Source organism: Micromonospora sp. NPDC049836, assembly GCF_044465125.1.
In the GTDB taxonomy this organism is placed as follows: Bacteria; Actinomycetota; Actinomycetes; order Mycobacteriales; family Micromonosporaceae; genus Micromonospora.
Map to the genome: position 1 here is coordinate 1 of NZ_JBITLH010000012.1, position 56437 is coordinate 56437.

General features: G+C 71.7%; 54 protein-coding genes and 2 pseudogenes (1 of these 56 cut by a window edge). 40 read left to right on the forward strand and 16 right to left on the reverse strand.

Annotated features, from left to right (window positions below; genetic code table 11):
* The first annotated feature begins 368 nt into the window (after nt 1–368).
* Together ACIBPB_RS26615 and ACIBPB_RS26620 are read left to right on the forward strand one after the other, a co-directional pair.
* On the forward strand, nt 369–662 hold the full coding sequence (locus ACIBPB_RS26615; RefSeq protein WP_396842177.1) for a hypothetical protein: 294 nt from the start codon (nt 369–371) through the stop codon (nt 660–662).
* A gap of 546 nt (nt 663–1208) precedes the next feature.
* Nucleotides 1209–1640 carry a hypothetical protein gene (locus ACIBPB_RS26620; protein WP_396842178.1) on the forward strand — a complete coding sequence of 144 codons (432 nt, stop codon included), beginning with the start codon at nt 1209–1211 and terminating at the stop codon, nt 1638–1640.
* A gap of 43 nt (nt 1641–1683) precedes the next feature.
* On the opposite strand, the gene ACIBPB_RS26625 is transcribed toward ACIBPB_RS26620, so the two are convergent.
* Entirely contained in the window at nt 1684–2460 is a 777-nt protein-coding gene (locus ACIBPB_RS26625) for a hypothetical protein (protein WP_396842180.1), read from the reverse strand.
* Nucleotides 2461–2595: 135 nt separating this feature from the next.
* On the reverse strand, nt 2596–3426 hold the full coding sequence (locus tag ACIBPB_RS26630) for a hypothetical protein (RefSeq protein WP_396842181.1): 831 nt from the start codon (nt 3424–3426) through the stop codon (nt 2596–2598).
* On the opposite strand from ACIBPB_RS26630, the gene ACIBPB_RS26635 reads away from it, so the two are divergent.
* From ACIBPB_RS26635 to ACIBPB_RS26670, 8 genes are all read left to right on the forward strand, one after another.
* Nucleotides 3400–3723, forward strand: a complete 324-nt coding sequence (locus ACIBPB_RS26635; protein ID WP_396842182.1) for a hypothetical protein — start codon at nt 3400–3402, stop codon at nt 3721–3723. The genes ACIBPB_RS26630 and ACIBPB_RS26635 overlap by 27 nt on opposite strands.
* 139 nt (nt 3724–3862) lie before the next feature.
* Nucleotides 3863–5305 carry a B12-binding domain-containing radical SAM protein gene (locus tag ACIBPB_RS26640; RefSeq protein ID WP_396842183.1) on the forward strand — a complete coding sequence of 481 codons (1443 nt, stop codon included), beginning with the start codon at nt 3863–3865 and terminating at the stop codon, nt 5303–5305.
* A complete protein-coding gene (locus ACIBPB_RS26645; RefSeq protein WP_396842184.1) occupies nt 5265–5930 on the forward strand; it encodes an ATP-binding protein in 666 nt (221 codons plus the stop codon). Before ACIBPB_RS26640 ends, ACIBPB_RS26645 begins: the two co-directional genes overlap by 41 nt.
* A 50-nt stretch (nt 5931–5980) precedes the next feature.
* The gene (locus ACIBPB_RS26650) at nt 5981–6499 is read left to right on the forward strand and encodes a CYTH domain-containing protein (RefSeq protein ID WP_396842185.1); all 519 of its coding nucleotides are present in this window, start codon (nt 5981–5983) and stop codon (nt 6497–6499) included.
* A gap of 12 nt (nt 6500–6511) precedes the next feature.
* Nucleotides 6512–7999 carry a TIR domain-containing protein gene (locus tag ACIBPB_RS26655; RefSeq protein WP_396842186.1) on the forward strand — a complete coding sequence of 496 codons (1488 nt, stop codon included), beginning with the start codon at nt 6512–6514 and terminating at the stop codon, nt 7997–7999.
* Nucleotides 7989–8897, forward strand: coding sequence for a radical SAM protein (locus ACIBPB_RS26660; protein ID WP_396842187.1), 909 nt, complete (start codon nt 7989–7991; stop codon nt 8895–8897). Before ACIBPB_RS26655 ends, ACIBPB_RS26660 begins: the two co-directional genes overlap by 11 nt.
* A 9-nt stretch (nt 8898–8906) precedes the next feature.
* Complete coding sequence (locus tag ACIBPB_RS26665; protein ID WP_396842188.1) at nt 8907–9671, forward strand: HD domain-containing protein; 765 nt, start codon at nt 8907–8909, stop codon at nt 9669–9671.
* Between the two features lie 434 nt (nt 9672–10105).
* Entirely contained in the window at nt 10106–10561 is a 456-nt protein-coding gene (locus ACIBPB_RS26670; RefSeq protein WP_396842189.1) for an HIT family protein, read from the forward strand.
* A gap of 27 nt (nt 10562–10588) precedes the next feature.
* On the opposite strand, the gene ACIBPB_RS26675 is transcribed toward ACIBPB_RS26670, so the two are convergent.
* The gene (locus ACIBPB_RS26675) at nt 10589–10813 is read right to left on the reverse strand and encodes a hypothetical protein (protein ID WP_396842190.1); all 225 of its coding nucleotides are present in this window, start codon (nt 10811–10813) and stop codon (nt 10589–10591) included.
* Nucleotides 10814–11359: 546 nt separating this feature from the next.
* Between ACIBPB_RS26675 and ACIBPB_RS26680 the strand changes: the two are divergent.
* Nucleotides 11360–11503: pseudogene (locus ACIBPB_RS26680) on the forward strand (IS256 family transposase); the annotation flags it as partial.
* Between the two features lie 409 nt (nt 11504–11912).
* Here ACIBPB_RS26680 and ACIBPB_RS26685 read toward each other — a convergent pair.
* The 4 genes and pseudogenes from ACIBPB_RS26685 to ACIBPB_RS26700 all read right to left on the reverse strand — a co-directional run.
* Nucleotides 11913–12887 (reverse strand): annotated as a pseudogene (locus ACIBPB_RS26685) (acyltransferase); the annotation flags it as partial.
* Nucleotides 12884–13780 (reverse strand): alpha/beta hydrolase, encoded by an 897-nt coding sequence (locus ACIBPB_RS26690; RefSeq protein WP_396842191.1) that lies wholly within the window; start codon nt 13778–13780, stop codon nt 12884–12886. The gene ACIBPB_RS26690 and the pseudogene ACIBPB_RS26685, both read right to left, overlap by 4 nt.
* A gap of 98 nt (nt 13781–13878) precedes the next feature.
* Entirely contained in the window at nt 13879–14541 is a 663-nt protein-coding gene (locus ACIBPB_RS26695) for a response regulator (RefSeq protein WP_396842192.1), read from the reverse strand.
* On the reverse strand, nt 14538–15755 hold the full coding sequence (locus tag ACIBPB_RS26700; RefSeq protein ID WP_396842193.1) for a sensor histidine kinase: 1218 nt from the start codon (nt 15753–15755) through the stop codon (nt 14538–14540). Before ACIBPB_RS26700 ends, ACIBPB_RS26695 begins: the two co-directional genes overlap by 4 nt.
* A gap of 153 nt (nt 15756–15908) precedes the next feature.
* Between ACIBPB_RS26700 and fabG the strand changes: the two genes are divergently transcribed.
* The 4 genes from fabG to ACIBPB_RS26720 all read left to right on the forward strand — a co-directional run bounded on the left by fabG (nt 15909) and on the right by ACIBPB_RS26720 (nt 19364).
* Nucleotides 15909–16613, forward strand: a complete 705-nt coding sequence (gene fabG, locus ACIBPB_RS26705; RefSeq protein WP_046570982.1) for a 3-oxoacyl-ACP reductase FabG — start codon at nt 15909–15911, stop codon at nt 16611–16613.
* Nucleotides 16614–16634: 21 nt separating this feature from the next.
* Nucleotides 16635–17402 (forward strand): enoyl-ACP reductase FabI, encoded by a 768-nt coding sequence (gene fabI, locus ACIBPB_RS26710; RefSeq protein ID WP_357319276.1) that lies wholly within the window; start codon nt 16635–16637, stop codon nt 17400–17402.
* 114 nt (nt 17403–17516) lie between these two features.
* Nucleotides 17517–18548, forward strand: a complete 1032-nt coding sequence (locus ACIBPB_RS26715; RefSeq protein ID WP_396842194.1) for a ferrochelatase — start codon at nt 17517–17519, stop codon at nt 18546–18548.
* Between the two features lie 36 nt (nt 18549–18584).
* Nucleotides 18585–19364 carry an HAD-IIA family hydrolase gene (locus tag ACIBPB_RS26720; RefSeq protein WP_357319282.1) on the forward strand — a complete coding sequence of 260 codons (780 nt, stop codon included), beginning with the start codon at nt 18585–18587 and terminating at the stop codon, nt 19362–19364.
* A gap of 12 nt (nt 19365–19376) precedes the next feature.
* Here the strand turns inward: ACIBPB_RS26720 and ACIBPB_RS26725 are convergent, their stop codons facing one another.
* Nucleotides 19377–20171, reverse strand: coding sequence for a hypothetical protein (locus ACIBPB_RS26725; RefSeq protein WP_396842195.1), 795 nt, complete (start codon nt 20169–20171; stop codon nt 19377–19379).
* Nucleotides 20172–20332: 161 nt separating this feature from the next.
* On the opposite strand from ACIBPB_RS26725, the gene ACIBPB_RS26730 reads away from it, so the two are divergent.
* Nucleotides 20333–21145: a DUF3097 domain-containing protein gene (locus ACIBPB_RS26730; protein WP_396842196.1), complete on the forward strand. Its 813-nt coding sequence runs from the start codon at nt 20333–20335 to the stop codon at nt 21143–21145.
* Nucleotides 21146–21284: 139 nt separating this feature from the next.
* Here the strand turns inward: ACIBPB_RS26730 and ACIBPB_RS26735 are convergent, their stop codons facing one another.
* Nucleotides 21285–22598 (reverse strand): serine hydrolase domain-containing protein, encoded by a 1314-nt coding sequence (locus tag ACIBPB_RS26735; protein WP_396842197.1) that lies wholly within the window; start codon nt 22596–22598, stop codon nt 21285–21287.
* 91 nt (nt 22599–22689) lie between these two features.
* Here ACIBPB_RS26735 and ACIBPB_RS26740 point away from each other — a divergent pair, with 91 nt between their 5' ends.
* The 8 genes from ACIBPB_RS26740 to ACIBPB_RS26775 all read left to right on the forward strand — a co-directional run bounded on the left by ACIBPB_RS26740 (nt 22690) and on the right by ACIBPB_RS26775 (nt 33442).
* A complete protein-coding gene (locus tag ACIBPB_RS26740) occupies nt 22690–23163 on the forward strand; it encodes an NfeD family protein (RefSeq protein ID WP_396842198.1) in 474 nt (157 codons plus the stop codon).
* A 4-nt stretch (nt 23164–23167) separates the two neighbouring features.
* On the forward strand, nt 23168–24274 hold the full coding sequence (locus ACIBPB_RS26745) for an SPFH domain-containing protein (protein WP_396842199.1): 1107 nt from the start codon (nt 23168–23170) through the stop codon (nt 24272–24274).
* A gap of 138 nt (nt 24275–24412) precedes the next feature.
* Nucleotides 24413–25207 carry a hypothetical protein gene (locus ACIBPB_RS26750; RefSeq protein WP_396842200.1) on the forward strand — a complete coding sequence of 265 codons (795 nt, stop codon included), beginning with the start codon at nt 24413–24415 and terminating at the stop codon, nt 25205–25207.
* Between the two features lie 107 nt (nt 25208–25314).
* Nucleotides 25315–27522 (forward strand): transglycosylase domain-containing protein, encoded by a 2208-nt coding sequence (locus ACIBPB_RS26755; protein WP_396842201.1) that lies wholly within the window; start codon nt 25315–25317, stop codon nt 27520–27522.
* Between the two features lie 203 nt (nt 27523–27725).
* On the forward strand, nt 27726–28325 hold the full coding sequence (locus ACIBPB_RS26760; RefSeq protein WP_396842202.1) for a dihydrofolate reductase family protein: 600 nt from the start codon (nt 27726–27728) through the stop codon (nt 28323–28325).
* Between the two features lie 31 nt (nt 28326–28356).
* Nucleotides 28357–29238: a TrmH family RNA methyltransferase gene (locus tag ACIBPB_RS26765; protein ID WP_396842340.1), complete on the forward strand. Its 882-nt coding sequence runs from the start codon at nt 28357–28359 to the stop codon at nt 29236–29238.
* A gap of 53 nt (nt 29239–29291) precedes the next feature.
* The gene (argG, locus tag ACIBPB_RS26770) at nt 29292–30743 is read left to right on the forward strand and encodes an argininosuccinate synthase (protein WP_396842203.1); all 1452 of its coding nucleotides are present in this window, start codon (nt 29292–29294) and stop codon (nt 30741–30743) included.
* A gap of 275 nt (nt 30744–31018) precedes the next feature.
* Nucleotides 31019–33442 carry a PucR family transcriptional regulator ligand-binding domain-containing protein gene (locus tag ACIBPB_RS26775; RefSeq protein ID WP_396842204.1) on the forward strand — a complete coding sequence of 808 codons (2424 nt, stop codon included), beginning with the start codon at nt 31019–31021 and terminating at the stop codon, nt 33440–33442.
* 68 nt (nt 33443–33510) lie between these two features.
* Here the strand turns inward: ACIBPB_RS26775 and ACIBPB_RS26780 are convergent, their stop codons facing one another.
* Nucleotides 33511–34860 carry a hypothetical protein gene (locus tag ACIBPB_RS26780; RefSeq protein ID WP_357319325.1) on the reverse strand — a complete coding sequence of 450 codons (1350 nt, stop codon included), beginning with the start codon at nt 34858–34860 and terminating at the stop codon, nt 33511–33513.
* 89 nt (nt 34861–34949) lie between these two features.
* Between ACIBPB_RS26780 and murD the strand changes: the two genes are divergently transcribed.
* Entirely contained in the window at nt 34950–36296 is a 1347-nt protein-coding gene (murD, locus tag ACIBPB_RS26785; protein ID WP_396842205.1) for a UDP-N-acetylmuramoyl-L-alanine--D-glutamate ligase, read from the forward strand.
* 65 nt (nt 36297–36361) lie between these two features.
* Here the strand turns inward: murD and ACIBPB_RS26790 are convergent, their stop codons facing one another.
* From ACIBPB_RS26790 to ACIBPB_RS26800, 3 genes are all read right to left on the reverse strand, one after another.
* On the reverse strand, nt 36362–36919 hold the full coding sequence (locus tag ACIBPB_RS26790) for a DUF6114 domain-containing protein (RefSeq protein ID WP_396842206.1): 558 nt from the start codon (nt 36917–36919) through the stop codon (nt 36362–36364).
* Nucleotide 36920: 1 nt separating this feature from the next.
* A complete protein-coding gene (locus ACIBPB_RS26795; protein WP_357319334.1) occupies nt 36921–37550 on the reverse strand; it encodes a DUF6230 family protein in 630 nt (209 codons plus the stop codon).
* Between the two features lie 214 nt (nt 37551–37764).
* Nucleotides 37765–38529, reverse strand: a complete 765-nt coding sequence (locus tag ACIBPB_RS26800) for a TetR/AcrR family transcriptional regulator (RefSeq protein WP_396842207.1) — start codon at nt 38527–38529, stop codon at nt 37765–37767.
* 412 nt (nt 38530–38941) lie between these two features.
* Between ACIBPB_RS26800 and ACIBPB_RS26805 the strand changes: the two genes are divergently transcribed.
* Nucleotides 38942–39604, forward strand: a complete 663-nt coding sequence (locus tag ACIBPB_RS26805; protein ID WP_396842208.1) for a Tat pathway signal sequence domain protein — start codon at nt 38942–38944, stop codon at nt 39602–39604.
* Nucleotides 39605–39772: 168 nt separating this feature from the next.
* Here the strand turns inward: ACIBPB_RS26805 and ACIBPB_RS26810 are convergent, their stop codons facing one another.
* Nucleotides 39773–40744 (reverse strand): hypothetical protein, encoded by a 972-nt coding sequence (locus tag ACIBPB_RS26810; RefSeq protein ID WP_396842209.1) that lies wholly within the window; start codon nt 40742–40744, stop codon nt 39773–39775.
* Between the two features lie 88 nt (nt 40745–40832).
* Between ACIBPB_RS26810 and ACIBPB_RS26815 the strand changes: the two genes are divergently transcribed.
* The 4 genes from ACIBPB_RS26815 (at nt 40833) to ACIBPB_RS26830 (ending at nt 45818) form a co-directional block, all read left to right on the forward strand.
* Nucleotides 40833–41705: a hypothetical protein gene (locus tag ACIBPB_RS26815; protein WP_396842210.1), complete on the forward strand. Its 873-nt coding sequence runs from the start codon at nt 40833–40835 to the stop codon at nt 41703–41705.
* Between the two features lie 12 nt (nt 41706–41717).
* Entirely contained in the window at nt 41718–42698 is a 981-nt protein-coding gene (locus tag ACIBPB_RS26820) for a hypothetical protein (RefSeq protein ID WP_396842211.1), read from the forward strand.
* 263 nt (nt 42699–42961) lie between these two features.
* Nucleotides 42962–44269, forward strand: a complete 1308-nt coding sequence (locus ACIBPB_RS26825) for an aspartate aminotransferase family protein (RefSeq protein WP_396842212.1) — start codon at nt 42962–42964, stop codon at nt 44267–44269.
* 58 nt (nt 44270–44327) lie between these two features.
* Complete coding sequence (locus ACIBPB_RS26830; RefSeq protein WP_396842213.1) at nt 44328–45818, forward strand: CoA-acylating methylmalonate-semialdehyde dehydrogenase; 1491 nt, start codon at nt 44328–44330, stop codon at nt 45816–45818.
* Here the strand turns inward: ACIBPB_RS26830 and ACIBPB_RS26835 are convergent.
* Complete coding sequence (locus ACIBPB_RS26835; RefSeq protein ID WP_396842214.1) at nt 45790–47283, reverse strand: acyltransferase family protein; 1494 nt, start codon at nt 47281–47283, stop codon at nt 45790–45792. The genes ACIBPB_RS26830 and ACIBPB_RS26835 overlap by 29 nt on opposite strands.
* Before the next feature lie 205 nt (nt 47284–47488).
* Between ACIBPB_RS26835 and ngcE (ACIBPB_RS26840) the strand changes: the two genes are divergently transcribed.
* From ngcE (ACIBPB_RS26840) to ACIBPB_RS26870, 7 genes are all read left to right on the forward strand, one after another.
* Nucleotides 47489–48907 (forward strand): N-acetylglucosamine/diacetylchitobiose ABC transporter substrate-binding protein, encoded by a 1419-nt coding sequence (ngcE, locus tag ACIBPB_RS26840; protein WP_396842215.1) that lies wholly within the window; start codon nt 47489–47491, stop codon nt 48905–48907.
* Nucleotides 48908–48975: 68 nt separating this feature from the next.
* Nucleotides 48976–49884, forward strand: a complete 909-nt coding sequence (locus ACIBPB_RS26845) for a carbohydrate ABC transporter permease (protein ID WP_396842216.1) — start codon at nt 48976–48978, stop codon at nt 49882–49884.
* 5 nt (nt 49885–49889) lie between these two features.
* Entirely contained in the window at nt 49890–50789 is a 900-nt protein-coding gene (locus ACIBPB_RS26850; protein WP_396842341.1) for a carbohydrate ABC transporter permease, read from the forward strand.
* Between the two features lie 86 nt (nt 50790–50875).
* A complete protein-coding gene (locus tag ACIBPB_RS26855) occupies nt 50876–51532 on the forward strand; it encodes a hypothetical protein (RefSeq protein WP_396842217.1) in 657 nt (218 codons plus the stop codon).
* A gap of 90 nt (nt 51533–51622) precedes the next feature.
* Nucleotides 51623–51997 carry a glyoxalase superfamily protein gene (locus tag ACIBPB_RS26860; protein ID WP_396842218.1) on the forward strand — a complete coding sequence of 125 codons (375 nt, stop codon included), beginning with the start codon at nt 51623–51625 and terminating at the stop codon, nt 51995–51997.
* Between the two features lies 1 nt (nt 51998).
* The gene (locus ACIBPB_RS26865) at nt 51999–52313 is read left to right on the forward strand and encodes a metalloregulator ArsR/SmtB family transcription factor (protein WP_357319376.1); all 315 of its coding nucleotides are present in this window, start codon (nt 51999–52001) and stop codon (nt 52311–52313) included.
* Nucleotides 52306–52737 (forward strand): SRPBCC domain-containing protein, encoded by a 432-nt coding sequence (locus ACIBPB_RS26870; protein ID WP_396842219.1) that lies wholly within the window; start codon nt 52306–52308, stop codon nt 52735–52737. Before ACIBPB_RS26865 ends, ACIBPB_RS26870 begins: the two co-directional genes overlap by 8 nt.
* Nucleotides 52738–52802: 65 nt before the next feature.
* Here ACIBPB_RS26870 and ACIBPB_RS26875 read toward each other — a convergent pair whose 3' ends face one another.
* On the reverse strand, nt 52803–53789 hold the full coding sequence (locus ACIBPB_RS26875) for an N-acetylglucosamine kinase (RefSeq protein ID WP_396842220.1): 987 nt from the start codon (nt 53787–53789) through the stop codon (nt 52803–52805).
* 197 nt (nt 53790–53986) lie between these two features.
* Between ACIBPB_RS26875 and ACIBPB_RS26880 the strand changes: the two genes are divergently transcribed.
* The 3 genes in view from ACIBPB_RS26880 to ngcE (ACIBPB_RS26890) are tightly spaced (at most 25 nt apart) and all read left to right on the forward strand, a layout consistent with a single transcriptional unit that may run on beyond the window.
* Nucleotides 53987–54952 carry a MurR/RpiR family transcriptional regulator gene (locus ACIBPB_RS26880; protein WP_396842221.1) on the forward strand — a complete coding sequence of 322 codons (966 nt, stop codon included), beginning with the start codon at nt 53987–53989 and terminating at the stop codon, nt 54950–54952.
* Nucleotides 54949–55698: a sugar isomerase domain-containing protein gene (locus ACIBPB_RS26885; protein ID WP_396842222.1), complete on the forward strand. Its 750-nt coding sequence runs from the start codon at nt 54949–54951 to the stop codon at nt 55696–55698. The genes ACIBPB_RS26880 and ACIBPB_RS26885 overlap by 4 nt, the downstream gene beginning before the upstream one ends.
* Nucleotides 55699–55723: 25 nt before the next feature.
* Nucleotides 55724–56437: the 5' portion of an N-acetylglucosamine/diacetylchitobiose ABC transporter substrate-binding protein gene (gene ngcE, locus ACIBPB_RS26890; RefSeq protein ID WP_396842223.1), read on the forward strand. The gene runs 699 nt beyond the window's last position; 714 of the gene's 1413 nt are visible here — the first part of the coding sequence; it begins with the start codon at nt 55724–55726; its stop codon lies beyond the right edge, outside the window.

A 56437-nucleotide genomic window follows, 5' to 3' on the forward strand; every position in this document is an offset into this window, starting at 1 on the left:
CGATGGTCATGGTGGCGACGCCGCCACCAGTTCAGAGCCAAAACAAGCCACTACCAGCGAAGACAACGACTCCGCGAAGTGCGGCTGGAGTACTAGAAGGGTCTGAGTTGGTACCCGATGAGCTCTTCGCCTTGGCTAGCCGACTCTGGGACCTGCGTAACCGCGTCGTCCACGGGACCGAAGTACCGAGCACCAAGGACGCCCATGAGTATGTGCTCTCCGCATGGCGTTTGGCAGCCGCGCTGAGCCGGCTGGTTCCCCACTACGGCACCCCGCCAGTACAACTCCCGGCGCAAGTCCCGACAGGTGAAGGCTGAGTCTCAGACCAGGTGGGGCGCGGGTTAGACGTAGGCCGAAATCCTCATACGTTGCTGTTGCGCCGCTGGGGCGCGCCAACGGAGGCGGACACCATATCCAACCCGACCACCGTCGACGCCGAGCCGAAGCGGACCACCAAGAAGAGCACCGCGGCCAAGTCCGAATTCGCTCCCAAGGTCACCGACAAGGGCCGCCTGGACCACGTCGTTGTCGATCCGCACCGTCTCGAGCTTCTCGCCCGCCTCCGTCATCCGCACGATCAGCGAGCAACGCCGATGCAGATCAATACTCGCGATCTGCCGGCCGTCGTACTCTGCCTGTATGAGGGGCCCCCTTCGTTGTGAGACGTGAGCACCCCGAGCATCCCGCCCGGGACCCACGAGGAGCGAGGCCCCGCTCCTTCATGCCATCAAGCGGCGACTTGAACCCCAGCAGGGCACTCCGCCCCGGTCGCGGACTGCCGTGGATGGCGAGCCTGTGCGGCTCAAAGACCCCGGTTTTCCGCCGGAAGGTGTGGACGACGAGGACCGGTTGCCCCGGTACCTCCACGAGGCCCAGGACGACGGTCGCCTGTAAGGCCCGTGACGCGGTTCGGTTGGTAACCGCGGCCCGCCGGGCCGCGTTCGTGCGTCTGGGGCGACCTGAGAGCCCCTCGCTCTGGCAGCGTGTCGCGCAGGTCGGGTACGCTGGCGGCCGCAGCGCTACAAACCGCACTCCGTGCGATGGCAAGACCGGACCTGCCCGCGAAGGCCGTCCGATGGCGAGTCGTAAGGGATCGGCTCGGTTCACCAGTCAACGAACTGGTCGAGCTGAACTATGCCCTGCGCGGACGTCTCTCGACCAGATGAGTGAGAGGCGAGATCGTGGGGCTCGTAGAACCGGGACTCTGGGTGGCGCTCCCTGGCGCTATTGCTGTTGTTTCATCTCTGGCGTTCCGTCTGGTCCGCGAGAAGATCCGCGCCGACCGGGACCGGGCGTTGGTGGAGATGGCCCTCCGCGACAGCGAACCTGGCGATCGTCGGGACATCCTTGAAGGGCTAGCGGAACTGCGCCTGCTGAATGCCCAAGCGCTTCGTGGCGAGGAGCCGGGTAGCGATCTCGCGCCCGCGACGCCGGGGAGACAGCGCACGACGCCGGGCGCGAGGGGCACTCAACAGATCACGCATAGCCTCTCGTGCATCGTCACGACGAGCCTTATCCCGGTGCAGGACGGCTACCACAGCACACAGGAAGACCGGATCAGCGCACTTCCTAACCAAAAGCCCTACAGTGGGCAGACCCAGAACCGCCGCGATGGCGATCGGGTCAGCTGGTATCCATGACCACACCGGACTACTCCCTGACAAGAGGCGGGAGCGCCTTGGATCAGATGGTCAGGGGCTCCCAGCGGACAAGATCGACTGAAGTCCGCGAACGTCCTGTTGCTCGGCTGCGATGACTTTCAATGGAGCGGACCACCTCGGTAGACACGTGCTCAACGCGGGTAATCCTCTGCATCGACAAGCCGAGGATTCGTCGGATGACGATCTTGACATGCCGCGCCAGCATGCCGCCGATGTCAAGGCGAGACCAGCGTCGCGCCAATTCCGCATGAGCCTCTGTCGCAACATGATCGACAATGAGGACCCAGGTCTTGCCGGCACCGACACTGCTCGATATGAGACTGCGCCTCGCGATGTTGCCACGAAGCCGCTCCACGGTCGCGGACTCGGTCAGGTCCCGCTCAGCGCGTGACAGTTTCTTAGGAAGCGATCGGAAGAGGTCCTGGTGCAGCCCGTCGGTCCCGGCGAGCCACCTCCGTTGATCCAAGTCAACAAGTGCGGGGAGGACGTCTACCTCAGCAACATCGGTAGAGAGGTCGATCTTGAAAGACTTACGGGTGGAGGTGGCGGGGTGCCGGTACGTCCGCCCCACAGCTTGGAGCAGCAGGTCAACGGGCCGTATCGGTGAGACATAGCCATCTACCGCAGCGCCCGTGATCTTGTCGTAGTACTTGGTCAGCTTGCTAGAGACCCGATCGGCCACCTCGGGCTGAGCCAGGAGCGTTGTGACGTCAACGTCCGCGCGACTGAGTCGCTGCGCGCGGGTATACCGCCCAAGCGAGTCAGTGGCGTACGGCTTGTAGACAGGGTAGCGGGTCAACCGACAGTCGATCCGGTGTACAAACCGACATCACATCGTCAGGCTGCCCGCCTCGGAGCCGGACTGCTTCTCCGCAGGTCAGCCCACGTACGGCGGTGTCGTTTTCGGCGAACCTCGACGCTGCGGCGCCGGGCGTCAGTCCGCCGTGGCCTGGGAGGTCGTGCCATTGTCCACGTAGCTGGTCTGCTGCTCCACGAGTTCGTCCACGAGCGCCGAGAAGGTGTCCGTCACCCACTGCGGCCTGTGTAGCTCCTCGTTCCGCCCATGCATGAAGTGCTGGAGAGCAACCTCGGGCTGCTGGGATCTCCAGGCGGCCAGCAGGCTACCGGCGTCCCGGCCGTTGTCGGCTGCGTGCTCGACCAGACCGAGGTCGTGGAGGAAGATGACTCCCAACGCCGTCGCCCGTCTGGTCTGCAGCGTCCCGTTCGCGGCCAACACCTCCTGAACCCGGCGGTGGACCGCCGGGTTCCACGGCAGCCCGTCGTCCGGGGTGACGATCAAAGGGACGAAGCGGGTGCCGGGAACCAGGTTCCGGCCGGTGAGCTGTGGGAGGGACTCGGTGAGATGCCGGATGGTGGATGCCATCTGCTGGGCCTTGTTTCCGGCCAGGACGGCCGCCAGTTCCTTGTCCAGCTCGGAAACGTCCGCGCTACCACCCACCACGCGGTGGGAGAGCCGTCGGTTGTTCGCGTCCAGGCAGATCCACACGTCGCCGCAGTCCACGACCCAGTCGCACACCTTTGGCGTGCTCTTCTTCGTCTTCCAGGCGTGCCACATGTCGCTCTCGGAGTACACCCGCTTGAAGTGGCCCTTTGCAGGGAAGATGCGCCGCAGAAGCTCCCCGAAGCTGTACTCAAATTGGGAATTGAGACAGGACCTAAACGCCTCCTCGCGTCCGCCCGTGATCCTCTGGTTGGTGCCGCCGTCGATCTTTCGAAGGTGGTCAGCAAGATCGAACTCGGGCACCTGACCGAAGGCTCGCTCCAGCACGAAGCCGACCCGGATGATTTGCGCCGACCCATCGGGCAGCCGGACGATGGGCCGGCGACGAAGATCGTTGAACTCCCATGGCTGCTGCGTGGCAGGCGGCTGTCGCGCCACCCGCTGTTGCAGATCGGCCAGGGGCACCTGCCAAGATCGGTTACCGACCTCGTCCCTCGCCAACTTCCGGCGACGACGTCAGACAAGGCGGACCGGTTCCCCGCCCTCCTGTCAAGGATTATTTCGGACCACTTCTTGACCGTGACAACGATCGACACGTAAACCGCGGTGTGGCATTCTGCCATTACGGACCGGGGACTGCCGCAAGGAGCGCATCAGGCCGGTCCAAGGACTTTAACAGCACGGTAGACGCGGCCGGCTTCTCGAAGACTTGGCCATGGCAGTAGGGTGGCACCGATCTATGATGTCCGGCGAGCGGGTGGTGCTATTCTCCGACATTCGCGGCCGAGAGGGATACGCAAAGATCTTTTTTCCGATCTCCACGATGGCTATCGGCACCATCTTGCGTGCTCACGGCTTGAACGTCAGGATCGTTGACGCTCAGGTCGACGAGGACTGGCCCGACACGCTCCGGAGGGCGCTGCCACAGTGCCTCTTTCTTGGCATCTCCGCACTAACCGGACCATCGCTGAGCGCGGCGTTGGATGCCGTGGCGCTGGCACGCGAAATCGCGCCGGGACTACCGGTCGTCTGGGGCGGTTACCACGCCACCCACAACTTCCGCGCAATCTTCGCCGAAGGGTTGGCAGACTACGTCATCAGAGGTGCAGGTGAGGAGGCGGCTGTCCGGTTGGCTGAAGCATTACAGCCGACCGCGCAGGGCGGCCGCGAGGAGTTGCTCGATCAGATTCCGGGCCTCGTCCGCCACCAAAGTGGTGAATTGCGGATCAATCCACAGCGCAAGCTCGGCAGCATGGGCAGCATTCCACCGCTTGATTATGCACTCGTCGATGCGGAGGCATACCTTGCCGAAAACGGACGGGTTCTGCATACGATAACGAGCTATGGCTGTCCGCATGGCTGCTCCTTCTGCGTGGAGCCGACCCAGAGCCTACGGAGGTGGCGGGGGAGAGATCCCGGTCGCGTAGTCGACCAGTTCGAGCAACTCATCCGCATGTACCAGCCACGGGTGCTGAGCTTGCACGACCCCAACTTCTCCTCCAGTCCACAGCGGGTCGCCGACATCGTTTCGGAGATACTGCGACGCGGTCTACGATGCTCAATACTTTGCGATATGCGGGCGCGGGACGTGCTGCGGCTCGCCGATTTGATGGATCTGCAGCGCTTGCGGGAAGCGGGTTTCGACAGCATCTTTTTAGGGCTGGAGTCCGGATCCGACCGCATGCTCGCGTTGCTGCGGAAGGGTTCGACCGCACAGGATGCGATCGACGCGTGCGTGCTCCTCGACCGCGCCGGCATCACGACGTTGGCAAGCTTCATGCACGACATTCCCGGTGAGACGGCCGAGGACAGCGCACAGACATTCGAACTGCTCGGCACCATAGGCGCCCTCCGGCATAACCGGCAGCGCCACCACTTTTTTACCCCTTACCCAGCGACGCCCCTGTTCGATCAGCTCGCCGCAACGGACCAGACCATAGCAACGAGAAGTCAGCGGCAATGGGCCGAGACCGGCACATACTGGGGTAGCACCGTCTGGCCTGGGCGCCCGCAGTTCCGGCGGCAGATTGTCGAGCGGCTTCGCCAACTGAGCGAAAAGTTTCCGTGGGCAATCGAGGACAGCGGCCTTCCGCAACTGGAAACGCCGGCCACTGCGTACAGGGCGCGGCAGAGGTTGGTGCATGCCCGAGGCGCCCTCCGAGGCCCGCAGGAAAGGGGTTGACGGCATGCGTGTGGCATTCACCGGATCGAGTTCGACGGGAAAGTCGACCCTCGCCAGCGCTCTCATGAAAGTCGAATCGTTTCGGCGTCTGGCGCCCCGCTATCTGCCAAGCGAGGGCAGGGAAATTCTCAGCGAACTCGGGTTCACCGGATTGGACACGATGACTCAGGACCAGACCGCGTTCTATGAGCTTGCCTACTTCGCCCGCAAGGTTAGTCGCGAGCTGAGCGCGGATGCCTTTCTTACCGATCGCTCGTTCGTTGACGTCGCCGCCTACTGGATCGAACGTGACGCAAAAGGTCGTGGTGCGTATCTTGAGTCGTTGCTCGTGGACCCCTGTCAACGACTAGCTCGCGGCTACGACCTGCATTTCCTGCTGCCCATGGGGTTGATCCCCTTCGAGGAGGACGGACGTAGGTCGTCAGACGGCCAGTTTCATGCCAGGATCGATGCCTGCATTCGCCGCCTTCTCGACCAATGGTGCATAGCCTATGTCGAGGTAACCGAGACGGAGCTCTCCGGGCGCGTGGAACTCGTCCTCAAGGCCCTCGGGCAGCGGCGTGCCGACGTGCCAATCGGGGACCGGCTAACCAATGCCAACAGCACGTTCAGGGAGGGTTCGTAGTGGAGTTGGAGTTTCGGTTTCGTCTAAATGACGACGAGGTTGCTCAGTGCATGGAGAAGTTCGACTGGTCTCCGCCAATGAGAGTCTGCGACCTGACGCTCGGCCCATCGGGTGCCACGTCGATGCAGACGCATGGCTGGGTGATCCGGCTGCGGCAGACGCCGGGGCGGACACGGCTAGAGTACAAGGCGCCAACGAACTCAGACTGGTCGGCTTGGATGGAGATCGGCACGGACGTCGCGGACTTCAGCGCCACTGCCGAGATACTTCGGCTGGCTGGGCTGCAGGTAGGGCTCCTGCTCGACCGAGTCCGACGCACCGCGACGGACGGGTCCGTGACACTTTCGCTGGACGATGTCAAGGGCTTGGGCCAGTTCGTCGAGATCGAAGTGGAGGCGGACGGTCCCGACGACCGCGTCGCCCATGGAGAATTGGAACGGATTCGAGGAGAGCTTGGCTTGCTGGGGCGCGAAGCGGCTCGGCCGTACGGTGAGCTGCTGCTCAACCGACTGGAATCCGAGCCGGACTTCCGGCTAAAGCATGAGCAGATGATCAAAGCGGTGCAGTAACGGGCTACGTCGATGAGTGATCCGAGGATGCCGACAAACCGCAGTCCGGAGCGGTATCTCCAGCAGCTGCTGGGACCTGAACCGCTCGAACTCGTCGAGTCCCTGTTGACACGCTCACGGCTGCCCGACGGGCGCTTCGAGGCGCACGAGTTCGGTCGAAACCAGCACTCGTCCGCCTCAGGTGGTGGTCTGCTGATCGGGCTGGCTGGCATCCCGACGGTCCCGGACCGGCTGCTGCATCCGGTGGTCCGGGCAGTCGAAGAGTTGGTCGGTGAGGATGGAATGATTCGCGGGCACGATGCGCACCTAGACGCACCACCGACGACGTGGGGACAGGCCCAGATCCTGCTTGGGCTGCTGATCCGGCCACACCTCACAGATCCGCTTGGGGCGAAGGTCAGGGCGCTGGCTGACCGGCTTATCGAGGTGCAGGATCCGTCAACGGGCGCTTGGCCGCTGCGGCCGGGCGACGAACCGAGAGCCCTGTTTGCCTTCTACCCGGCACTCTCCCTCACCCGGCTCTCGACGCTCAACCCGGTCGGGAACGCGTCCATCCGGTCCGCCTTGCTGCGATCGCGCGAATACCTGACAGAGACCATCGAGGAGGACCGGGACTCTCCGGAGGAACAGCTGCTCGCATTACGCGCGCTGGAGGTGCTGTCCCGGCTGCGCCTAGCGGAGTACGACGACCCGGCTAGGCTGGCCGAGTTGCGGATGACCGTACTGGACCGTCTATGGCCAGCGGGAGCCGTGATGCGGGTGCAGAACCGGCCAGTTGTCGTGTACCCCCAACCGACGTGGCACGCGATGATCTGGAAGCCTCTGCTCTACCTCGCTGTCCGGGGCGCCTCGCCACTCGCGCCGTTGCCGGTGCGGCTGGGATACGAACTCGTCACGACCTTCGACCCCGCGGTCAAGGCTTGGCACGGGCCTACCCGCCCGGCGGGGCCCGGAGTCTCCTGGGCATCCGCGCTTGCCCTGCTCGCAACCTACCGTCTCTCCCAGGACTTGATCAAGGCCAGCATCGACCTCTCCGACTGGCTACAGCGGTGCCGGGACCTTGAGACCCAGACCTATGACTTCGACGTGGCGATTTCATTCTCGGGCGTAGACCGGGAGATCGCAGTAGAGATCAGCGAAAGGATCAAGTCCGCCGGCTATCGAGTCTTCTACGACCGCGACTACCAACACGTGCTACTCGGCGAGGACCTAGCCCAATACCTTCAGGATACCTACTTCCGACGGAGTCGATTCGTCGTGGCAGTGATATCCAAGGCGTTTGTCGCCTCTAAGTGGGCCGGGAACTGGGAATGGAAGGCCGTCCTCGCGCGGATGCAGGCCCAAAAGGGGGCGTACCTGTTGCCGTATATTGTCGAAAACGTCGAACTGTTCGGGCTCAATCCCACCTTGGGATATGTCGACGGTGCTCAGTTCAACCCGGAACAGTTCGCTGACCTCGTGGTACGCAAACTACGGACAGGCCGCCGACATGACGAGTGACTCCATCGGGGGCCGGTACGAGCAGCTGGTGCCCGAGGGGGAGCAACTGTTTGAGCGGCCGGCCCTGCGTTTTCTGTTGACCGACACATGCAACCTGCGATGCGTCTTCTGCCACAACGAGTTCCAGGGTGACGTTGGTAGCCGGCCCAGGGAAGCTTGGAACTGGGATCTAGTGCAAGCCCTGCTGGCGGGCGCCGCGATCCAGGACCGTCCGCGCGTGAAAATCTCGGGAGGAGAGCCGACGCTGCGCTGGTCGACGCTCCTCCAACTTCTCCACATCAGCCGTGGGGCCGACGCCCGGGATGTGACGCTGTTCAGCAACCTCACACTCCTGTCCCGGTCCAGGGTTAGCACGCTCCGGGATGCCGGTGTCGACCGCGTCGCCGCCAACCTGCCGTCATTCCGGAGTGAGATATTCGCCAGCCGTACCGGGCAGGACAGGTGGGCCCTCAGCCTCGTACTCGAAAACGCGGCCCTGTTGCGGTCGGCGGGAATCGCCGTCCAATTCAACCTGGTAGTGCCTCGCCTCAACGACGAGTCCGCTGCTAAGGCCTTTCTCGCCGCGGAACTCGCCGCAGCGGACGCCTCCTCAGCCACGTGGGATACCATCTCCCTGGTTGCCGACGACTGGTCATCAGATCCGACTGAGGTGCAGGGCTGGATCCGGCGATGGCTCGGGTCGGACTGGGGCCTCGTCGAGCGGACCGAACGGCCCTACCGGTCACACGAGTTCGACTGGGATGGCCGGCGGGTGCTCGCCAGCCGATGCACCCGCTGGAGCAAGGAAGAGGAGCGGGCCCAGGCCGATGTCTATGTTGTCGCTCCCGGGCGGATCCTGGGGTCCCTTGTTCGAGGCAGGGCATATCGGACCGCACCCGATCCGGCGAGCCGAGGGTAGGATGCCTCAGTGATCGGCCAATTGCCTGACGCGGTCATGGCCCACGGACCCGGTTCCGAGGCCGCCCGTCTGACGTCTGAGTTCGTGCGTTCGCGCCTCGGTAATGAACCGACGGGGCACGATTGGTGGCATGCACTTCGGGTGCGTAGGCTTGCATGTCACATCGCCCAAGCGGAGGGCGCGCACATGCAAGTGGTCGAACTCGCGGCCCTGCTGCACGATATCGCCGATGCCAAGTTCACCGGGAATGACGATGACGGCCCGCGCCTCGCCGCCGAATGGCTCCGGTCCATTGACGTCGAAGAGACGGTGGTGGCCGCCGTCCGAGACATAGTCGCGAGCATTTCCTTCAAGGGCGCGCTGCTCCCTGAGGAACCACTCTCGCCCGAGGGTGCCTGCGTCCGGGACGCGGACCGCCTCGACGCCATGGGCGCCGTGGGAATCGCTCGGACGTTCGCCTACGGCGGATACGTCCGCCGGCCGATTCACGATCCAGAGCAGCCGCCGATCCTGCACGATTCCGTGGAGTCGTACCGCCGTACGTTGGGCACCACGACCAATCATTTCCACGAAAAGCTGCTCTTGCTGCGGGACAGGCTGATGACGCCGACCGGGCGTGCGCTCGGGCGGCGTCGGCATCAAGTGATGGTGGATTTCCTGCGGGAATTTGACGTGGAGTGGGAGGGCCGCGACGTAGAGCTGTCCTCAATCGACGGGATCGCTTGGCCGGTTGGGACCAACATGGATAGCTACTACGGCAGCCATCCCGGTTGACGGAACAAAAGGGACGCCAACGGCTGGAGCTGAGCGTCCACGGCGCTCAGGACGCCTCTGCTCGGATCGATCCCGATGACAAGCTGAGCAGGTGCGGCGGTAGAGCTGGAGGGCATGGACATGCGTGCTTCTTATGGTAGGGGTGCCTCACCACCGAGAAGCGCAGACCAACCCAGGCTAAACAGACCTCTCTCGAGCCCCTCTCGCCGACGGCCGTGGCTGGTATGCAGGCCCTGCAGCAGCCCGTAGGCGCCAAGTGTAACTCCAACAATCCCAACTACAGCCTCGAAGATCATGGCCGCGGGCCAGGCTCTCTACCATAAGTTGAACGCTCTCTGGCACCGACCGCTTTATACAAAGGGAATGCCGTTCGTTACACAGACGCCGCGGTACCGACGCACCAAGCAGAATGGCCTCGTGATGGTGATGTTGAGGTGAGTGAACGTGCACCCTGTCCCTTCTGTGCTGCGGCTGAGGGAGCATCGCGGACGCCGGTGGTGTACGAGACTGAGAAAGTTCTGGCGCTGTTTCCGCTGCATCCGGCTACGCGGGGGCACACGTTGGTGGTGCCGCGCGATCATATGCCAGACATCTCGGCTCTCGATCCGGCCGCCGTGCCGCCGCTGATCGAGACGTTGCTGTTCGTTGCAAAGACAATCCGCCAGGCGCTCAATCCCGAAGGCCTTAACGTAATTACTTCGGCCGGCGCTGCGGCGACCCAGACAGTGCGGCACCTGCACATCCATCTAGTTCCCCGGTGGCACGACGACGGCTTCGGGAAGATCTGGCCGGAGCCAGGCCCCTCCTTCGCCGAGCGGGAGATTCGAGAGATGGCCGAGACGATTCGCATCCGTCTCTGCTGGCGGACCAACTCCATTATCTCAGTGTGATGGCAATGATGATGATGGAGACGTCGATCACCAAAGCGCACCGTAGAACAACAACAACAACAACAACGTACCCGAGAACGCCGCCGACGCCCAAGTGGTCTGGACGCGGTAGGTGGCGACGTTCATCGACAGCAGGTCGGTGCCGGAGGTGGACCGCCGCACATCGTCGTACAGACGACGAAACAGCCTCTCCTGCCACAGGTAGTAGCCGTCCAGAAACCAGAATGCAAGCAGCGGGACCAGCCCAACCACGGCGAGCGCCCAGGTCTGGTGGGGCAGTAAGTAAGGCGAAGAAGGCGGCGGCGATGGTCAACACCCAGCTCTTGATCAGGAAGGAATTGGTACCAAGCCGGGTGATTGCCGCCTGGATGAACTCCAGGTGCTTGATCCGGTCGGCACCGAGTCCGCCTTGATCGGTCACTTTAGTGCTCCTCGCCTGTGAGTGGGAGTGTGAATATACCTGCGCCCAACGGCTAACAAAGGCCGCAGCCAAGCCAGTTCATAGCCAGCCGGTTGGCGAGAGCCGCCATATCTTCGCTGGTCGTAGGCGGACGTCACCTGCGGAAAGGCCATCCCCTTCCGCACGCGGATACGCGGATCGCGCCTACGGCATGCATCGAAGTCCGGCGCAGCCATTCGATTGATAGTAGCGAGGGTGGATGGTGGCTCGCGTCCGCTGGAGTGGTGTACGACTTGCCCGCGATGGGCGTGTTGCGTAGATGAGGTAAGGCCATCGCGTAGATCCTTTAAACGTCCAAGTCAGATAAGGAGAAGAGAAAGCGATGGCCGCATCTAACTGTGAACGCTGTTGAGCTGCGGCGCGAGCAGATCGAGGCTGCGTCGCCGGACGTGTTGGAGACGATGGTCAAGACGTTCGCGCAGGCGGTGATGTCCGCCGAGGCGGATGCGATCTGCGGCGCCGGGTACGGGCAGCCCAGCGACGATATCTGAAGATCCAGCATCGACAGCGGCGGCCACCCCCCTGCTGAAACATGTAAATGTCGCCTGAAACCTGCTCTGAAAACATTCTTGGTGGCCTGAAGTCTTCGGTGAGAACCGACAGCCGGGCCGCTGTCGCGCCCGCCGCGCGGCCGCCGGAAGCGGTGAGCTGCGCCACACCGTCGACCGGAGCACCGGCACCTACGCGACCGACCCGACCGGCGGCGGCGACGCGGCCGGACGGACCGCCGGTGGCGACGCGGCCGGTCGGGGCACCGGCGGCGACGCGGCCTCCCGGAGCACCGGGGTCCGCGTCGCGGGCCGGCGACCGGCCGGGCCGGCCTCGCATCGCCAGCAGGACCGCCGCGAAGACCGGCAGCCAGCAGAGCCGGGCCAGTACCCAGAGCAGGTCCCGCGGCGCGGTGTGCAGGCCGGGCAGGGCGAGGCCGGCATGCGCGAGCAGCGCGGTCACCCCGACCAGCACGGGCTGGTGACCCAGGTAGACGCCCATGGCGGACCGGTTGACCGCCGCCACCACCCGGGCCGGGCCCGGCCTCGCCAGCAGCCGCCGCACCGCCGGACGGAGCAGCAGGGCCAGCCCCACCTGGGTCACGGCCAGGGCCACCGCCACGAGGGACGGCGGGCTGAGGTTCGACATCGCCGCGCCGGGGACGCCGACCGCGCTGGCCGGGTAGCCGAGCGTGAACAGCGCGGCCAGCGCCACCGCGCCGGTACCGGCCAGCACCGCCCCGGCCCGCCGGCCGGCCAGCCGGCCGTCGGCGTGGGCCAGGCCGAGCAGCCAGGGCACGCACCAGGCGGCCAGGAGCGCGACCGGCAGTCGGCCCGGCGCGGCCGGCAGCAGCCGACCCGCCAGATCCGCCGCGGCGACCAGGGCCACCGCCGGGGCCACGCAGCGCCCGGGCCCCCACCGGCGTACGGCGGCGCGCAGCGGGACGATCAGCGCGGAGAGGGCGACCAGCGGGAGCAGGAACCACAGTGGGCTGATCGCGAGCTGGAGCGCCACGGCGAGGGTGGCGTCCGGGGTACCCGTGACGATCGCGGCGAGCAGCACGGCCGAGCCGATACCGAGCAGCGCGAGGATGGGCAGGACCAGCCGGCCCAGCCGCCGGGCCCACCAGCGCGCCGCACCGCCCGGATCGCCGGCCAGCGAGCGGGCGGTGGCGTACCCGGAGACGAAGAAGAACAGCCCGAGGGTCTGCAGCAGCCAGGTGACCGGCGCCAACCCCGGCATGGCGGCCAGCGGGCTCGCCACGTGCAGCGTGCCGTCGGCGTCCAGCACCAGCGCGGTGACCAGCCAGTGCCCGAGCACCACCCCGCCGATCGCGTACGCCCGCAGCGCGTCGATCACCCGGTCCCGGCCGTTCACCGGGTCACCTCCCGGGCGCCGGCGCCGTCCAGCACCACCGACGCCACCGCGGCCGTCGTGGCGCTGCCGGCGGTCAGGTAGTCGTCGTGACCGGCCACTCCGGTCACCGGCAGGGATCGCGCGCCGAAGGCCGGGTCGCCGGGCCGGCGGCCGTGGCCGAGCCCGAGCAGCCGGACCTGCGGCACCCGGCGGATCCAGTCCGCCGGCGCCTCCGCCGCCCACACCCGTACCGGGCCCAGGTCGCCGGCCCGGTCGACGCCGAGGCCGATCCCGCCCACCGTCACGACGTCGGTGACCTGCGGCGGGGCGTCCCGCGCGGCGAGACCGACGACCAGCGCGCCGTAGCTGTGTCCGAGCAGGGTGATCCGCGCCCGCGGGCGCCGCTCGGAGAGCTCACGCACCTCCGCGCGCAGCGCGGCCGCCCCGCGCCGGGCGGCGGCCGAGCCGGCGGCGGACGTCACCGTGTCCGGCGGGTCGTAGCCGAGCCAGGCGAGCACGGCGACCCGCGCGCCCGGCGCGGCGCTGTGCAACGCCCGGTACACCTCGGCCGCCTGCCGGGCCGGCGCGCGGCGGGCGACACCGCCCAGGCCGCGGTCGAAGTCCGGCAGCGTGCTGCCCACTCCGGGCACCAGCACCACGATCCGGTCGGCGGTGGCCAGGTCGCCGAGGACCTCCACGGCGAGACCGTCGCCGCGGGGCTCGAAGGCCAGGAACCGCCGGCCCGCCGCGGCCCACCCGTCGTACGGCGGCCCCGCCGCCCGCAGCCGGGCGTCCACCGTCGGGTACGCCTCCAGATAGGCCACCGGCGCCAGCGGACCGGGCCGGGCCGGTACCAGCAGGCCGAACCCGAGCAGCGCGGCCAGCGCCATCCGGGCGGGTCGAATCCAGTGCATCGTGGTGCCCCCTCCGCGAGTTCTCGGCGGAAGGATGCGGTGCGGAGCGGTCGAAGATCGTCACCCCACGGGGCGGTTCCCGGCGTGCTACCCGGGAGCTACTCGCCGGCGGCGACCAGACCCGTCTCGTACGCGAGGACCACCGCCTGGGCGCGGTCACGGAGCCGGAGCTTGGCCAGGATCCGCCCGACGTGGGTCTTGACCGTCTGCTCGGCGACCACCAGGTCGGCGGCGATCTCGGTGTTCGAGCGGCCCCGGGCGATCAGCCGCAGCACGTCCGTCTCGCGTGGGGTGAGCGCGGCCAGGTCGGTCGGGCGGGGACGGCGGTGCGCCGGCCGGGCCGCGAACTCGGCGATCAGCCGGCGGGTCACCGCCGGGGCGAGCAGCGCGTCACCGGCGGCCACCACCCGTACCGCCTGCACCAGGTCGGCGGCCGGCGCGTCCTTGAGCAGGAAGCCGCTGGCGCCGGCGCGCAGCGCCTCGTACACGTAGTCGTCCAGGTCGAACGTGGTCAGGATGAGCACCCGGGGACGGTCGGTGCGGCGGTCGCCGAGCAGTTGCCGGGTCGCCGCGAGCCCGTCCAGCACCGGCATCCGGACGTCCATCAGCACCACGTCCGGGTCGAGCCGGCGGGACGCCTCGACCGCCGCCGCGCCGTCCGCGGCGTCGCCGACCACGAGCAGGTCCGGCTGGGCGGCCAGCAGCGCGCCGAACCCCTGCCGGACCATCGCCTGGTCGTCGGCGATCAGCACCCGGATCATCGCGTCGGGTCCTCCGTTCCCAGCGGCAGTTCGGCGGTGACGGCGAACCCGTCGGCGGTCCCGCCGGCGCTGAACGTACCGCCCAGCAGGCGGGCCCGTTCCCGCATGCCGGTCAGCCCGTGCCCGCTGGTCGGCTGCGCCGGCGCCGGCGGCCCGCCGGTGTCGCGTACCGCGATCGCCAGCACCCCGTCGTGCTCCCGCAGCCGGACGGTCACCGCCGCACCGGGCGCGTGCCGCGCCGCGTTCGCCAGCGCCTCCTGCACGATCCGGTACGCGGCCAGCCCGACCGCGTCCGGCGCGTCCGGCGGTGGGCCGTCCAGCCGGACCGCCATCCCGGCGCGTTCCGCCGCCGCCACCAGGTCCGGCACGTCCGCCATGCCGGGCTGCGGCGCCGTGGCCGCCGGGTCGGCGTCGCTGCGCAGCACCCCGAGCAGCCGGCGCAGCTCGGTCAGCGCCTCGCGGGCCGAGCCGGCGATGTCGAGGAACTCGGTCCGCGCGGCCTCGGGCACCGGGCCGACCCGGTACGGGGCGGTCTCCGCCTGCACGGCGATCATCGACATGTGGTGTGCGACGACGTCGTGCATCTCCCGGGCGATCCGGGTGCGTTCCTCCAGCACCGCCCGTCGGGCCTGCTCCAGCTCGCTCCGTTCGGCCTGCTCGGCCAGCGCCCGCCGGGCGTGCACGTTGCGCCGCACCAGGTCACCGAGGACCAGCACCACCACGAACAGCAGGATGACGCCGCCCTGGTTGGACCGCGGCACGAAGATCCAGATCGGGAGGAGGCTGAACAGCCCGAGCCAGGCCAGCACCGCCCGGTCGACCCGGACGGCCACCACGACCAGCACGGCGAGGATGACCAGGACCTGGCTGGGGCTCCACGGCCAGTCCTCCGTCGGCGGCCGGTTCGTCGTGCCGAGGAGTTGCCCGAGGAACATGATCCGCCAGGCCCACAACGGCCGGGCCAGCAGGATCGGCAGCGGTGCGACGGTGAGCGCCGCGAGCAGCCAGGCGGTGGCCGTCGGCAGCTTCCGCTCGTCGAGCAGGAACTGCGCGGTGATCAGGGTGAACCCGAGCAACGCCAGTAGCGCGAGCGGCGGGCCGGCGGCGGCGAGCCGGGGCCAGCGGCGCAGCGACGGCCGGGCCGGCGGGTAGTCCGGTCCGGCCCAGACGCGGCGCAGCGCCGCCAGGCCGGCGCGGACGGGGCTGGTGTCCATCCCCCGCAGGCTAGTGCGGTGGCCGGCGCCCGTCGTGCCACCCAGGAGTGACCCGGCCACCCCTACCTGGGTATGACCCGCGGTTAGCGATTACCTATCGGTAACCCCTAGGCTCGCCAGCGACCGAGAGATCAGCAGACCAGAGGGGGAACCGTGGCCCGTACCGTGCTGGTGACCGGCGGAAACCGGGGCATCGGCCTGGCCATCGCGCAGGCCTTCGCCAAGCAGGGCGACCGGGTGGCGGTGACCCACCGCAGCGGCGACGCTCCCGAGGGGCTGTTCGGCGTGCGCTGTGACGTGACCGACGCCGAGTCGGTCGACGCCGCCTTCGCCGCCATCGAGGCCGAACTGGGTCCGGTGGAGGTGCTGGTCGCCAACGCGGGCATCACCGACGACACGCTGATCATGCGGATGTCCGAGGAGCAGTTCACCCGGGTGCTGGACACCAACCTGACCGGCGCGTTCCGCTGCGCCAAGCGGGCCTCGACGAAGATGCTCCGGGCCAGGTGGGGCCGGATGATCTTCGTCTCGTCGGTGGTCGGCCTCTCCGGCGGCGCCGGACAGGTCAACTACGCGGCCAGCAAGGCCGGCCTGGTCGGCGTGGCCCGCTCGATCACCCGCGAGCTGGGCAGCCGCAACATCACCGCGAACGTGGTGGCACCCGGCTTCATCGACACCGACATGACCGCCGGGCTGCCCGAGGAGCGCAAGGCGGAGATCCGCAAGTCGATCCCGGCGGGCCGGATGGCCAGCGCCGACGAGGTCGCCGCCGTGGTCACCTGGCTCGCCTCGGACGCGGCCGGCTACGTCTCCGGCGCCGTCATCCCGGTCGACGGCGGCCTGGGCATGGGTCACTGAGAGAGCACGGAGGAACTGGCAATGTCCGGACTGCTGGCCGGTAAGCGGCTGCTCGTCACCGGCGTCATCACCGACGCCTCGATCGCCTTCTCGGTCGCGAAGCTGGCCCAGGAGAACGGCGCCCAGGTCGTGCTCACCGGCTACGGCCGGCTCTCGCTGGTCGAGCGGATCGCCAAGCGGCTGCCCGAACCGGCCCCGGTGATCGAGCTGGACGTCACCAGCACCGAGCACCTGGCCGGCCTCGCCGACAAGGTGCGCGAGCACGTCGACGGCCTCGACGGGGTGGTGCACTCGATCGGCTTCGCCCCGCAGAGCTGCCTGGGCGGCGGCTTCCTGGACGCCCCCTGGGAGGACGTGGCGACCGCGCTGCAGGTCTCCACCTACTCGTACAAGTCCCTGGCCATGGCGGCGCTGCCGCTGATGTCGGCGGGCGGCGCGGTGGTCGGGCTCACCTTCGACGCCACCAAGGCCTGGCCGGTCTACGACTGGATGGGCGTGGCCAAGGCCGGGCTGGAGTCCGCCTCCCGCTACCTGGCGCTGCACCTGGGCAAGCAGGGCATCCGCAGCAACCTGGTCGCCGCCGGCCCGCTGCGTACCATCGCCGCCAAGTCGATCCCCGGCTTCGATCAGTTCGAGACCGCCTGGGCCGAGCGCGCCCCGCTCGGCTGGAGCCTCACCGACCAGGAGCCGGCGGCCCGGGCCTGCCTGGCGCTGCTCTCCGACTGGTTCCCCGCTACCACCGGCGAGATCGTCCACGTCGACGGCGGCTACCACGCCATCGGCGCCTGAGGGGTGAGCCGGGGCCCCTCCCGCGACCGCTCCGGTTGCGGAAGGGCCCCGGGTCACACCCGAATCCCGGGGGCCATCGCCGGGCCGGCCCGGGCCTCGGGGGAGAATGGACCCATGGCGTACGACGCGTTGGTGCTGGTCTCCTTCGGCGGGCCGGAGCGGCCGGAGGACGTGGAGCCGTTCCTGCAGAACGTGACCCGGGGACGGGGCGTGCCCCCGGAGCGGCTCGCCGAGGTCGTCCAGCACTACCTGCACTTCGGCGGGGTGTCCCCGATCAACCAGCAGTGCCGCGACCTGCTCGCGGCCATCCGCACCGACTTCGCCGAGCACGGCGTGGACCTGCCGGTCTACTGGGGCAACCGGAACTGGGACCCGATGCTCGCCGACACCGTGGCCCGGATGCGTGACGACGGGGTGCGGCGGGCGCTGGCCTTCGTCACCAGCGCCTACGGCGGCTACTCCTCCTGCCGGCAGTACCAGGAGGACATCGCCGCGGCGCGGGCCGCCGTGGGCCCGGACGCCCCGGTGATCGAGAAGCTCCGCCAGTTCTGGGACCACCCCGGCTTCGTCGAACCGCACGCCGACGCGGTACGCGCCGCGCTCGGGCAGCTCGACCCGGCCAAGCGGGACACCACCCGGGTGGTCTTCACCGCCCACTCCGTGCCCACCTCGATGGCGGCCACCGCGGGTCCGCAAGGCGGCCGGTACACCGCGCAGCTCGCGGAGACCGCCCGGCTGGTGCACGCGGCGGCCGCCCCGGACCTGCCGTACGACCTGGTCTGGCAGAGCCGCTCCGGGCCCCCGCAGGTGCCGTGGCTGGAGCCGGACATCAACGACCACCTGGCCAGCCTGGCCGAGCAGGGCGTCACCGCCGTGGTGGTCAGCCCGATCGGGTTCGTCTCGGACCACCTCGAGGTGGTCTGGGACCTGGACACCGAGGCGCTCGAGACGGCCAAGCAGCTCGGCCTGGACTTCGTCCGGGCCGGCACGCCGGGCACCGACCCGCGGTTCGTCGCGATGGTCCGCGAGCTGGTGCTCGAGCGCACCACCCCGGACGGCGAGCGGCTGCGGCGCCGGCTCGGCGAGCTGCCGATGTGGGACACCTGCCCGACGCCGTGCTGCGTGCCCCCGGCCCGCCGTCCCTGAACCCGACCGACCACCGACATCCCATGGGGACGACACATGCATGAGCGCAAGCCGGTGCAGAGCTGGCTCACCGACATGGACGGCGTACTGGTGCACGAGGGGCAGCCGGTGCCCGGCGCGCCCGAGTTCGTCAAGAAGCTGCGCGGCTCCGGCAAGCCCTTCCTGGTGCTGACCAACAACTCCATCTACACGCCCCGTGACCTGCGGGCGCGGCTGGGCCGGATGGGGCTGGACGTGCCGGAGGAGGCGATCTGGTCGTCGGCCCTGGCCACCGCCAAGTTCCTCGCCGACCAGCGGCCGGGCGGCACCGCGTACGTGATCGGCGAGGCCGGGCTGACCACGGCGCTGCACGCGGTCGGCTACGTGCTCAGCGACTTCGCGCCGGACTACGTGGTGCTGGGGGAGACCCGCACCTACAGCTTCGAGGCGATCACCAAGGCGATCCGCCTGATCAACGACGGCGCCCGGTTCATCTGCACCAACCCGGACGTCACCGGTCCGTCGGTCGAGGGCGCCCTGCCGGCCGCCGGCTCGGTCGCCGCCATGATCTCCAAGGCGACCGGGGTGGAGCCGTACTTCGTCGGCAAGCCGAACCCGATGATGATGCGCTCGGCGTTGAACACCATCGACGCGCACTCCGAGTCCACCGCCATGATCGGCGACCGGATGGACACCGACATCCTCTGTGGCCTGGAGGCCGGGTTGGAGACGATCCTGGTGCTGACCGGGATCAGCTCGCGGGCCGAGGCGGAGCGGTATCCGTACCGGCCGTCCCGGATCGTCGAGTCGGTGGCCGACCTGATCGACGAGCTGTAGCCGCCGCCGCGGTCAGGGGCGCAGCGGGGCGTTGCAGGCGGCCACCAGGGCCTGCCGGCAGGCGGTGGTCAACGGGCGCAGCGCCGCGTCCCGCTGCTGCGCCTCGTAGGTGTTCACCGCCCCGCCCGGTGCGCTCTCCCCGGCCAGGGCGAGCACCCGGTCCAGCACCGCGGCGCGGGCGAAGAGCCGCCGGGCCCGCGGGTCGAACCCGGGCGGCAGGTCGGTGATGCCGTCCGGGCGGCGCAGCGCGGCCAGGGCGCCGGCCAGTTCGGGCCGCCACTGGGCCACGTCCAGCCGGGTGAGGGCCGCGGTGGTCTCGGCCAGCACGGCGGCCAGTTCGGCCTCCGCCTCGGCGGCGCCCGGCACGGCGAGCGACGCCCGGGGCGCGTCCGCCGGCAGCGGGAAGACCCGCCAGAGCACGGTTTCCCAGGTCATGCCCGAGCCCGAGGTGTGGCTGCGCACCTCCGGGACCAGGCCCAGCCCGCTGGCCACCACCGCCTCACCGGCGAGCAGCGCGGCGCCGGCGAAGTCGCCCGGGCCGGGCAGCCCGCGGGGGTCGCCCGGGGCGGGCAGCACCAGGCGGATCTCGTCCGGGGAGAGCTTGGCCAGGCTGGGTAGCGCCTCGCGGAGGGAGACGTCGGTCCAGGTGCCGGGCGCGTCGGCGACCAGGTGCTCCTCGTCGCCGGCGATCTCGTCGGCGACCTCGTCGAACGGCACCAGGCCGGCACGCCAGGCACGCACCCAGGCGACGAACCGGCTCGACCGGCGCGGAGCCAGTGTGGCCGCGCCCGCTGCGGGGAGGGACATGCCGAAAGGGTACGTGCTCGCCGCCGTCGCTGTCTCGGCTGCCGCTCCGGTGGCGTGACCTGCCCCTGACTACCCCCTTCGCCCCTTTCTGTGTCCGGCGCGGAACGCCTGGTCGGCGCGTCGCCGGGCGACACGCCGGTGCGCTGGCTAGCGTGATCGACATGGCGGGGCGATACGACGGAGACGTGCTGGCGGGCGGCTGGCGGCGGCGCAAGGTCACCCCGGAGGTGGACGCCGAGCCCGACCTCGTGGTCGAGGACGCCGAGTCCGGGTTCTGCGGCGCGGTGGTCGGCTTCGACTCCGGCGCGGTGGTGCTGGAGGACCGGCACGGCCGGCGGCGCAACTTCCCGCTGCTGCCCGCCGCGTTCCTGCTCGACGGCCGCCCGGTGACGCTGCGCCGCCCGGCGCGCGCCCCGGTGCCCGCCGCGCGGCGGCGTACCGCCTCCGGCTCGATCGCGGTCGACAACGTTCCGGCGCAGGTGGCCCGGGCCAGCCGGATCTGGGTCGAGGGCGTGCACGACGCCGCGCTGGTCGAACGGATCTGGGGCGACGATCTGCGCGTCGAGGGCGTGGTGGTGGAGCCCCTGGACGGCATCGACGCGCTCGCCGCCGAGGTGCGCGCCTTCGCGCCCGGGCCCGGCCGCCGGCTCGGCGTGCTCGTCGACCACCTGGTGCCCGGCTCGAAGGAGAGCCGGATCGTGGCGCAGGTCACCTCGCCGCACGTGCTGGTCACCGGGCACCCGTACGTGGACGTGTGGCAGGCGGTGAAGCCGGCCGCGCTGGGCATCCGGGCCTGGCCCGTGGTGCCGCCGGGGCGGCCCTGGAAGGAGGGGGTCTGCGCGGCTCTCGGGGTGGCCGAGCCGGCGGACCTGTGGCGGCACATCCTGTCCCGGGTGAACAGCTTCGCCGACGTGGAGACGCCGCTGATCAACGCGATGGAGCGGATGATCGACTTTGTGACGTCGCCGGCCTGAGTGGTTGCGGTTGGGGGCCGGGGCGACCGTGCCCGGCTCCGGGCGGTCAGGCTTGATCCCTCCGCCGGGCACGGTCGCCCCGGCCCCGTCGTGGGCCGGCTGGTCCCATCGCGTCGCCCTCCGGCCGCGTCTCCGCCGGTCAGGGTTCCTGGTCGGGGTCCCTGGTGAAGACGAAGGTGGCGATGTCCAGGGCGACCGGGTGCCCGGAGTCGTCGCGGAGGACGGTGAGGATCTCGCCGTCCTGGGAGCCGGATCGGCCCCGCCAGCGGTCCGGGCCCTCCGGGGTGAAGCGCAGCAGCGGCCGGCCGACCGGGCCGCCGACCAGTTCGCCGGCCGGGTCGATGCGGAACTCGTACTCGCTGCCCATCCACCACCAGCGACCGGTCAGCTCGGCCAGGGCGGCGGGCGGGGCCTGCGCCGGGCGCCACGGCGCGGGGGCGGCCGGCTCGGCGTCCAGCACCAGGGTGAGGACCTCGCGGGCCAGCCCGACAATGTGGTGCCCGGCGCGCAGGCCGTACGAGTTGGCGAAGTCGACCACGGCGGTGCGGGTCGGCCGGTGCACGGCCAGGCCGGCGATGTACCCGGGCATGGAGCCGCCGTGGCCCAGGTACACCCGGTCGCCGACCCGGTAGAGCTCCACGCCGAGGCCGTGCCCGCCGGTCCAGGAGTCCAGGTCGCTGATCACCACGGGCGCGCACATCTCGGCCAGCGTTGCCGGGGCGAGCACGTCCGGGGCCGGATCGGCCAGGAAGGCCGCCCAGCGGGCCAGGTCCTCGACCGTCGACCAGAGCTGGCCGGCCGGCGCCATCGCCCCGGTGTCGGTGCGCGGCTCCTCGCGCAGCGTCTCGTGCCAGGGGTGCACCACGTAGCCCCGGGCGTAGGGCTCGGTGGGGTGGTAGGTGGTGCGCCGCATGGCCAGCGGTTCGAGCAGCCGTTCGCGGAGCAGGTCCGCCCAGGGGGTGCCGGTGATCTGCTCCAGCACCCCGCCGAGCAGCCCGTACGCCAGGTTCGAGTAGTGGTAGACGCGGTGCGGTGGGTGGGCGATCTTCGCCGGGGTGAGCCCGGCGACCAGGGTGGCCAGGTCGCTGCCGGCGGCCCGTTCCCACCACTGCCCGTCCGGCTCCCGCTGCAGGCCGCTCGCGTGCCCGAGCAGTTGGCGCAGGGTGAGGGCGCCGACCGGGGTGCCGGGCAGGTGCTTCTCGAGCGGGTCGTCCAGGGCCAGCCGGCCGGCGTCGCGCTGCTGCATCACCAGCACCGCGGTCATGGTCTTGCTGATCGAGCCGATCCGGTACTGCAGGTCGGCGTCGGGGCGGGGCTGTTCGCCGGCGAGCGCCACGTGCGCCAGGGCGCCGTCCCGGACCACCCCGAGGGCGAGGGAGGGGCCACGCCCCTCCGCCTGGGCCCGGGCGACCAGCAGGTCGACCTGTCGGGCGGTCTCGGGCAGCAGGGCCATGTCGTCCTCCTCGTCGCTCCGGCGCCGTTCGCCGGGACCACGTGATCATGACAGTTCGATGAAAGGTGCGTCGACGTGTCACGATCGGTAGGTGGACGCCGTGTTCTGGATCGTGCTGGGTGTGCTGCTGGCGGTCGCCGAGATCTTCACGACGACGCTCTTCCTGATCATGTTCGGGGCCGGGGCGTTCGCCGCCGCCGGGGCCGCGGCGCTCGGCGCCCCGGTCGCGCTCCAGGCTCTGGTCTTCGCGGTGGTCTCCGCGCTGTCGCTGTTCCTGGTGCGGCCGGTGATCAAACGGCACGCGATGCCGGCGCTGGAGAGCGGCGACCAGCCGTTCGGCGTCGAGGCGATCGAGGGCTCCAGCGCGGTGGTGCTGGAGACGGTGGACGCCGAGCGGGGGTTCATCAAGATCGACGGTGAGCTGTGGACCGCCCGGTCGTACGACGCGACGCGCAGCTACGCGCCGGGCGAGCGGGTGCAGGTGATAAAGGTCCGGGGCGCGACCGCCCTGGTCTGGCAGGACGAGATCTCCACCCCGGGCGGGTTGCCCGAAGGGGAAAGGTGAAGATATGGAATTTGCAGCGATCGTCTTGATCGCCGTCGCCGTGATCGTCGTGGTCACGCTCGTCAAGGCCGTGCGCATCGTGCCGCAGCAGCGGCAGGACGTGGTGGAGCGGCTGGGCAAGTACAAGCGCACGCTGAACCCGGGGCTCAACCTGCTGGTGCCGTACATCGACGCGGTGCGCACCAAGGTCGACATGCGCGAGCAGGTGGTCAGCTTCCCGCCGCAGCCGGTGATCACCTCCGACAACCTGGTCGTGTCGATCGACACGGTGCTCTACTTCAAGGTGGTCGACTCGGTCCGCGCCACCTACGAGATCTCGAACTTCCTGCAGGCCATCGAGCAGCTCACCGTCACCACCCTGCGTAACGTGATCGGCTCGCTGGACCTGGAGCGGGCGCTGACCAGCCGCGAGGAGATCAACCGGCACCTGTCGGGCGTCCTGGACGAGACCACCGGCCGGTGGGGCATCAAGGTGACCCGGGTGGAGATCAAGGCGATCGAGCCGCCGCCGAGCATCCGCGACTCGATGGAGAAGCAGATGCGCGCCGAGCGGGACCGCCGGGCCGCGATCCTCAACGCCGAGGGGCACAAGCAGTCGCAGATCCTCACCGCCGAGGGTGAGAAGCAGGCCGCGGTGCTGCGCGCCGACGGTGACCGGCAGGCCCGGATCCTCCAGGCGGAGGGCCAGGCGAAGGCGATCCGTACCGTCTTCGACGCGATCCACCAGGCCAACCCGAGCCAGAAGGTGCTCGCCTACCAGTACCTGCAGGCGCTGCCGCAGATCGCCAACGGCACCGCCAACAAGGTCTGGATCGTCCCGACCGAGCTGACCAAGGCCCTGGAGGGCATGGGTGGCGCGCTGGGTGGCCTGGCCAACATGGTCGGCGACATGCCGTCGCCGGAGGCCACCAAGAGCGCCGGCGAGGTCGAGCGGGAGGCCGCCGAGGCCGCGCGGGCGGCGGCGACCGCCGCCCAGGAGATCCACAACGAGGTACGCGTCGCCGAGGCGCAGGCCACCGGGGGCAACGCCCCGCAGGGGCTGCCGGCTCCCGAGCCGGTCTCCCCGCAGAGCCTGCTCAACGACCCGACCGACCAGCGCGAACGGGGCTGACCGGCGCCCGCCGGCAAATCCGAGAATCACTCATACGGCGCCCCGGCGCCTGCCACGATCGGTCTGAGGACCGGTGGTGGCGGGGCCGGGGCGCCGTCGTGTGCCCCCGCGCCGCCCGGAGGCGGAGCGAGGTGTCGCATGAAGGACCCGGCGGACAGGCTGTTCTCCAGGACCCCGGTGCCCGGCGCGCACGACCCCGCCGGGCCGGTGGGCACCCGGCGTACCGGGGGCGGGTTCCGGGTGCTGCCGTTCGTCGCCGAGCCGGGACCGGCGGCGCCGGCCACCGACGCCAGCTGGGCCTGGTCGGTCCGCCGGTTCGCCCGGGCGGCGGTCTGGCTGCTGCCCGCGTACGCGATCCTCTACGGCCTGGTGGCGATGGCCAGCGACGGCGGGGTGGGCAACGACCCCTACCCGGCCGACGGCCGGCCCGTCTACCTGGTGGGCTGGGTGGCCGCGGTCTGGCTCGGGCTGCTCGCGCTGCTGGCGCTCACCGGCCTGCTCGCCGCCACCCGCTGCCGGCGGGTCGCGCTGGTGGGTCTGCTCGCCAGCATCGGCGGGATGGTGCTGATGCTGCCCTTCGCCGGGCTGGCCGAGCAGGCCCCGGTCTTCGGCACCACGGCGCGCCACATCGTGCTGTTCGGGGCCACCTGGTACAGCCTGGGCTGGTTGCTCACCGGCTGGTCGGTGGCCCGCTCCGGGCTGTTCAGCATGGGTGACGGGGTGATGCTGATGATCGCCGCGCCGCTGCTCGGCCTGGGCGGCGCGCTGATCGGCTCGCTGCAGACGTTCGGCGCGATCTTCGTGCTGATCGCCGGGATCGGCATCGGCTACCGCTCGGGCCGTCTGGTGCCGGCCGTCATCGCCCGCGACGCGGTGGCCGCCAGCGTGGCCGCCACCCCCGCCCCACCCCCCAACGGTCCGTTGCCGAGCTGACCCGGGCCTCCCCGGGGCCGGCCGCAAGCTGCGAGGTCACCGTGAGGTAACTGACAGTTGGCTGGCGAACTGGCCGGTTGGCGGCTTTCGCGGTAATCCTGGGGTGCATGCCGTCACCCCGGTCGCCGCTGTCGCGGCTCTTCACCGTGCTCCTCGCCGGCCTGCTGGCCGGGCTCGCCCTCGCGGTCGCCGGCCTGCCCGGCAGCCTGCTGGGCGGGTTCGCCGCCAAGGCCGCCCTGGGCGCGTACGCGGAGCTGCCCGACGCGCTGCGCACCCCCACGCAGCCGCAGCGCTCGTACCTCTACGCCAACGACGGCAAGACCCTGATCACCACGTTCTACGACGTGAACCGCAGCGACGTGCCGCTGGCCGAGATCGCGCCGGTGATGCGGCAGGCGATCATCGCGGCCGAGGACCGGCGCTTCTACTCGCACGGCGGCGCCGACCCGCGCGGCATCGTCCGGGCCCTGGTCGCCAACGTCAAGGGCGGCGGCACCGAGCAGGGCGGCTCCACGCTGACCATGCAGTACGTCCGTAACGTGCTCAAGACCGACCCGTCCCGCACGGCCGAGGAGCGGCGGGCCGCCACCGAGCAGACCGTCGGGCGCAAGCTCCAGGAGATCCGGTACGCGAACGCGCTGGAGAAGACGCTCAGCAAGGACGAGATCCTCAACCGCTACCTGAACATCGCCTACTTCGGCTCCGGGGCGTACGGCGTCGCCGCGGCCAGCCAGCGCTACTTCGGCAAGGCGCCGGCCGACCTGACCCTCGGCGAGGCCGCCCTGCTCGCCGGCCTGGTGCAGTCGCCCGACGCGTACAGCCCGATCGACGGGGACAGGGACCAGGCCGTGGCCCGGCGGGCGTACGTGCTGGACTCGATGGCCGAGACCGGGGCGATCACCGCGCAGCAGGCCGCCGCGGCCAAGGCCACCCCGGTGACCCTGCACCCGACCCCGCAGCCCAGCGGCTGCACCGCGGTCGCCCGGGGTCACGACGACTGGGGCTTCTTCTGCGACTACCTGCGCCGCTGGTGGCTCGGCCAGCCGGCCTTCGGCCACACCGTCGAGGAGCGCGAGCAGGCGCTGCGCCGCGGCGGCTACACCGTGGTCAGCACGCTCGACCCGAAGATCCAGCAGACCGCGCAGCAGCAGGCCACGAAGGTCTACGGGTACGACAACAAGCGGGCCCTGCCGATCGCCGCGGTCGAGCCGGGCACCGGCCGGGTGCTGGCCATGGCCGTCAACCGGCACTTCAGCCTGGCCGACAACCCCGCCGGGCGGGCCAACCACCCGAACACGGTCAACCCGCTGATCTCCGGCGGCGCCAGCGTGCACGGCTACCAGGCCGGCTCGACGTTCAAGCTGTTCACCATGCTCGCCGCGCTGGAGGCCGGCAAGCCGCTGGCCACCGGCTTCGACGCCCCGGCCAAGCTGCCCACCCGGTACGCCTCGGACGACGAGGGCAACTGCGACGGCAAATGGTGCCCGGCCAACGCCAACCCGGCGTGGATGGACGGCTACCGGATGATGTGGGACGGCTTCGGCCGCTCGGTGAACACCTACTTCGTCTGGCTCGCCGAGCAGGTCGGCGAGGACAAGGTGGTGGAGATGGCCCAGCGGCTCGGCATCACCTTCCGGGCCGACTCCGACGCCGCCTTCGCCAAGGACGACGCGGAGAACTGGGGCGCCTTCACCCTGGGCGTGGCCGCCACCACCCCGCTGGACCTGGCCAACGCGTACGCCACCGTGGCGGCCGAGGGCACCTACTGCACCCCGCTGCCGGTGGTGTCGGTGACCACGGCCAACGGCGCGAAGGTGGACGTCGGGCAGCCGTCCTGCCGGAAGGTGCTGGACACCGACGTGGCCCGGGCCGCCACCGACGCGGCCCGCTGCCCGGTCGGCCAGCAGTCGGCGTACGGGCAGTGCAACGGCGGCACGGCGACCTCGGTGGACCGGATCGTCGGCCGGCCGGTGGCCGGCAAGACCGGTAGCTCCGAGCAGAACGCCACCGAGACGTTCGTCGGGTTCACCCCGCAGGTGGCGGTCGCCGGGATCGCCGCCAACCCGGACGACTCGACCGACCTGGTCGGCTCGGCTGTGCAGGCCAAGGTCATCGACGGGGTGGCCCGGGTGATCAGGACGGCGGTGGCGGGCAAGCCGGTGCGGGACTTCACCGCACCCAGCCGCGCGCTGGCCGGCGAGCCGCGTCGGCCGCAGCCCCGCGACACCCCGACGCCCGACGACGAGCGCCGGCCGGGCCGGGACAACCTCCCCTCGGACCTGCTGCGCTGGCTCCAGGGCCGCGGCCGCGGCTGACCGTTCCCGGCCACGGCGGCTGAGCGTCTCCGGGGCCGCCGGCTGGCCGTTCCACGGTCGCCGTCGCCGCTGACCGCCTGCTCCGAGCGCTCAGGGCGATCATCACGGGGCGGGTCACGGCCGGACCGTAGTGGGTGCGGGCAGATCTTCTGGAAAAGTTCGGGCCGGGGTGTCGGATCGGGTCGGGCGGCTCCGACCCACCGATGAGCGCGCCCGCCGGGGCGCCCACCGAGCAGGAGGACACCATGCGCAAGCTCGTCTACTGGGTGCACCAGTCGGTCGACGGCTTCATCGAGGGGCCGAACGGCGAGTTCGACTGGCCGGTGATGGGGCCGGAGCTGTCCGGGTACTCCTTCGAGCTGACCGACCGGGCCGACGCCTTCCTCTACGGCCGCAAGGTGTGGGAGCTGATGTCGTACTACTGGCCGCGGGTGGAGGAGCTGTCGCAGGACCCGCACGACCTGCGGTTCGCGCCGGTCTGGCGGCGTACCCCCAAGATCGTCATCTCCCGGAGCCTGGACCGCGCCGAGTACGACGCCCGGGTGATCGGCCGTGACCTGGCCGCCGAGGTCGCCGAACTGAAGGACCAGCCCGGCGGCGAGTTGCTGCTGACCGGCGGCTCGGGCGCGGCGGCGGCGCTGACCCGGCTCGGACTGATCGACGAGTACCAGGTGGTCGTGCACCCGGTCGTGCTGGCCGGCGGCACCCCGGTCTTCCCGGACAAGGACCGCCTCGACCTGCGGCTGGTGGAGACCCGGACCTTCGACGGCCGGTCGGTGCTGCTGCGCTACGAGCGGACCTGACGGTCAGCGGCCGCGGGGACGGTACGTGGCGATGACGGACGGCACCCCGGGCCGCGTCGGGCCGGCCGGGCGGACCAGGCAGAATCGTCCGGTGCCCGTCCACGAGATCACCGACCCCGACGACGACCGGATCGCCGACTACCGCGCGCTGACCGACGTCGAGCTGCGTACCAGGTGGGAGCCGCCGCACGGCCTGTTCATCGCCGAGGGGGAGCTGGTGCTGCGGCGGGCGCTGCGGGCCGGCTACCCGGCCCGGTCGTACCTGGTCGACGCGAAGCGGGCGGACCAGCTCGCCGACCTGGACACCGGGGACGCCCCGGTCTACGCGGCCACCCCCGAGGTGCTCCAGCGGGCCACCGGCTTCCACGTGCACCGGGGCGTGCTCGCCTCGTTCCACCGCAAGCCGCTGCCGTCGGCCGCCGCGGTGCTCGCCGACGCCCGGCGGGTGGTGATCCTCGAGGACGTCAACAACCACACCAACCTCGGCGCGATCTTCCGGGCCGTGGCGGCGCTCGGCGTGGACGCCGTGCTGCTCTCCCCGACCTGCGCCGACCCGCTCTACCGGCGCAGCGTCCGGGTCAGCATGGGCGAGGTCTTCGCCATCCCGTACGCGAAGCTGGACCCCTGGCCCGACGCGTTGGCCCAGGTCCGGGCGGCCGGTTTCACCGTGCTGGCGATGACGCCCGCGCCCGACGCGGTGCCGATCCAGCGGCTGGACGCGGCGCAACGGGCCCGGGCCGCGCTGCTGATGGGCGCGGAAGGGGCCGGCCTGACCCGGGCCGCGATGGACGCCAGCGACGTCCGGGTGGTGATCCCGATGCGCCGCGGGGTGGACTCGCTCAACGTGGCCGCCGCGACCGCGGTGGCCTGCTGGGAGCTGGGCCGCGACGATCCACCGTCCGCGGGTGGATGACACGTTGCCCGATCCATTTGCATGACCATGCGATGCGGTGCATAATCTTCCCTGTGTCCAAGGTTCTCACCTCCCTGCCCATCGGTGAACGCGTCGGCATCGCCTTCTCCGGTGGCCTCGACACCTCGGTCGCGGTCGCCTGGATGCGCGACAAGGGCGCCATCCCCTGCGCGTACACCGCCGACATCGGCCAGTACGACGAGCCCGACATCGGCTCCGTGCCCGGCCGCGCGCTCAGCTACGGCGCCGAGGTCGCCCGACTGGTCGACTGCCGAGCCGCCCTCGTCGAGGAAGGCCTGGCGGCGCTGACCTGCGGCGCCTTCCACATCCGATCGGGCGGGCGGGCGTACTTCAACACCACCCCGCTGGGCCGGGCCGTCACCGGCACCCTGCTGGTCCGGGCGATGATCGCCGACGACGTCCAGATCTGGGGCGACGGCTCGACGTTCAAGGGCAACGACATCGAGCGCTTCTACCGGTACGGCCTGCTGGCCAACCCGCAGCTGCGCATCTACAAGCCGTGGCTCGACACCGACTTCGTCACCGAACTGGGCGGACGCAAGGAGATGTCGGAGTGGCTGCTCGAGCGGGGCCTGCCGTACCGGGACAGCACCGAGAAGGCGTACTCCACCGACGCCAACATCTGGGGCGCCACTCACGAGGCGAAGACCCTCGAACACCTCGACACCGGCATCGAGACGGTCACGCCGATCATGGGCGTCCGGTTCTGGGACCCGTCGGTGGAGATCCCGACCGAGGACGTCACCATCGGCTTCGACCAGGGCCGCCCGATGACGATCAACGGCAAGGAGTTCGGCAGCGCGGTCGACCTGGTGCTGGAGGCCAACGCCATCGGCGGCCGGCACGGCCTGGGCATGTCCGACCAGATCGAGAACCGGATCATCGAGGCCAAGAGCCGGGGCATCTACGAGGCGCCCGGCATGGCGCTGCTGCACGCCGCGTACGAGCGGCTCGTCAACGCCATCCACAACGAGGACACCCTGGCGAACTACCACAACGAGGGCCGCCGCCTCGGCCGGCTCATGTACGAGGGGCGCTGGCTGGACCCGCAGGCGTTGATGCTGCGCGAGTCGCTGCAGCGCTGGGTCGGCACGGCGGTCACCGGCGAGGTGACGTTGCGGCTGCGCCGGGGCGAGGACTACTCGATCCTGGACACCACCGGCCCGGCGTTCAGCTACCACCCCGACAAGCTGTCGATGGAGCGTACCGAGGACTCGGCGTTCGGCCCGTCGGACCGGATCGGCCAGCTCACCATGCGCAACCTGGACATCGCCGACTCGCGGGCGAAGCTGGAGCAGTACGCCACCCTCGGCATGGTCGGCGGGGCGAACCCGGAACGGATGATCGGCGCCGCGCAGGCGGCCTCGACCGGGCTGATCGGCGCCATGCCCGAGGGTGGCGCGGAAGCCATCGCCTCCCGGGGCGTCTCCTCCGGCGACGACGCGGCACTCGACCGCGCCGCGATGGAGTTCGGCGTCGACTGACCTCCTGCTCCTCCCCGGGCCGGCCTCTCCTGCCTGCTGATCGGCTCGGGTTGCGGCATGTCGGTGCCTTGCGGGCCGTGGAAGGGCCGCTTTGCCGCAACCCGCGTGCTCGCGTGCTCGCGTGCTCGCGTGCTCGCGTGAGTCTGTGCGGTCGCCTCGACGTCGGCCCGGAGCCGCTACCGGGTCCGCGCCGAGCGGCGCCCCGCACCGACGGATGCCCCGGCCGGTCCGACGGTCCTTCGAGTTCGGCGGTGACGCAGGGTAGCGTGTCGCCCGTGTTCCCTACCGTCCGTGAGGTGCTCGCCCTGGTGCCGGTGCGCCACGGGGCGCCGCGCCTGGTCGCCGGGGACGCGGGGCTGGACCAGCCGGTGCGCTGGGTGCACGTGGCCGAGGTGCCGGACATCGCCACCCTGCTCGGCGGCGGGGAGTTGGTGCTGACCACCGGTATCGGGCTGCCCGCCGACGACGCCGGTCTGCGGGCGTTCATCGGCGACCTGGCCGACGTCGGGGTCTCCGGCCTCGTGGTGGAGCTGGGCCGCCGGTACGTCAGCGGGGTACCCCGGGTGATGGCCGCCGCCGCCGAGCGGCGCGGGCTGCCGCTGGTCGAGCTGCGCCGGGCCACCCCGTTCGTCCGGATCACCGAGGCGGTCCACGCGCTGATCGTGGACGCCCAGCTCACCGAGTTGCGCGCCACCGAGGAGATCCACCAGCGGTTCACCGAGCTGTCCGTGGAGGGCGCCGAACCGGCCGAGGTGGTCCGGCAGGCCGCCGAGCTGGCCGGCTGCCCGGTGGTGCTGGAGAACCTGTCCCGGCAGGTGCTCGCGTACGACCCGGCGGGGGAGAGCGCCGAACTGCTGCTGGACGGCTGGGAGCAGCACTCCCGGCGGATCCGGCCGGCCGGGCGCACCGCGTACGACCCGGACAGCGGGTGGCTGGTGACCACGGTCGGCGCCCGGGGCCAGGACTGGGGGCGGCTGCTGCTGCGCTGGCCGGCCGGCGGTGAGCTGACCACCAGCACAGTCGCCCGCGTCCCGGCCGAGGAGGAGCGCCCGGAACCGGCGCCCCGGCGTCCCGCCGCCACCGGGCCCGACGGGTCGCCCGACGGAAGGCCCGACCGGGCCCAACCCGTCCACCCGGCCGGACCCGCCCACCCGAGCGGAGCGGCGCAACCGGCCGGATCCGCCCACGCGGCCGGACTCGTGCAGTCGGCGGGACCCGCCCACCTGGCCGGAAGCACGCACTCCGCGGAATCCGGCCGCTCGGTCGGGTCCGCCCACCCGGACGCGGGACCTGCGGACCCGGCCGAGCCCGCCGATGCGGTCCTGGTCCGGACCGCCGCCGAGCCACCGACCCGGCTGACCATCCTCGTCGAGCGGGCCGCCTCGACGCTGGCGCTGGGCCGGCTGATCCGGCGCGACGCCGAAGGGCTGGAACGGCAGATTCACCGCACCCTGCTCACCGCGCTGCTCGACCACTCCCGTCCGGTGGACGAGGTCGCGCTGCGGGCCAAGGCCCTCGGCGTCACGCTCGATCGGCGGCATCTGGTCGGCGTGGTGGTCCGGCACCGCGCCGACGACCCGGACGCCGGCGGGCCGGCCGCGGACCCCGCCGTGGAGTCCGGCCCGGCCCGGCTGCGCGACCTGTCGGAGGCCGTCGGTCAGGCGCTGCGCGAGGCCCGGCTGACCGGCCTGACCAGCGCGGTAGACGACCAGGCGGTGGGCGTGCTGCTCGCGCTGCCCGACCCGGCCGCCGAGGAGAAGGCGCTCGCCGCCTTCGCCACCGCGCTGCGTCGGGTACGCCTCGACGCCGCCCCGGCCCGCCCGCCGGCCGCCCGGGGGATCCGGCCGGTCGACCGCGCGGTCTCCGGCCCCACCCGGCCCGACGGCCCTCAGACCGGTGCCGTCCGGCGCGACGGTCCCGAGACCCGTGCCGTCCGGCCCGACGGTCCCGAGACCCGTGCCGTCCGGCCCGACGGTCCCCAGACCCGTGCCGTCCGGCCCGACGGTTCTCCGGCCGACGCCGCACGGCTCGAAGGTCCTCCGGCTCGCGCCGGCCAGCCCGACGGTCCTCACGCTGGTGTCGCCCGGTCCGACGGGTCCCACACTCGCGCCGCCCGGCCCGACGGGGCCCGCGCCACCCGGCTGCCGGAGGGGGCCGCCCGGCCGCTGGTGGTGGAGTCGGGGCGGGCCGGGGTGCCGGGGGCGCGGGTCGCCGAGGGCGGATCGCGGGCCCAGCAGCCGGGGCCGGTGGCCGGGGTGATCATCGCGGCCGGCTCGGGGGTGAGCAGCCTGCGCGAGGCCGGACGGTCCCTGGCCGAGGCCCGCCAGATCGCCGAGACCGCCCGCCGGGACCGGCGGGACCTGCCGATCTTCCGGCTGCCGCACGTCGGGCTGGCCGGTCTGCTGCACCTGCTGCGGGACGAGCCGCGCCTGCAGACCTTCGTCGAGCGGGAACTCGGCGCGCTGCTGGCGTACGACGCCCAGCATCCGCGGGAGCAGTTGCTCGGCACCCTGCGGGCGTACCTGGAGCAGGGCCGCAACAAGTCGGCGGCGGCCGCCGCGGCGCACCTGTCCCGGCCGGCGTTCTACGAGCGGCTGGCCCGCCTCGGCCGCATCCTCGACGTCGATCTCGACTCGGTGGAGGCCTGCCTCTCCCTCCACGTCGCCCTACTGGCCCTCGACGCCGTCCGCGCCCCCTGACCCCGACCCCACGCCGGACGCCGGACGCCGAGACGCCGGGTGCAGGACTCCGGGCGCGGGCCGCGCGGTCAGGTCAGGGCGGTCAGTGCCTTGGCGTAGGGGGCGGGGACGTGGTTCGGGCCAGCGGGGGTGAAGACGTCAGACGTGGCCGCGGCGTCCCAGGCGCTGGCCGGGAGGGCGTCGACCAGGGCGCGGACCACCGGAGCGTCCCGCCACTGCTCCTGCTGGGCGAGCAGGCTCAGCGCCACCACGGACTCCTCGACCTCGCCGACGCACTCGAACGGCTTGTGCCCGTCCACGCCGAGCAGTTCCCGGTACCCGGGGATCTGGGTGGGGTCGGCGAGCAGGTCGCCGCCGAAGATCCGGGTGACCCGCTCCCGGGTCATGAACGGCGCCATGGCCAGGAAGACGAACCGGCACTTCGGGCAGTCCCGGCACCACCGCTCACTCGGGTCGCGCAGCTTGAACGCGGCGTTGCAGCTGGTCACCACGGCGTCGTACCGGTCGATCTCGGCGAAGAGGCGGGCGATGTGCAGCTCGGAGAGCGACCGCAGCAGGGAGAAGTACGGCTCGGTCAGCCCGGCGTGCTCGGCCAGCGCGGCGCGCAGCAGCCCTTCCGCCTCGACCCCCTTGGACCACTGATGGTTGATCTCGTGACCGTTCCAGATCAGGTTCGGGTCCGACGCGGAGCGCTCGTTGGACATCACCACCGGCCCGAGGCCGTGCAGCACCGCGGTGGCGACCGCGATCAGCGAGTTGATCGCGGTGACCGGGATGTGCCCGTTGCGCGCGCCGGCCGCGTTGAGGTCGAACAGCACCGGGTCGATCCGCCGCCGGGCCGCCAGCGGCACCAGGTCGGAGGCCTCGTTGACCGAGACGATGACATGGTTCGGGTTGACCGAGAACGGCACCGGGTCGAACCCGGCGCGGCGCAGCGCCTCCAGGGTGACGATGGAGTCCTTGCCGCCGCCCACCGCCGACAGCGGGCGCCGGTCGGAGTTGTCCAGCGGCGCGGCGGCCGGCACCGAGCCGGTCGGCACCTCCGGGCGCAGCTCCAGCACGTGCGGGAGCTGGTTGCGGTACGCGTACTCGGCGAGTCCCTTGGTGTAGACGGCGGTGACCAGCTCGACGGCGGCCGCGCCGAGCGGCGCCGGCAGTACCAGCCGGGGCGGCGCGGCGGCCTTGTAGTAGCTGACGCCGGCGACCACGTGCAGCAGTTCGAGGACCCGGTTGAGGGTGGCCGCGGTCTCGTCGGTCACCGGCTCGGCCGGCAGCGGGAGGGTGATCGCCTCAGTGAACCGCTGCTCGCCGTCGGGGCCGGTCAGGGCGTAGTCGAACAGCACCTCGCCGGTGCCGAAGTCGATCGAGTAGGACGGGAAGGTGAAGGCGTCCATCCGCCGGAGCTGCTCGTTGCGCACACGCCATACTAGGCCCTGGTTCGTCCGGCCGTGTCCGGCTGCGTCGGACCATGCCCGCCGACCGCCGTCGTGACCCCCGAGGAGTGCCTGTGCGCCTGTCTGATCTGCGCGGACGACATGTCGCCGTCTGGGGCGCCGGCCGGGAGGGCCGGGCCGCGGTGACCGCGATCGCCGCGCACGGCCCGGCCGGCCTGGTGGCCGTCGACGACAGCGCGAACTTCCTCACCCTGCCCTGGGAGGGCCCGCTGGCCGCGGCCGCGCCGCTGGTCACCGGGGAGGAGGGCTTCGCCCGGCTGGCCGCGGCCGACGTGGTGGTCCGTTCGCCGGGCGTGCCGAACACCCATCCGTGGATGGTGGAGCTGCGGCGCCGGTCCGTCGTCGTCACCCAGGGCAGCGCGCTCTGGATGGCCGACCACGCGGACCGGACCGTCGGCGTCACCGGCAGCAAGGGCAAGAGCACCACGTCCAGCCTGATCAGCCACCTGCTGACCGCGATGGACCGGCCGAACGTCTTCGGCGGCAACATCGGGGTGCCGCTGCTCGACCTGCCCGACGCCGAGCTGTACGTGCTGGAGCTCTCCAGCTACCAGTGCGCCGACCTGACCGACTCGCCCCGGGTGGCCGTGGTGACCGCGCTCTTCCCCGAGCACCTGGACGCGCACGGCGGGGAACGGGAGTACTACCGGGACAAGCTGAACCTGCTGGCGCACGGCCCGCACACCGTGGTGGTCAACGGCGCCGACCCGCGCCTGGCGCTGGAGTTGGGGGACCGGGCGGCGGTGCGGGCCGGTTCGCCGGACACCACGCACGTGGCCGTCGGCCCGGACGGCGCACCCTGGTTCCACCTGCGGGACACCCCGCTCTTTCCGCGGGCCGTGCTGCCGCTGGTGGGCCGCCACAACGAGGGCAACCTCTGCGTCGCGCTGGCGGTGCTCGACGCGCTCGGCGTCGACGTGGCCGGCCGCAAGGACAGCCTCGCCGTGGCGGTCGCCGGGTTCCAGGGGCTGGCCCACCGGCTCACCGAGATCGCCGACCCGTCCGGGCTCACCTTCGTCGACGACACCCTGGCCACCAGCCCGTACGCGGCCATGCATGCGATCGACGCGTACGAGGGCAGACCGCTGACCGTGATCGTCGGCGGCACCGACCGGGGGCTGGACTACGCGCCGCTGCGGGAGCACCTGGCGGAGCGGGAGATGACCGTGATCGGCATTCCGGACAGCGGCCCGCGCATCGTCGAGGCGCTGGCCGGCCTGCCGGGGGTGCGCACCGAGATCGCCGACGACCTGGTCGACGCGGTGGCGTTGTCCCGGAAGCTCACCCCGGCCGGAGGCGTGGTGCTGCTCTCCCCGGCCGCGCCGAGCTACGGCCGGTTCCGCAACTTCGAGCACCGGTCGGAGGTCTTCGCCCAGGCGGTGGCGGACACCGCCCGCTGAGCCGGTCGGGCCCGCGGACACCGCCCGCTGAGTCGGGGGCGGCCGCGGGGCCGGCTTCCGCCGGCTCAGCGTGGGTCGCCCGAGGCCGCCTCGGGCGTGCCCGCCCGGGCCCGCGCCGGGTCGAGTTGCGTCGGGAGGACGGGCTCGGTGCCGGGTTCCGGCGCCCGGTGCCGGGGCCCGGTCTCGTCCGACGGGTCCGGCTCGCCCGCCGAGGGCTCCGCCGTCGGGCCCCGGGCCGGGGTCGTCTTGTCCGGTGTCCAGGCGAACGCGAGCGCCCCACCGACCAGGGCGAGGAGCATCCCGACCAGGAAGCCACCCAGGTTGGAGGTGAGCCAGGAGACCAGCCCGAGCAGCAGCGACAGCAGCGCGTAGAAGACCCGCTGCTGCGGGGTGGCGACCAGCAGCACCCCGCAGATCACCAGCACGGCCGGCACCAGGTACGCGGCCAGCCCCTGTGGACCGACGTGCAGCAGCACCCCGAGCGGCGCCCGCAGGGTCACCAGCATCTCGATGCCGCCGAGCGCGATCAGCAGCCCGGCGGTGAACGGCCGGCCCCGCCGCCAGCGGCGCCAGCGTCCACCGTGGTGGACGGCCGGCGCCGGGGCGGTTGGTTCCTCGGTCACCTCAGCACCCGTCGGAGCTGAACGACATGTGCAGGTTCGGCAGGGTGAACACGGCCGCCGTGGTGGCGTAGTTGTTCTGCCGCAGGTTGGTGATGGTCACCGTGTCGGCCTGCTGGGCGAAGACGCCGGGGTTGCCGCGTACGCCGGGCACCTGGTCGACGGTGCTGGCGTCCTGCCCGACGTTGATGTTCCGGAAGGACGCGTTGCCCGCCACCTCGTCGCCGTCGACGACCAGGGTCCGGGCGGTGACCGGCTTGCCGGACCCGCCGGCGGTGATCCTGAGGTTGATCCCGCCGAGGCTGATGCTCTGGCAGAGGTTGGTGAGCTCGGCCTTGTCGATGGCCGAGACGATGACCACCACCTGGCCGCCGGTGTCGCCCTGGTTGGGGCTGTCGGGGATCATCTGATCGAGGGTGGCGAACTGCTCGAAGCCGGTGCCCTCGAGCCGGTCCGCGGTGACGGTGAACGGCATGCCCGAGATGGCGAACTGCGCGCCGAGCACGCCCTGCGCGGTCAGCACGACCATGCCGGCCGCGCCCACCGCGACGGTGCCGAGCGTGACGGCGAACCGGCGCCAGCGCACCCCGCTCTGCGGCGGTCCGGGTTCCAGCGGTGCGTTCTGCTCCGACATGGCGGCTCCTTTTCGAGATCAATTCATCGTCGACGATGCGAGAGGTGTGTCGTCCGATGCCGTGCGAGAGACCTGAATTGGCTGCGCATGGTGCCGCGCCTAGGGCGCAGGCCGAAGTTACCGCTGGGTAAGGGACCGGTCAACAGTCTGTAGCAGACAGTTGGGCGGCATTTGCGAAATGGGGCCAACGGTCAGAAACCGCAGCGGTTTTTCATCAAAGGGGCTCGCCGGGGGCGGCGCACGGGGCGGCGATGCTCGGGCCGTCGCCGGCGCGTACCGGCCGGGTCGCCCGGCTCGCCTCGGCCGAGCCGAGGAAGGGCGCCACGGCCGCGTAGGTGAGCACGGGCAGCAGCAGTGGCAACTCCTCGATCGGGCCCCGCGCCACCCTGCTGCGGATGGTCGCGTGCAGGCCGCCGACCACGGTGGACACCAGCAGGTCCCGGTCGACGTCGGCGCCCGGTCCGGGTCCGGCGTCGGCGAAGAACCGGCGGAAGCTGGCGAGCAGCGCGTCGCGTTCCCGGCGCGCGTCCGGGCCGGCCGCGTCCACCTCGACCAGTGCCATCCGGGCGAAGGCGGGGACGCTCGCGAGCACCTCCAGAAGGGTGCGCAGTGCGGCCCGTGCGGCGTCCGGCCAGTCCGGACCGGCCTCCCGGTAGGCGTGCTCCATGAGCTGCGACACCACCGCGATGCCGTGCCGGTAGGCGGCGAGGAAGGCGTCCTCCTTGCCGGTGAAGAGCGCGTAGAAGGCCGGCCGGGTCACCCCGGCCGCCCGGCAGATGTCGGTCACCCGGGCGTTGTCGTAGCCCCGGGTGGCCACCTCCTGCACCAGCCCGTCGAAGAGCCGGTCGCGCTGGGTGGCCGCCACCACCTCGGCGGAGACGCGGCGGGGCCCGCGCTTGATGGCTCGCTCCGGGTCGCGGCCGGGGCGGGCGCCGGGAAGCGGGACCAGCGCCGGTTGCGGGCGGCGCGAAGTGGACAAGTGATCGACCTCCTTTGATGGATTGACTTTACGACCCTCCGGGGTTTATAAAAACTTCACTCTCGGTTGACGCCCTGTCACGATTGGTGATCACCTCGAACGGTCACCCCGAGTTCGTCGAAGGAGGGCGCTGTGGCAGCCATTATCGCCAACGAAGGGTGCTCTCCCAAGGCCGGAGAGGCGCAGGTGACGCGGCCACGCCGCAGTGCCCCACCCCGGGCGCGCTGACGACGCGGCACCCACCGCCGCCCGACCGGACCGCTCGGCGGGCCGTGCCGGGGCGTCCACCACCATCACCACCGTCCCCGATGGACGGTGCCCACCGTCCGGTCCGTACGGCCGGGCGGCGGCCGCGCCCGCCCCCCATGCGGCGCGCGGTCCGACATCCCCGTCCCACACGGAAGGAACAACCATGCCCAGGTACGGACGAATCGGCGCGAGCCTCGCCGCCGCGGCGCTGCTGGCCAGCAGCCTGATCGGCGCCGCCCCCGCCACCGCCGCCCCGCTCGCCTCCTCGGTGCTGACCTACGGCAGCATCGGCGGCAGCGCGGTCTCCGTCGGCGACGTCATCCAGGCCAGCCTGGCCAGCGGCACCAGCGCCACCTTCTACTCGTCCACCAGCGGCAGCACCGGCGTGAAGTGTGCCGCGTCCAGCTTCAGCGCCAAGGTGCTGAGCAACCCCACCGCACCCGGCACCGCCACCGAGAGCCTGACCGCGCAGAGCTTCACCAGCTGCACCACCAACGTGTTCGGGACGACCGGCGTGCAGAGCGTCACGGTCAACAACCTGCCGTACGCCACCTCGGTCACCAGCGCCGGCGTCCTCACCATCACCGGCTCGATCCAGAGCACCGTGGTGCTGAACACCCTGCTGGGCCCGACCACCTGCGTCTACAAGGCCGCCAGCCTCACCGGCACCGCAACCAACGGCACCAACTCGATCACCTTCACCAACCAGGTGCTCACCAAGTCCTCCGGACCCGTCACCTGCTTCAGCACCGCGTACTTCTCGGCGCGCTACTCGCCGGTGAAGGACATCACCAAGAGCGGCAGCCCTGCCGTCTACGTGAACTGACCGCAACCGGAGCGGGGCGCGGCGGTTCGCCGCGCCCCGGGCCGGTACCGACCTTGAGCGCAGCGCAGCGCCGCGCCCCGAGCCGGGCCGGTACCGGCCCGGCCCCGAGCTGGGCCGGTACCGGCCCGCAGCGCCGCGTTCCGAGCCGGGCCGGGCCGGGACCGGCTCTCAGGGCAGCGCCGCGTGCAGGGCGCGCAGGGACCGGATGGCTGAGCGGATCTCCTGCAGGTACCGCCCCGGGGTCAGCGTCGGCTCCGGCACCCCGGCCACCGCCGCCAGCGCCGGGTCCACCCCGACGGTGTCGATCCCGCAGCCGTACGGCACGGCGAGGGTGCGCAGCGCGTCGCAGTGCTGGAACGGCACGTAGATCGGCGCGGTGACCATCAGCACCGCGTCGCCCGCGCACAGCCGCACGTGTTCGGCCCAGAACCGCTGGGTGTCGGCGGTGTGCGCCCGGCGCCGGTCCGGCTCGGTCGACGGAGCGGCCAGGACCCGGACCGGGGGCAGACCGGCGGGCCGGTAGGTGCGCGACGACCAGGACCGGTGCGGGTGGTCGGCGTCCTCGCCGATCTCCTCGCTCGGCGCCGACACCCCGAAAGCGGCCCGCACCCCGGCGTCGAGCACGTCCACCTCGGTGGCGCAGCCGGTCACCCCGGCCTCGGCCAGGATCCGCGACTCGGCCGGGGAGAGCGCCCGGAAGCTGCCCAGCACGGCCACCTCGCCGGCCACGCCGACGACCGCCCGGGCCAGGTGCGCGGCGTACGCGGTGCGGCGCAGGCAGGCGTGCGCCAGCCCGCCGAGCACCAGCAGGTGGGCGTACCCGGGCAGGGCCGGCCGGTCGGCCCGGACCAGCCCCAGCGCCCGCGCCGCATCCAGCACCAGCCCGACGGTGGCCGGGTCGAAGGCCGGCTCGCGGGCGTCCGGACGTTCCCGGCCCTGCCGGAAGTCCCAGTGCCGGGCGGAGAAGTCGTCGAGCCCGGCCAGCACCGCACCGACGTCCCCGGCCGGCCACTCGCCGCCGAAGTGCCCGACCAGGGCCCGCAGCGGCGGGGACTCCACCCAGGCCCGCACGCCCGCCGCGAGTCGCCCGGCGCTCGTACCCGCCGCGCCCGCCGGCAGCGCCACCTCCGTCGTCCGCACCCGGCGGATGCTACCGCCGGACGGCGCGGCGGATCCGGACGTTGTGGATCGTGGCTACCCTGGGGCCCTACGGGATCGGAGGCGTCCGATGGCGGGTGACCTGGTACGACGACAGGCCCGGGGACGGGCCGGGGCCGCGGACGGCTTCGTCCGGCTGGTCGCGCACACCGACCCGGTCGCCCTGATCGGCATCACGCTCTCGATCTTCCTGTCGGTGACCCTGGACCTGACCAACGCGGCCACCGGGGTCGAGTCGCTGCTGGCCGGGCTGATGGGCATCACCATCTCGCTGCTGGTCGACTCGCTGGCCCGGGCCGAGCGCCGGTTCCACCTGCGGACCCTGCTGGACGGGCCGCCCTGGCTGGTCCGCACCACCCCGCTGGTGGCCGGCGCGGTCCGCGACGCGGCCGAGCAGCACGCCGGCACCCGGGTCGCCGCCGAGGCGCGCCGCCGTTACGAGGAGTTCCGCCTGACGGCCGAGCAGCTCGCCGCCGGCCGGATCATCCGGCCCGGTGACGACGGCGAGGACCTGGTGGGCGCCACCCGCGACTGCACCGGGCAACTGGTCGCGCTGACCAACGTGATGCCCCGGGTCAGCGGGGAGCTGAGCTGGTGGCGGGGGGAGGTGGGCCGGCGCTACTGGGAGGCCAACGTCGCCGCCCTCGCCCGGGGCGTCCGGATCACCCGGATCTTCATCTACGCCACGCTCAGCGAGGAACTGCGCGAGCTGGTGGAGACGCAGCGCCGGGCCGGCGTCCGGGTCGGGCTGCTGCCGCACGGCGCGGTCAGCCCCCAACTGCACGTCAACCTGGTGGTCTGGGACTCGTCGAGCTGCTGGGAGGCGAGGATGACCGCGCACGGCGAGATCAGCGAGCACCAGTTCTCGGTGAACCGGTCCGATGTCGAGCGGCTCGACCGGGTCTTCCGGCTCTGCGCCGACGTCGCCCGCTTCACCGACTGAACGGAAACCGCCATGACCTGGGGTGCCGTGCTGCTGGTGACCGCTGTGGTCTGGGCGGTCAGCATGCTCCGTTCGGTCCGGCTCCGCGCCCTCGTCTACAGCCTGCCGCTGCCGATGACCCTGGCCCTGGTCGCCACCGGACACCGGGTCGACGGGGCGCAACTGCTCGGGGTGGTCGGGCTCAATCTCTTCTTCGCGCTCGTCGCGCTGACCTACCGCCGGCTGCGCTGGCCGATCCTCCTCGCCGACCTGGCCGGGATCGCCGGTTACCTGGCGCTGAGCGCCGGGGTGCTGGCGGTGCCGCTGCCGTTCGAGGCCGCCCTGGCCGGCACCGTCGCGCTCTGGACGCTGGCCATGGTGCTGCTGCGCCGCCGCGCCCGCGCCCGAGGGCCGGCCGGGCGGCAGGAAGTGCGCGAGCCGGCGCGGGAGCCGGCCGGGCGGGAGGCCGTGCGCGAGCCGGCGCGGGAGCCGGCTGAGCGGAAGGCGGAGCAGGTGCCGGCCGGGCGGGAGCCGGCCGGCCGCGGGCGGGACGGGCTCGCCGCCCCCGCCAAGCTCGTGGTGATCTTCGCGGGCGCGTTGCTCACCGGGCTCCTCGGTGAGCTGCTGCGCGGCATGGTGGTCACCTTCCCGTACTCCGGGGTGCTGGTCGCCGTGGAGGCGCGCCGCGAACTCGCCGACTTCACCCGGCACTTCGCCCGCAACAGCCTCGGCCTGGTCGGCTTCCTGACCGGCTACCACTACCTGCAGGACACCTCGCCGGCGCTGGCGCTGGCCGGCGGCTGGGCCGCCTTCGCGCTGCTCGCCGCGGCCCTGCACCTGCCGCGCCGCCGCCCGGCCCGGTCGGCCGGTGCCGGGCCGCCCGTGCCGCCGCCCACCCGCGCGGCCCGGCCGGCCGCCGTCGGGCTGCCCGTGCCGCCGCCCACCCGCCCCGACGGTGGTCAGGGGCCCGCCCCGCGCCCGCGCACCGGCCCGGAACGCCCCGCGGCCACCTGACCGCTCGCCCGCCGGCGGCCGGCGGTGGCCGTTCCCCACGGACGGCCGCGGTCAGCGTCCGCCGGGGGTGCTGCGGATCGAGTGGTTGAATGCCCGTACGCCCGGCGGAAAGGTGGGTGCGGGGCGGGTTCGACGCCGGAAACCGCACCGGCTGGTTGACGCGGTGTCAGGCGCGGGCGGTCGCTGCGCTACACAGTGACAGTTGTCCCTGTGCCCGGCCGGTGAGAGCGTGCGAGGACCAACCGCCGCTGAAGGGTGCGCCGATGACCGCCGACGACCTGCTCGCCCGCCACCGGGCCGTGCTCCCCTCCTGGATGCCGCTCTACTACGCCGAACCGCTCGAGCTGGTCGCCGGCTCCGGCCGCCGGGTCACCGACGCGCAGGGCCGCAGCTACCTGGACTTCTTCGGCGGCGTGCTGACCAACATGATCGGCTACGACATCCCGGAGATCCGCGAGGCGGTCGAGCGGCAGCTGCGTACCGGCATCGTGCACAGCTCGACGCTCTACCTGATCCGCCAGCAGGTCGAGCTGGCCGAGAAGGTGGCCCGGCTCTCCGGCATCCCCGACGCTCGGGTCTTCTTCACCAACTCCGGCACCGAGGCCAACGAGGCCGCGCTGCTGATGGCCACCAACCACCGCCGTTCGCACCAGATCCTCGCCGTGCGCAACAGCTACCACGGCCGGTCGTACGCCGCGATGGGGGTGACCGGCAACCGGGGCTGGTCGGCCAGCGCCCTCAACCCGCTCCAGGTGGCCTGGCTGCACTCCGGCGAGCGGCTGCGCGGGCTGCTGGCCCGCCTCGACGAGGCCGACCGGATCGACGCGGCCGTGGAGGACCTGCACGAGGTCCTGGCCACCCAGACCGCCGGCGACGTGGCCTGCCTGATCGCCGAGCCGATCCAGGGCGTCGGTGGCTTCGTGCACGGCCCGGACGGGCTCTTCGCCGCCTGGAAGAAGGTCCTCGACGAGCACGGCATCCTGCTCATCTCCGACGAGGTGCAGACCGGCTGGGGCCGCACCGGCGAGCACTTCTGGGGCTACCAGGCGCACGGCGTCACCCCCGACCTGCTCACCTTCGCCAAGGGCATCGGCAACGGCTTCGCCCTGGCCGGCGTGGTGGGCCGGGCCGAGGTGCTGGAGGCGGTGCCGGCGATCAGCTTCTCCACCTTCGGCGGCAACCCGGTCTCCACCGCCGCCGGCAACGCCGTCCTCGACTACCTGCTCGACCACGACCTGCAGGCCAACGCCGCCCGGGTCGGCGCGATCCTCGGCGACGGCCTGCGCGCCGCCACGGCCGACCTCGACCGCGTCGCCGAGGTACGCGGCAAGGGGCTGATGCTCGGCGTCGAGTTCGTCCGCCCCGGCACCACCGAACCGGACCCGGCGCTCACCACCCGGGTGTTCGAGGCGTGCCGGGCCGGCGGCCTGCTGGTCGGCAAGGGCGGCCTGCACGGCAACGTGGTGCGGATGGGTCCGCCGCTGACCCTCACCGAGGACGAGGCCCGCGAGGGCCTGGCCATCCTGGTCGACGCGATCCGGTCCTGCGCCGCCGAGGCGGTGGCGCTGTGAGCGCGAGGAGTAAGCCGGTTCTGCGAGCCCCGCAGTCGCGAACGGAAGGTGTGGCACGGTGAACCAGATCGGGCACTTCATCGACGGCAAGCGGGTGGCCGGCGACTCCGCGCGGCGCGGCGACGTCTTCGATCCGGCCACCGGCCGGCGTACCGGTCAGGTGGCGCTGGCCTCGGCCGCGGACGTGGCGGGGGCGGTGGAGGCCGCCGAGCGGGCCGCGCGGGCCTGGCGGGACGCCTCGCTGGCCAAGCGGACGGCGGTCATGTTCGCCTTCCGGGAGCTGGTCAGCGCCCGCCGCGAGCGGCTCGCCGAGGTGATCACCGCCGAGCACGGCAAGGTGCTCGCGGACGCCGCCGGCGAGGTGCAGCGCGGCCTGGAGGTCATCGAGTACGCCTGCGGCATCCCCTCGGCGCTGCGCGGCGGCTACAGCGAGAACGTCTCCACCGAGGTCGACTCGTACAGCCTGCGGCAGCCGCTGGGCGTGATCGCGGTGATCTCGCCGTTCAATTTCCCGGTGATGGTGCCGCTCTGGTTCGTCCCGGTCGCGGTCGCCTGCGGCAACGCCGTGGTGCTCAAGCCCAGCGAGAAGGACCCGAGCGCGGCGCTGCTGCTGGCCGAGTGGTTCGTCGAGGCGGGCCTGCCCGACGGGGTGCTGAACGTGGTCAACGGCGACAAGGAGGCGGTCGACGCGCTGCTCGACCACCCGGGCGTGAAGGCGGTGTCGTTCGTCGGCTCCACCCCGGTCGCCCGGTACGTGCACCAGCGCGGGTCGCTGGCCGGCAAGCGGGTGCAGGCGCTCGGCGGGGCGAAGAACCACATGGTGGTGCTCCCCGACGCGGACCTGGACCTGGCGGCCGACGCGGCGGTCAACGCCGGCTTCGGCTCGGCGGGGGAGCGGTGCATGGCCGTCTCCGCCCTGGTCGCGGTCGAGCCGGTCGCCGACGCCCTGGTCGCGAAGATCGCCGAGCGGATGGCCGGGCTGCGCACCGGCGACGGCCGCCGCGGCTGCGACATGGGCCCGCTGGTCACCGCCGCGCACGCCGGGCGGGTCCGCTCCTACGTGGCGTCCGGGATCGCGGCCGGCGCGATCCCGGTGGTGGACGGCCGGACGGTCACCCCGGACGGGGACGACGGCGGCTTCTGGCTCGGCCCGACCCTGTTCGACCAGGTCACCCCCGAGATGTCGATCTACACGGACGAGATCTTCGGGCCGGTTCTCAGCGTGGTCCGGGTCGGCTCGTACGACGAGGCGGTCGAGCTGGTCAACGCCAACCCGTACGGCAACGGCACGGCAATCTTCACCAACGACGGCGGGGCGGCCCGGCGCTACCAGCACGAGGTGGAGGTCGGCATGGTCGGCATCAACGTGCCCATCCCGGTGCCGATGGCCTACTACTCCTTCGGCGGCTGGAAGTCCTCGCTCTTCGGCGACCTGCACGCGCACGGCGCCGACGGGGTCGCCTTCTTCACCCGGGGCAAGGTGGTCACCAGCCGCTGGCTGGACCCCCGGCACGGCGGGGTCAACCTCGGCTTCCCCACCCAGACCTGAGCAGGCGCAGCACGCCCGCCCCGGCCAGGTACGCGGCCAGCGCCGGGACGGGCAGCCCCAGCGGCTCGGGTGCGGTCTTGCGGGTGAGGCTGTTCAGCAGCAGCCCGGCGACGACGCCCGCGTACCCGGCGACGGCCAGCGCGGTGCGCGACCGCCCGCGCCGGCCGCGCGCCGGCGGCCGGGGCGGGCCGGGTGGACGGCGGGTGCGCGCCTCGATCGGGCCGAAGACGGCGACCAGGGCCGCCAGGACGGTGGCCAGGGCGAGCAGCCACGGGATCCGCCAGCCCCACCAGGCCGCCGAGCCGACCGGCGGCGTGGGCAGCACGCCGAGCGCGTCGAGCAGGCCGACCAACAGCACCGCCGCGGTGAGGTGCCAGAGGAAGACGGTGAGCACCACGGCGTTCACCGCGATCACCGCCTGCCAGGGGCCGGGCCGGCGCAGCCAGCGTCCGGCCGGCGCCCGCAGCAGCAGGATCAGCCCGAGCTGGGCGGTCGCCACGGCGAGCAGCGCCAGACTCGGCGGGGCGGCGTTGTCCAGCCGCGCGCCGGGCACGTTGAGCATCGCCACCGGGTACGGCCCGAGCACCGTGAGGAGCACCAGCGCGGCCAGGCCGCCGGCCAGCAGGGCCACCCCGGCGCGGCGGGACAGCGGTAGCCGCCGCCGGCGCAGCCCACGTCCCTCGCCACCGGGCGGCGCGGCGGTGTCGGCGGGCGGCACGGCCGGGCTACCGGGCGCGGTGTCTGCGGGCCGCGCGGGCGGCGCGGTCTCGCCGGGCGGCGCGGGGGTGGCGTCGCCGGGCGGCACGGCCGGTGTGCGGGTGTCGTACCAGGCGAAGCCAACCTGGTGCACGGCCAGCCAGCCGAACAGGTAGTTGCCGGTGGCCAGTCCCGCCGGCCCGAGCAGCCGGCCCAGGTCGCCGAGGGCGACGAGCCCGACCAGCGCCACCGGCACGGCGAGCCCGAACCGGCGGTGCAGCGCGTACATGGGTGGGGTCAGCGGCACCACGACCAGGTAGGCGACCAGGAACCAGAGGGGGATGGTGGCGAACCAGACCACCGTGCGGACCTGTGCCGGGTCCGCGCCGCGCAGGCTCGCTACCGCGGCGCCGGCCGCCAGCACCACCAGGAGCGCGGTGGTGGGCCGGACCAACCGCGCGCTGCGGTCGACCAGCCAGCCGGTGGTGCTGCCGCCCCGGCGCCGCCGGGCGTTCAGCGAGGCGGCGTTGGCGTACCCGCCGACCAGGAAGAAGACCGGCATCACCTGGGCCACCCAGGTCAGCGGCCAGGCCCAGGGGAGATCGCCCAGCGCGGAGTGGCCGGTCGGGCGGCCGGCGCGGTCGTACCCGATGACGCTGATCCCCCAGTGGCCGAGCACCACCATGGTGATGGCCAGCGCCCGGAGCAGGTCGGCGTAGCGCTCCCGCCCGGCCGGCGTGCGCTCGGCGAGCTGCCGCAGGCGGCGCATGGACCCAGGCTATGCCAGCCTCAGGCGGACGGTGGTGATAACGGTTCGGTCGTGAGGTCTTGTGGTCCGGGCCGCACTGCCGTAGAAATTCTTCAGCAACATCAACTTAAGTGAAGACAAGCAACAGCTGAACCCAGTGCCTCGACGTCGCGGCCGCCGTTCCCCCATCCCGGCCGGTCGCGCCTACCCGAACCGAGGAGATGCCATGAACAGGCGTGAGATCCTCCGGCGGACCGCTGCCGCCGGTCTGCTGGCCACCCCCGCCGCCGGCCTGCTCGCCGGCTGCGCCACCTCCGGCGGCGACGACGACAAGGGCGACGCCGGCACCTACAAGGGCACCAAGAGCGAGCAGAACCCGCTCGGTGTCAAGGAGGACGCCCCACTCGAGGTGGTGATCTTCAACGGCGGCTTCGGCGAGGAGTACGCCAAGGCCCACGAGGCCATGTACAAGGAGAAGTACCCGAAGGCCGAGATCAAGCACTCCGCCACCCAGGAGATCAACAAGACCCTCCAGCCGCGCTTCGTCGACGGCACCCCGCCGGACGTGGTCAACAACTCCGGCGCCGGTCAGATCGACTTCAACGGCCTGGTCAGCCAGAACGCGATCGCCGACCTGGGCGAGCTGCTCGACGCGCCGAGCCTCGACCAGCCCGGCAAGAAGGTGCGGGACACGCTGCTGCCCGGCGCCGTCGAGGTCGGCTCGTACGACGGGAAGTTCCTGGTCCTCAACTACACCTACACCGCGTACGGCATCTGGTACTCCACCAAGCTCTTCGCCGACCGCGGCTGGCAGTACGCGAAGACCTGGGACGAGCACATCGCGCTCTGCAAGCAGATCAAGGCGGCGGGCATCGCCCCCTGGACGTACGCGGGCAAGCACCCCCGCTACATGAGCTGGCCGCTGATCGCCACCGCGATCAAGTTCGGCGGCCCTTCGGTGGCGACCGCGATCGACAACCTCGAGCCGAACGCCTGGAAGTCCGACGCCATGAAGGCGGCGGCCGACGCCTGGTACCAGATCGTCAAGGACAAGTACATCCTGGACGGCTCGCCGGGCCTGGACCACATCCAGTCGCAGACCGCCTGGTGCCAGGGCAAGGCCGCCTTCATCTCCTGCGGCTCCTGGCTGGAGAACGAGCAGGCCAAGGTCACCCCGGCGGGCTTCAACATGACCATCGCGCCGACGCCGAGCCTGGGCGGCGGCGACAAGCTGCCGTTCGAGGCGATCCGGGGCACCGCCGGCGAGCCGTTCATGGTGCCGGCGAAGGGCAAGAACGTCGCCGGTGGCCTGGAGTACTTCCGGGTGATGCTCTCCAAGAAGGGCGCCCAGGACTTCACCAGGAAGGTCTCCAGCCTGACCGTGGTGGCCGGCTCGACCGAGGGCGTGGAGCTGCCGTTCGGCCTGACCAGCGTGGTCAAGGCGCTGGACGCCTCCGGCAGCAACGGCTTCAACTGGGTCTACAACAACTACTACCGCAAGCTCGAGCGCGAGCTGGTCGACGCCGCCTGCGGCGAGTTCTTCAGCGGCCGGAGCAACCCGACCGCGTTCCTCGACGCGTGCCAGAAGGGCGCCGACTCGATCGCCCAGGACAGCTCGATCAAGAAGTACAAGCGGGCCGCGTAACGTCCGGTCGGTGGGGGCGGGCCCGTCCCGCCCCCACCGGTCCGTCGCTGGGGGAGTAGGTCCTTCTCGTGAGACATGGCAAGTACCCGCTGATCATCACCTTCCTGGTGCCACCACTGCTGCTCTACGGCATCTTCGTGCTCTCGCCGTACCTGCAGGCGTTCCAGATCTCCACCACCAACTGGCTCGGCTACTCGGCACACGCCGACCCGGTCGGGATGGCCAACTTCCGGACGCTGTGGCACGACGGTCAGGTGTGGAACGCGATCAAGAACAACGCGATCATGCTGGCCGTGGTGCCGGTGGTGACCATCGCGCTCGGCCTGTTCTTCGCCACCATGCTCAACATGGGCGGCCGCAAGGGGCGGGCCGGCGTCACCGGCGTCCGCGGCACGGCGATCTACCGGATGGTCTACTTCTTCCCGCAGGTGCTCTCGGTGGTGATCATCGCCCTGCTCTGGAAAGAGGTCTACCACCCCAACAACGGCCTGCTCAACGGCGCGCTCCGGGCGCTCGGCCTGCCCGCGCCGACCTGGCTCGGCGACCCCCGCACCGCCTTCTGGTGCGTGCTGGCGGTGATGGTCTGGAGCAACGTCGGGTTCTACGTGGTGCTCTTCGGCGCGGCCATGTCGGCCATCCCGCGCGACATCTACGAGGCGGTCATGCTCGACGGGGCGTCCCGGTGGACCACCCTGCGCCGGGTCACCGTCCCGCTGCTCTGGGACACCGTGCAGGTCGCCTGGATCTATCTGGCCATCGCCGCGCTGGACGGGTTCATCCTGGTCCAGCAGATGACCAACGGTGGCCCCAACTTCTCCTCCGACGTCATCGGGCTGCGCATGTACGAGACCGCGTTCGGCAGCGAGAGCAAGTTCGGCTACGCCTCCGCGATCGGCGTGGTGATGCTGTTCCTGACCCTGTCGGTCGCGGTGCTGGCGCTGCGTACCGGCCGTCGTGATCGGATCGAGTACTCGTGACCACCATGGACCGCCCGGCGACGACCGCGGCCGAGACGCCCGAGCCGTCCCGGGGGGAGGATCGGCGGCCGCGCCGCGAACTGGGCGTGGCGAACGCCTTCTCGCACGGCTTCCTGCTGCTCTGGTCGGCGCTGACCGCGCTCCCGCTGCTCTGGATGTTCCTCAGTTCGTTCAAGAGCGACAGCGAGATCCTGTCCCACCCGTGGGGGCTGCCCGGCGCGCTGCGCTTCGAGAACTGGTCCCGCGCCTGGACCGAGGCGCACATCGGCCGGTACTTCCTGAACAGCGGCGTGGTGGTGGCCGGCTCGCTCACCCTCACCATGCTCCTCGGCGCCACCGCCGCGTACGTCTTCGCCCGGTACGAGTTCCGGGGCCGGCAGGCGGTCTACTACCTGTTCGTCGGCGGGATGATGTTCCCGGTCTTCCTCGCCCTGGTGCCGCTCTTCTTCGTGGTGCGCAACGCCGGGCTGTTCGGCACCTGGACCGGGCTGATGCTGGTGTACGCCGCCTACTCGCTGCCCTTCACGGTGTTCTTCCTGACCGCCTTCTTCCGGACCCTGCCGACCTCGATCGCGGAGGCGGCGCTGATCGACGGCTGCGGTCACTTCCGGCTCTTCTTCCGGGTCATGCTGCCGATGGCGCGACCGGGACTGATCAGTGTCGCGATCTTCAACTTCCTCAGCCACTGGAACCAGTTCATCCTGCCGCAGGTGCTCATGCAGGGCGACGACTCCAAGTGGGTGCTGGCGCAGGGACTCACCGCGCTCGCGGTCAGCCAGGGCTACCAGGGCGACTTCAGCGGCCTGTTCGCCGGCCTCACCATCGCCACCCTGCCGGTGCTCGCGGTGTACGTCGCGTTCCAGCGGCAGATCCAGACCGGACTCACCGCCGGTCAGCTCAAGTGAGGCGGTTGCCACAGGCAACGGGACAGCGCGACCGGTGACGGTTCCCCTATGGTGGGCCGGCATCATCAACGATCGACAGGGATCACATGTTCTTCCTCATCTACGATCTGCTCCTGCTGCTCGGCGGCATCGCGATGGTCGTCGTCGGCCTGCTGGTCAAGGAGCAGTCCAAGCTCTCCCGGGTCATCGACGTCGTCGCCGGCGTGGCCTTCTTCTGCTACGGCTTCTATCTGCTGTTCCTCTTTGACGGCGGCGAGTACCGGGTCTTCATCTACGTCTTCATCCTGCCGGTCCTGCTGATCGTGCAGGCGGTCAAGGCACGCAAGCAGGCCCGGGAGGAGGCGGCCGGGCAGCAGTTCGCCGGGGCGCCCCAGCCCGGGGCGTACGGTCAGCCGAACCCGTACGGGCAGCCGGTCCCCGGTCAGCAGCCGAACCAGGGCTGGTCGGCCGCGCCGGGCCAGCCGGCGCCGTACGGCGCGGCTCCGCAGGGCCAGTACGCCCCGCCCGCCCAGGGTCAGTACGGCGGCCAGGGCCAGCACGGCGGGGGCCACTACGGGCAGCCCGCCCAGGGCCAGCCCGCCCAGGGCCAGTACGGGCAGCCCGCCCAGGGCCAGCCCGCGCAGGGTCAGTACGGGCAGGGTCAGTACGGGCAGCCGGCGCAGGGGCAGTACGCCCCCGGCCCGCAGGGCCAGCCGGGTCAGTACGACCAGCAGCAGGGGTGGCCCGGGCACCCGAACGCCTGACGGTTCCACCGCCGACGGGCCGGTCGACGCGGGTCGGCCGGCCCGTTCGCCGCTTGACCGGTAGGAAATCTCCTACCTATTGTGGTGGGCATGACCGTGACTCACGTGAAGCTCGTCTCCGTACCCGTCAGCGACCAGGACCGGGCCCGCGACTTCTATGTCGACCTGCTCGGCTTAGATCTCATTTTCGACAACCCGATGGGCCCGGGTGGCCGGTGGGTCCAGGTCGCCCCGAAGGGGGCGGACACCGCGTTGACCCTGGTCACCTGGTTCCCGACCATGGCGCCCGGTTCGCTCAAGGGTCTGGTGCTGGAGACCGACGACCTTGACGCCGACGTGGCCGGACTGCGGGAGCGGGGCGTGGTCTTCGCCGACGACGGCATCCAGACGGCCCCGTGGGGCCGGTACGTCACCTTCGACGACCCCGACGGCAACGGCATCGTGCTCCAGTCGACCCGGGTCTGACGTGGCGGACGTCTTCGCGGCGTTGGCCAATCCCACCCGGCGCGAACTGCTCCGGCTGCTCCTGGAACGGGGGGAGCAGCCGGTGCAGCAGCTCGCCGACCACTTCGACATGCGCCGGCCGAGCCTCTCGGAGCACCTGCGGGTGCTCAAGGACGCCGGTCTGGTCACCGAACAGCCGGTCGGCCGGCAGCGGTTCTACGCGCTGCGTCCCGAGCCGCTGCGCGAGGTGGCCGACTGGATCGGCCCGTACGAGCGGTTCTGGCGGGCCCGTCTCGCCGACCTGCGTGACGTGCTGGACGGCCTGCCCGATGACTGAGCGGGCCACCGTGTCGGTGGACCAGTTCCTGGCCCATCCGCCGCGGAAGGTGTGGCGGGCGCTGACCGATTCCGATCTGTTGGCCCGCTGGCTGATGCCGAACGACTTCCGGCCGGTTCCGGGGCACCGCTTCACCTTCCGGACCACCCCGCGACCGAGGCAGGGCTTCGACGGCGTGGTGCACTGCGAGGTGCTGGAACTGGACGAGCCGCGCCGGCTGCGCTGGGCCTGGCGGGGCGGCCGGCTGGACACCGTGGTCAGCTGGTCGCTGGTGCCGGAGGGTCGCGGCACCCGGCTCTTCCTCGAGCATTCCGGCTTCGACCCGGACGACCCGGTGCAGCGGCGCACCTTCACCCTGCTCGACGGCGGCTGGCGCAGCCACGTCTGGCCCCGCCTGGAGCACGTCCTCACCGACCTCGCCTGACTGTGCGGTTGGTCCACGATCGGCGGGCCGGCGAGCGGGTGCGGGCCTCGGGCTACCCGGCGGGGTCAGGTTGCCGGGACCAGCAGCGCGTGCAGCGCCGCCGGGTCGGTGACCTCGGGCAGGTCCCGGGCGGCGAGCCAGGCGGCCGCGGCGGCGCCGTCGCCGGCGGAGTGCAGCGGTGCGTCCGGCCACCGCCGGGCCAGCTCGGCCCGGACCGCGCCGGCGAGCGGGGTGCCGCCGGTGAGCAGGCCGCCGCCGAGCACGACCGGATCGGTAGCGCCGGGCGGGCGGATCCGGGCGGTGCTCTCGGCGAGCAGCGCGGCCGCCTCGGCGACGAGTGCCTGGCCGGTCGGCTCGCCGTCGCGGGCCGCGGTCACCACCAGCGGCGCCAGCCGGGCCAGTTCCACCGGCGGACGCCGGGTCACGGCCTGCACCACCGCGTCGGCGGTCGCCCGGGGCCGGGCGGCCACCTCGGGGGCGCCGGTCAGTTCGGCGAGCACCCGGCGGGCCAGGTCACCGGGGGGCCGGGCCCGGTCCAGGTCGGCCAGCAGCCGGCGGACCGCCTCCCGGCCGAGCCAGAAGCCGGAGCCGGCGTCGCCGAGCAGCCAGCCGTGCCCGTCGGCGACGCGGTCCAGCCGCAGGTCGCGAACCTGGGCGGCGATGGCCCCGGTGCCGGCGATGAGCACCGTGCCGTCCGGCGCGGCGGTGCCCGACGCGTACGCGACGAGGGCGTCGCCGTGCACCGCGTAGGGGCAGCGCAGGCCGGCGTCGGCCCAGGCCCGGTCGAAGGCGGCCCGGCCCTGCGGATCGGCGAGCAGCCGGCCGGCGCCGGCGAGGCCGATGGTGCCGGCGCGGACCCGGGCCGGGTCGACGTCGGCGAGGGCGGCCCGCAGCGCGGACAGCAGTTCGGCGGCGGCCCGTTCGGCGCCGTGGCTGGTCGGGTTGCCGCCGCCGGCCCGGCCGGAGCCGAGGCGTACCCCGTCGAGGCGGACGGCGGCCGCGCGGGTGGACGTACCCCCGACGTCGAGGCCGACCACGACGGTGTCGGACATCCGGGCGCCTCCCTGCGGTCGGGCGTGCTGGCCCTTCATGCTGGTCGGCCGGGCTGCCGGAGGCAAGATCGGCCGGCCCCTGCCAACCTGTGCGCCAGGTAACAGTTTGAAAACTTCGCCCACGGTCTTGACACAGAGGGGCGTTCAGTAAGAACTTTTACCACTAACAGTTAACACTCTTTTCCGAAAGGCGTCCCATGGTTGATCACGAGGTGGACACCCCCGCGGGGACCGCGGTGGTCGACGCCGACGCGGTCGACCGGCGGGGTGCGATGGCGGTGAACTCCTCCGACGGGGTGCTGGCCAGGGTCCGGGCCGGCGCGGGGGAGCTGACCGGCGCGCTGCGCCGGGTCGCCGAGCACGTGCTCAGCGACCCCGAGGCGGCGGCCCGGGCGACCATCGTCGAGTTGGCCGAGCGTAGCGGCACCTCGCCGGCGACCATCACCCGGTTCTGCCGGGCCATGGGCTTCGAGGGCTACGCCGACCTGCGGCTGGGCATCGCGGCCGAGACCGGCCGGGCGCGCTCGGCCGGCTGGACGGTGGACATCGGCCGGGAGATCCAGCCCAGCGACCCGCTGTCCCGGGTGCTCGACCAGATCATGGCCGCCGACACCCGGGCCATGCACGACACCGCCGCGCTGCTCGACCTCGCCGAGGTGGAGAAGGCGGCGGTGGCCATCGCCGGCGCCAGCCGGGTGAACATCTTCGGCGCCAGCGGCAGCGCCCTGGTCGGCGAGGAGATGCAGTTCAGCCTGCACCGCATCGGGGTGGCCGCGTGGGCCTGGAGCGACGTGCACGAAGGGCTGGCCAGCGCCGCGCTGCTCGGCTCCGGGGACGTCGCGCTCGGCATCTCGCACACCGGGCAGACCCGCGAGACGATCGAGATGCTCGCCGAGGCGGGCAGCCGCGGCGCCACCACGATCGCGCTGACCGGCTTCCCCCGCTCGCCGCTGGCCGAACTGGCCGACATCGTCCTGGTCACCGCCAGCCAGGCCACCACCTTCCGGCCCGACGCGCTCTCCGCCCGCCACCCCCAGCTCGTCGTGCTCGACCTGCTCTACATCGCGGTGGCGCAGCGCACCCACGACCGCGCCCACGCGGCCTTCCGGCGTACCGCCCAGGCCGTCGACGGGCACAAGGACGCGAAGGGGGCCACCGCATGATCAGCGCCCGGCGGTACGCGGACGCCGTCCGCCCGATGCTGGACCGGCTCGTCGACACCCAGGCCGACGCGATCGACCGGGCCGCCGGCCTGATCGCCGACGGGCTGCGCGGCGGCGGCGTGCTCCAGGCCTTCGGCGCCGGCCACTCCGAGGCGTTCGCCGCCGAACTGGTCGCCCGGGCCGGGGGCCTGGTGCCCACCAACCGACTCTCCCTGCACGATCTCGTGCTGCACGGCGACGCGCCCCGCGACGTGCTCGCCGACCCCAAGCTGGAACGCGACCCCGAGGTCGCGCACCAGCTCTGGGCCCTCGCGGCGCCGCACCCGCGGGACGTGTTCGTGGTCGCCTCCCAGTCCGGCATCAACGGCTCGGTGGTCGAGCTGGCGACGCTGGTCCGGGAGCACGGTCACCCGCTGATCGCGGTCACCTCGGTCGAGCACACCGCTCGGGTCGCCCCACGGCACCCGTCGGGGCAACGGCTCGCCGACCTCGCCGACGTCGTGCTGGACAACGGCGCGCCGTACGGTGACGCACTGCTGCCGCTCGAGGGCGGCGGCGCGGTCTGTGCGGTCTCGTCGGTCACCGCGGCGCTGCTGGCGCAGCTGCTGACCGCCGAGGTCGTACGACGGTTCCACCTGGCCGGAGAGGTACCCCCTATCTACCTCTCCGCCAACGTCCCCGGTGGGGACGAGCACAACCTCGCCCTCGAGTCGCGGTACGCCGGGCGCCTCCGGCGGACCGCCTGACCCGACACCACAAGGAGAGACAAAGATGTCGGTTATCCCCGAGAACCTCGGTGACCTCAGCCGCCGGACCCTGCTCCAGCGGGCCGCCGCGGCCGGCCTCCTCGCCACCCCGGCGATGGGCCTGCTCAGCGCCTGCGCCGGCAGCGAGCCGAGCAAGTCCGACACCGGCGGCGCGGCGAAGAGCAAGGACAACCCGTTCGGCGTGAAGGACGGCAGCGCCGTCAAGGTGGTCGTCTTCAACGGCGGTCTGGGCGACCAGTGGGCCAAGGAAGACAAGACCGTCTTCAACGCCAAGCACCCGAACGTCACGGTCAACATGTCTTCCACCCAGAAGATCAAGACCGAAGAGCAGCCGAAGATGGCGACGCAGCCCAGCGACCTCGTCATGAACTCGGGCGCCGACAGCATGGACCGCAGCACCCTGATCAACGAGGGTGCCATCGAGCCGCTGGACGACCTGCTCACCGCGCCGGCCTGGGACAGCGACGGCACCGTCGCCGACAGCCTGCTGCCGGGCACCGTGGCCGACGGCACCCAGAACGGCAAGTTCTACGTGGTGAACGTCGCGTACACGGTCTGGGGCAACTGGTACAACGCCGCCCTGTTCAAGAAGGAGGGTTGGCAGGCCCCGACGACCTGGGAAGAGTTCTTCGCCCTGGCGCCGAAGATCAAGGCCAAGGGCATGGCGCCGTACGTGCACGACGCCATCCACGGCTACTACCCGCGCTGGGGGCTCTTC

Bases quoted from the DNA above. Each gene is read 5' to 3' on its own strand.
- ACIBPB_RS26715 (WP_396842194.1), top strand. From the start codon at position 17,517: ATGGCGTACGACGCGTTGGTGCTGGTCTCCTTCGGCGGGCCGGAGCGG.
- ACIBPB_RS26765 (WP_396842340.1), top strand. From the start codon at position 28,357: ATGACGGACGGCACCCCGGGCCGCGTCGGGCCGGCCGGGCGGACCAGG.
- ACIBPB_RS26725 (WP_396842195.1), bottom strand. From the start codon at position 20,171: ATGTCCCTCCCCGCAGCGGGCGCGGCCACACTGGCTCCGCGCCGGTCG.
- ACIBPB_RS26745 (WP_396842199.1), top strand. From the start codon at position 23,168: ATGGAATTTGCAGCGATCGTCTTGATCGCCGTCGCCGTGATCGTCGTG.
- ACIBPB_RS26655 (WP_396842186.1), top strand. From the start codon at position 6,512: ATGAGTGATCCGAGGATGCCGACAAACCGCAGTCCGGAGCGGTATCTC.
- ACIBPB_RS26645 (WP_396842184.1), top strand. From the start codon at position 5,265: ATGCCCGAGGCGCCCTCCGAGGCCCGCAGGAAAGGGGTTGACGGCATG.
- ACIBPB_RS26870 (WP_396842219.1), top strand. From the start codon at position 52,306: ATGACTGAGCGGGCCACCGTGTCGGTGGACCAGTTCCTGGCCCATCCG.
- ACIBPB_RS26760 (WP_396842202.1), top strand. From the start codon at position 27,726: ATGAGCGCGCCCGCCGGGGCGCCCACCGAGCAGGAGGACACCATGCGC.
- ACIBPB_RS26860 (WP_396842218.1), top strand. From the start codon at position 51,623: ATGACCGTGACTCACGTGAAGCTCGTCTCCGTACCCGTCAGCGACCAG.
- ACIBPB_RS26885 (WP_396842222.1), top strand. From the start codon at position 54,949: ATGATCAGCGCCCGGCGGTACGCGGACGCCGTCCGCCCGATGCTGGAC.
- ACIBPB_RS26820 (WP_396842211.1), top strand. From the start codon at position 41,718: ATGACCTGGGGTGCCGTGCTGCTGGTGACCGCTGTGGTCTGGGCGGTC.
- ACIBPB_RS26815 (WP_396842210.1), top strand. From the start codon at position 40,833: ATGGCGGGTGACCTGGTACGACGACAGGCCCGGGGACGGGCCGGGGCC.
- ACIBPB_RS26640 (WP_396842183.1), top strand. From the start codon at position 3,863: ATGATGTCCGGCGAGCGGGTGGTGCTATTCTCCGACATTCGCGGCCGA.
- ACIBPB_RS26750 (WP_396842200.1), top strand. From the start codon at position 24,413: ATGAAGGACCCGGCGGACAGGCTGTTCTCCAGGACCCCGGTGCCCGGC.
- ACIBPB_RS26825 (WP_396842212.1), top strand. From the start codon at position 42,962: ATGACCGCCGACGACCTGCTCGCCCGCCACCGGGCCGTGCTCCCCTCC.
- ACIBPB_RS26855 (WP_396842217.1), top strand. From the start codon at position 50,876: ATGTTCTTCCTCATCTACGATCTGCTCCTGCTGCTCGGCGGCATCGCG.
- ACIBPB_RS26880 (WP_396842221.1), top strand. From the start codon at position 53,987: ATGGTTGATCACGAGGTGGACACCCCCGCGGGGACCGCGGTGGTCGAC.
- ACIBPB_RS26875 (WP_396842220.1), bottom strand. From the start codon at position 53,789: ATGTCCGACACCGTCGTGGTCGGCCTCGACGTCGGGGGTACGTCCACC.
- ACIBPB_RS26650 (WP_396842185.1), top strand. From the start codon at position 5,981: ATGGAGAAGTTCGACTGGTCTCCGCCAATGAGAGTCTGCGACCTGACG.
- ACIBPB_RS26730 (WP_396842196.1), top strand. From the start codon at position 20,333: ATGGCGGGGCGATACGACGGAGACGTGCTGGCGGGCGGCTGGCGGCGG.
- ACIBPB_RS26805 (WP_396842208.1), top strand. From the start codon at position 38,942: ATGCCCAGGTACGGACGAATCGGCGCGAGCCTCGCCGCCGCGGCGCTG.
- ACIBPB_RS26755 (WP_396842201.1), top strand. From the start codon at position 25,315: ATGCCGTCACCCCGGTCGCCGCTGTCGCGGCTCTTCACCGTGCTCCTC.
- ACIBPB_RS26850 (WP_396842341.1), top strand. From the start codon at position 49,890: ATGGACCGCCCGGCGACGACCGCGGCCGAGACGCCCGAGCCGTCCCGG.
- fabI (WP_357319276.1), top strand. From the start codon at position 16,635: ATGTCCGGACTGCTGGCCGGTAAGCGGCTGCTCGTCACCGGCGTCATC.
- ACIBPB_RS26660 (WP_396842187.1), top strand. From the start codon at position 7,989: ATGACGAGTGACTCCATCGGGGGCCGGTACGAGCAGCTGGTGCCCGAG.
- ACIBPB_RS26690 (WP_396842191.1), bottom strand. From the start codon at position 13,780: ATGCACTGGATTCGACCCGCCCGGATGGCGCTGGCCGCGCTGCTCGGG.
- ACIBPB_RS26700 (WP_396842193.1), bottom strand. From the start codon at position 15,755: ATGGACACCAGCCCCGTCCGCGCCGGCCTGGCGGCGCTGCGCCGCGTC.
- ACIBPB_RS26795 (WP_357319334.1), bottom strand. From the start codon at position 37,550: ATGTCGGAGCAGAACGCACCGCTGGAACCCGGACCGCCGCAGAGCGGG.
- ngcE (WP_396842215.1), top strand. From the start codon at position 47,489: ATGAACAGGCGTGAGATCCTCCGGCGGACCGCTGCCGCCGGTCTGCTG.
- ACIBPB_RS26735 (WP_396842197.1), bottom strand. From the start codon at position 22,598: ATGGCCCTGCTGCCCGAGACCGCCCGACAGGTCGACCTGCTGGTCGCC.
- ACIBPB_RS26835 (WP_396842214.1), bottom strand. From the start codon at position 47,283: ATGCGCCGCCTGCGGCAGCTCGCCGAGCGCACGCCGGCCGGGCGGGAG.
- ACIBPB_RS26695 (WP_396842192.1), bottom strand. From the start codon at position 14,541: ATGATCCGGGTGCTGATCGCCGACGACCAGGCGATGGTCCGGCAGGGG.
- ACIBPB_RS26720 (WP_357319282.1), top strand. From the start codon at position 18,585: ATGCATGAGCGCAAGCCGGTGCAGAGCTGGCTCACCGACATGGACGGC.